The following is a 57,671-nucleotide window of genomic DNA, read 5'->3' as shown; positions in this document are numbered from 1 at the left end:
TAAAGCTTGCGATAGAAGCGGGTGCGGACCCCACTTTAACAAACCGATATGGAGGAAGCGCGCTTATTCCTGCCGCAGAACGCGGACATGTTGAAGTTGTACAGGAATTGCTTGCGCACTCCGGTATCGATGTCAATCATATTAATAACCTGCATTGGACTGCACTGATGGAGGCTGTTATTCTCGGAAACGGAGGAGTAAAGCATCAGGCGATTGTTAAGCTCCTGCTTGCATATGGAGCAGATCCGAATATAAGCGATAAAGATGGGATAACGCCCATTATGCATGCAAAGAAGATGGGATTCGATCAGATTGCAGCATTATTGGAGCAAGCAGAACGTGACCGATAACAGCATTGGTATAAACGTTATATCATGCTACTGAACAAACATAATGGGGAAGAGGATGATTAGAATGACATCAGCCTATTGGTTAACAAACGTTAGATTGGAAAGCGGATACGAGCGAGAGCAGGATCAAGTTATCGGCACGCGTACAAGATTGGTACATATCCGCATTGATGGAGGAAAGCTTGCAGAGATTGTGCCCGCACATGATCAGATCCAGGACGAGCTCCCTAAGCATGACGTGAAACAAAGACTGCTGTTGCCATCTTTCCGAGAGTCTCATCTGCACTTGGACAAAACCTATTATGGCGGGCCGTGGCAAGCTGTACGTCCAACCGCGTCTATTTTTGAGCGGATTGAGCAAGAGGAGAGATTGCTGCCGGAATTGTTCCCTGTTGCAGAGGAACGGGCTTCCAAGCTGCTTGATCTCATCATTGGTCATGGCTCAACGTATGTAAGAGGGCACGTGAATATTGATCCTGTCAGTGGACTTAAAGGTTTGGAAGCCGTGAAGCGCGCGTTGGAACAGTATCACCATAAAATTGACGCAGAGCTCGTTGCCTTTACCCAGCATGGGCTGCTTCGCTCTAAGTCCGAGCAATTGGTAAGAGAGGCTGTCCGTAACGGAGCTACTCATATTGGTTCCGTGGATCCAGCAGTAGTGGATGGGGATCGTGAAAGATCGCTGAATGCCTTAATGGAAATTGCGGTAGAGGAAAATGCGAATATCGATATCCACGTTCATGAGTCAGGTCCATCAGGCATTGAGACACTATCCTTGCTTGCAAAGTTAACGGAGGATGCTGGCTGGAATGGCAGAGTTACCGTTAGCCATGCCTTCGCTTTCGCTGCGTCTGACTTCCAGGAGGTTAAGGAACTAGCCAGCCAATATGCTGCTATGCAAATTGATATTGCTTCCACGGTTCCAATCGGCAGACTGCATATGCCGCTGCCAACCCTTCGGCAGATGGGGGTTCATGTCGGTCTTGGCAATGACAGCATCATTGATCACTGGTCTCCTTTTGGAATGGGCGACAATTTGGAAAAGGCACAGCGCTATGCGGAACTATATGGACGCAGTCAGGAATACCAGTTATCGCAAACACTTGGTGTGATTACAGGCGGAGTGACACCTTTAAATGCTGAAGGCGAGCAAGTGTGGCCGTATGTTGGAGCAGAAGCAAGCATGGTTCTTGTCGAAGCAAGCTGTGCAGCTGAAGCGGTAGCAAGACGCAGTCCTAGAGCGGCTGTATTCTATCAAGGAAATTTAGCGGCCGGTTCCTTATCATTTTGATCTAAGGTCATACTAACTTGTGGCTTTTTTGTATAAAAGGGAAATCAATCTATGAGGCCAGCTTTCTTCTAGGAAGGCTGGTCTTTTTTATCGTTTTTGATTAAATGGAGTGGAAGAAAACGGTCTCAAGTTATGGGTCTTGATAATAGATGACCTTACGAATACGAATAATATATTTATCGAACGAGGTATTATAACGAAAGTATTACTTTGACAGCCATAGTACTATGTCGTACTATACAATTGCGGGGTGATGATATGAGCGAGAACAAAATTACATCCGACCTGCTGCGCGGCCATACCGACACGATGATTTTACGACTCTTATCCGAAGCTGACCGCTACGGTTATGAAATTGTTAAGCTGATTGCTGAGCGCTCGGGCGGTGAATATGAATTGAAGGAAGCCACAATGTATTCCAGCGTCCGGCGGCTTGAGGCAGAAGGTGATATCGAGTGGTATTGGGGCGACGAATCTCAGGGTGGACGACGAAAATATTTTAAGATTACCGAAAAAGGCAAAGCTTCTTACGACAGGAACAAAAGCAATTGGGAGTACGCAAAGCGAGTGCTTGAAAACTTATTATAGGGAGGTTTGATGCTATGAATGAGAAATTGAACAACTATTTGAACGGTGTTTTCGCACCATACGATGGGGTAAAAAGCGTCACAGAATTAAAGACGGATCTGCTCACTGATTTGCAGGAGCGGTTCCGTGAGCTCAAAGCCGAAGGCAAGGATGATGAACAAGCATTTCAGTTGACCATTGAGAGCATTGGCGACATCGAGGAAACGATACTGGAGGTTGCTAACCTCTCTCGTTCTCTGGAGCGGCAGGTGCTGATAAACTTTGGCGCGAGCAACCTAACGCAGAGCGACTTTGCGGGCGTTATTGCGCATAAAGGAAACTTCACCTCAAGTGCGCTACGCGCTTCCGACTTTACGGGCGCAGACTTGACTGGCAGTTCGTTTAAGAGCAGCGACATACGTGAAGCCAAGTTTGACGGCGCGAATCTGACTGACTGCACCCTGTCCACTCTAGACCTTTCGGATGCGAGCTTCAATAAATCGATCCTTGTACGCACCAACTTCAACATTACGGGGCTAGAAGGAGCGAAATTTACAGACGTAAAACTGACCGACGTCACGCTAACCAAGATCGACCTTAGAAAAACAATCTTTGAAGGCTGTATCTTTGACGGCGTAGTATTCAAATATTCCGACCTAAGCGGGCTTCGTCTTGACGGGCAAACCTTTAACGGCGTTAAGTTTGACAAATCAGCATTAAACGAAGTTTCGTTTAGAGGTGCTACACTTAAGAATGTGTCGTTCCAGGCGTTTTTTTCGCTGACCAATAAGTATTACCGTACCATCAAAACCATCTGCTTTGACGACGCAGTCATGGATAAGCTGACTTATGCTGGGCTTAAAGGCATGGGAGCCGATTTGTCTAAGGTTATAGTTCGATAAGGAGGGGGATATATGCAAAATAACTCCATTAAAGTCATAGGTCTTCAAAAGTCTTACAAGCAGCATGAAGTCCTAAAGGGAGTTGATTTCGAGGTGGAAAAGGGTAGTATATTTGCCCTGCTCGGCTCCAACGGAGCAGGCAAGACAACGATTGTCAGAATCCTCACTACACTGCTAAGACCAGACCACGGAACCGTTACCGTAAATGGATTCGACGTTTCAACCAAGCCCGACCATGTGCGACAGGCAATCAGTCTTACCGGACAATTTGCCGCCGTGGACGAAATATTGACAGGACGAGAAAATCTGATCATGATTGCCAAACTGCGATACCTCGAAAACCCGCGTCAGGTTGCCGATAACATGCTTAAACGCTTCGGCCTGACGGAAGCCGCCGACCGGAAGGCGTCTACGTATTCGGGTGGTATGCGCCGCAGGCTCGACATCGCCTTGAGCCTTGTGGGGAATCCGCATATTATTTTCCTCGACGAGCCGACTACTGGGCTTGATCCCGAGTCGCGTATTGAGGTTTGGAAGATTGTCCAGGAACTTGCCGCTGGTGGTACGACGATATTTCTTACCACGCAGTATTTGGAGGAGGCTGAGCAGCTTGCCGACCGAATTGCCATTCTACACGAAGGCAGGATTATCGCTAACGGCACGCTTAAAGAGTTGAAAAAGCTGTTCCCGCAAGCGAAGATGGAGTATGTTGAAAAACAACCGTCGTTAGAGGAAATATTCCTCGCAATCGTCGGCAAGAAGGAGGCCATTTAGATGGAGGCGGTAAAGAAACACTTTTTTAGCGATATGAGTGTAATGCTCGGGCGCTCCATGCGCCATATTACCCGCAGTATGGACACCATAGTCACGGTTACCATCATGCCGATCGCGATGATGCTGCTGTTCGTCTATGTGTTGGGCGGTGCCATTCAAACTGGAACGGATAACTATGTGAATTATCTATTGCCTGGCATACTTCTTATTGCGATTGCTAGCGGTGTTTCTTATACGGCTTACCGCCTGTTTACCGATGTGCAGCGGGGCATATTGGAGCGGTTTCACACCATGCCGATTTCACGCTCTTCTGTGCTGTGGGGGCATGTGCTGACCTCGCTGGTATCCAACGCCATATCGGTCGTCGTCATCATTCTCGCAGCGCTTGTTATGGGCTTTCGTTCATCGGCGGGAATTCTGCCATGGCTTGCGGTAGCAGGTATACTCATGCTGTTTACGCTGGCATTGACTTGGGTAGCGGCGATCGCCGGACTCTCCGCCAAAACAGTGGATGGCGCAAGCGCCTTTTCCTACCCAATTATCTTCCTGCCGTTTATCAGCTCGGCGTTTGTGCCGACCGAGTCGATGCCGACTGTCGTTCGCGCCTTTGCAGAAAACCAGCCAGTAACCTCGATCGTGGAGGCGATCCGTGCGCTGCTGTCAGGCCAATCGGTGGGCAATGATATATGGGCTGCTCTTGCATGGTGTATTGGAATCATGTTAGTGGCATATATGTATGCGATGAGAGCGTATAAGAAGCGGGTGTGAGATAGCGAAATACAGTCTGACAAACAGCAATATATTTGACGTCAGCTGCTGTATTTTCAATGACCAGATAAAAGCTTAATAATGGTCTTAAAGATAACGCCAAGCTGGTAGATACGCTCATAGGCTTGGCGAATATTTTTACTTGTGAAGAGTCGTTACATCAATAGGAGGCGATGAGATGGAGTGTTTAGGTTGTAGCTTAGCAAATCAAAAATTAAGCGTGCATGTCGTATGGGAAGACAATCATGTATGCTGCTTCTTAGACCATAACCCCTATAATGAAGGACATGTTCTGATTTTGCCTAAAAATCATGCAAGATACGTGGATGATCTTTGCAATGAAACTACAGATTCGTTAATGAAAGCGTCCAAGCTGATTACAAAAGCAATAAAAAAGCTGTACAAGCCAGATGGAATAACGATATGTCAAAATGGAGGGGCATTCGATGACCTGACGCACTTTCATATGCACATCATCCCAAGGTATGAAGGCCAAAACTTTGCTGAATTCTATGAAGAAGATCCAGAAGCACAGCCTAAAGACAATGTTCAGCTAGCAAAAACCAAAATAGACATGATAAACACATTAAAGGTATTGGATTAAATTCCATACCTTTTTTATTTTCCAATGGTGTCGGTGCCTTGAGATCAGACTTCATTAATCAAGATAAAATAAAACGCTTGACCATATGTATACAAACGTATACAATCAACAACAGGAACGATGTATACATTTGTATACAAGAGGGGGAATTGCTAATGAGAAGCGACAAATTCAAAGATATGAAGAGAGAAGGACATCATCGCGGTGAACGGCATGGAGGAAGAGGACGCTCTGAGCACCATGGACCTAAGACGTTCCGCAGAGGCAGAGCGATTGCTTTTCTAGAGATGATGAATTTGAAGCGTACTACAATTAAACAACAGCTTGAGCAGCCTGAGTTTCAATCCATTCATTCCATCTTAGTCGGTGAATTAAAAGCCATTGATATGGTGATCAACGAGTTTGTCCAGTTATTCGAGATTAACGAAAGCGAACAAGTAGAGGCTCGCAGCGGTGCGTTTCCACAAAGCGAGACGGCCGACTCAGAACGTATAGAATTAGCAGAAATCAAGAAAGGAAATGAATCAGATGAAGCTCATTAATCACTACATGGATTCTACATTTCATCTCGAAGATAAGCTTCTAGAAGAGGTTCTTGCATCGATTCGTGCCCATGAGATGCCCTCCATATCCGTGTCTCGTTCCTCTGGAAAGCTGTTAACGATGCTGGTATCCATTTCAGGAGCTAAAAAAGTGCTGGAGATCGGAGCACTTGGCGGCTATAGCGGGATTTGTCTTGCAAGAGGATTCGGAAAGGAAGGTCAATTGACTTCTTTGGAGTTGGAGGACAGATATGCCCAACTTGCCTATCGCAATCTATCCATAGCAGGCTTCAGCGATCAAGTGACTTACATGACGGGAGCTGCCCTGCAAAGTCTTGAGAAGCTTGCCGAGGAGCAACAAAGATTTGAGTTCTTCTTTATTGATGCAGACAAAGAAAATTACGAGAACTACTTAAACGCTTGCCTTGTATTGGCAGAACCGGGTGCGCTTATCGTTGCAGATAATGTCCTTGCAGGAGGCAGTGTTGCGGATTCTGAGGCTCAACCTAAACGTCATACAGATACAATGAGGAAATTCAATGAAACGATGGCTCATCATCCTCAACTCGAATCCCTCCTTATTCCGATTGGGGATGGGATGACCATTGCAATCGTTAAGAAATGAACAACGGTGTAAGAATGAAGCCTAGATCTCGTTGTTTTATATGAACGGAATAAGCGAAAATAACCGTGATATAAACGGTTATTTTGTTTTAGACCTGATAAGTTCATAAAAAACAATCTCATTTCACACGAAACACTTGATACTGCCTCCGATATTCTCCTGGTGTAAACGAGGTTTGACGCTTGAATAAGCGAGAAAAATAATTATTATCCTGGAAACCACAATGTTCTCCAATTTTGATCAAAGGCCAATCGGTATGAGTGAGCAGCTGCTTCGCGCGATTAACCTGCATATGATGCCTGTATTGCAAAGGACTCATGCCGGTATATTGCTTCAAACATCGAGCCAAATAATCAAAATGATAATTCATCTCTTTCTCCATTTGCTTCGAATCGAAGGGAACCTCTAGATGCTCCTCCAGATATGAAGCTACCTCCTCCCCAAGTAAATATGATCTTGCTTGTGGGCTCTTCTGCCTCATCGTGTGTTGCAGCTCAAGCAGTAGCTGACCAAATCTCACCTGAAGCTCATAGGATCGAGCGGGGGTTAGCATACTGTACAGCTTCAGCATTTCTGATAGCAGCGGAACGACTGCACGCAGATCTACAGGAGCAAATTTGGGAATATCAATCATGCCTGGATGAGGATCAATATCTTGATCCGTATGTTCTAGCAATGGCTGCTGCCAGCTGCTTTTATCCACTAGCTTGGGTTGAGAAGACGATGGGTATTGAAAATGGATCCAATATACTTCCGTTTCCGACTCGGATGGTCGATAGCCGCGATGGAGCTTCCCTTGCTCAAGAACCAGAACCATTCCTTCCTTAAGGTCGTACCTTACACCATCTTCCTCCATGTGCAAGGTACCTTGCGTGCAAATAATCATATCGTAGACAGTGAATCGACGTTCATAATGCACAATTCCTGATTGCCATTGCGTGTGACCAATTGCGCTGAGCAAAGGAAAAGGCGGTACCATAAATTCTAGAACAAGCATAAGATCTCCTTCAACACATCATGTAGAGATTGTACTATATAAGGTCGCTATTGTCAGCTGTATAAGGCATTAATATGCATTAACATAGTAGATATTGTACGTTCTGTAACGACCTTGCCTGAACAATAGAAGGAGGGACTATCATGAATCAACAAGCATTGATCAATCGTCAACTCTGGTTTGTTAATCAAAGATTAGGGATGTTTATTCATTTTAACAGCGCAACATTTCAATTTGCTGATACGGACATTCAGGATTGGGAGTACGCACACGAGAATCATGACGAGCCAAGACAATATATGTTCGATCCAAAAGACTGGAATCCTGAGCAACTCGATTGTTCCCAGTGGGCTCGAGCTGCCAAGCATGCAGGAATGCAATTCGCTGCTCTGACTGCTAAACATCATGAAGGCTTTAGCTTGTGGCCGAGCCAATTCACGGATCATTGTATTAAGAATGCAACTTCAACACGGGATGTCGTTAAGGAATATCTTCAGGCGTTTCGAGCTGAAGGGCTAGAAGCTGGATTATACTTCTCTATGTTGGATCTACATCACAAAATAGGCCGAAAAAAATGCACTGTAGATGACAAGCTATTTGTTAAAAATCAGCTCAAGGAGCTGCTTACTCAATATGGCGATATCCCGTTTCTCATTATTGACGGTTGGAACGCGCACTGGGGAGGCCCAAACTATGAAGATCTTCCTTTTGAAGAAATAGATGCGCTGGTAAAGCAGCTTCAGCCACAATGCCTGCTTATGAATATTAGCTGTGAGTCGAATTTGGAGCACACGGATATTGTTTTTTACGAAAATGCAGCAGGCCAAGAAATAGAGGATTCGTTTGCTGGACCAGGAGCGAGCTGCAATATTTTAACGAATACATGGTTCTGGAGAGTGACGGATCCAGATATGGAGCCGAAGAGTGTTGATTGGGTATTGGATAAAATCCATGATGCGAACCGTCATCAGGTTACCTTTTTGTTAAATGGGGCACCCAATCAGAAGGGGCTGTTAGATGAAAATGTAATCAACCGATTTAAAGAAATCGGGAAACGCTATCATAAGCCTGATGCGCTGGAATCTATTCCTCCCAATTGGCTGGTTAGATCGAACGCATAAGAATGATGTACGCTTCGTTTCAATGAAAATATATTTGCAAACAATTGTGAGAAATCGTACAATTGGAATACATTTTCTGGATGGACAGACATGCAAGTTCTTTCTTCCAAAAGAAACAGTGAAATATGTCAATCCAGAGCTGTTAACTGAATGATAGGGAGTGTAACCATGATCAATCAAATTGGCCAAGTTATGCTGTATGTCAATGATCAAGACCAAGCATTACGATTCTGGACGGAAAAATTAGGCTTTGTTGTCGTATCAGAAGAAGACAATGGCCAAGGCTTCAAATGGATTGAAATTGCTCCGAATGAAGAAGCGCAAACATCATTCGTACTCCACAACAAGCAGCTTATTGCTCAGATGGAGCCTGAGCTTAACTTAGGTACGCCATCCATCATGTTTCTCACCCATGATCTTGACAAGCTGTATCAGGATTATCAGGATAAAGGCATTACCGTAGGTGAAATGGTCTCGATGCCTAACGGCCGAGTGTTCAACTTTGCCGACGATGAAAACAACTACTTTGCCGTGATGGAGAAATAATCGTTTATCATGTTCATAAAGCGTCCCCTAACTTTAGGGGACGCTTTTATATTTTCTAACTGGGAAAAGGTTATAAGTTTTTTTTCGTTTATTTGGCCGACTTGGCGTATTCTGCAGATTTAATACCTGCTTGACGACCAAAAATGATGATCTCTGCAACAGAGTTGCCACCGATACGATTCTCGCCATGCAGTCCGCCAGTGACCTCACCTGCTGCAAAGAGACCTTGGATCGGCTTGCCATTTTGGTCGAGCACTTCTGTATTGGTGTTAATCTTAACGCCGCCCATTGTATAATGGATCCCTGGACCGATCTTAATAGCATAGAATGGGGCTGCTGACAAATCATGCTCCATTCCTGTTTTGCGGCCGAATTCAGGATCCTTTTTATTTTTAACTGCTGCATTCCAACCATCGAGTGTCTTTTGCAATTGATCAGCTGGTACGTTGACTTGCTCCGCTAGGTCCTTGATGTTATCCGCTTGCTTGACAAAGCCCATTTTCACATAGTGCTCCACTGCCTTGGCACGTGCTCGAACACCCGAATCGAAGATGAGCGTCGCACTTTTCTCTGGCAGTTTGTTAATCGCTGCGGTTACCGCATCGCGAGCAGCCATCTCATTAACGAATCGCTTTCCTTCGTTTGAGACAAGAATAGCTCCTTCTCCACGTACCGCTTCTCCAACAAGGTAAGAGTTTTCCTGCTGTACCGTCGGATGAACCTGAATTTGATCCATATCTACCGTAGTACCGCCCATTTGCTCGATCATCTTAATACCGTCACCAGTGCTTCCTTCCTGGTTCGTTGTGACATAACCCTCCAGATCGGGACGTACTTTGGTGATCATCTCCATGTTTGCCCCGAATCCACCTGCAGTGATTACGACAGACTTTGCAGCAATTGATTTTTCTTCATTTTTCTCAGTGAACAGGACCTTAACGCCTGTTGCTTTTCCATCCTGATGGGTTATTCCTTGTACATTGGCATTGACGAAGATCGGAATGGCTTGCTCCTGAACTTTCTTAAGGAGTCCCGACACGAGATATTTACCAACAGCCGAACCATCTTCAGGTCGATGTGTACGTTTCTCGCTCATACCACCAGTAATGGTAATATTATTCAGCTTAATACCATTCGTATCGAGCCAATCAATGGCATCAGCAGAGTGATCAACGAAATAGCGCAGCAGCTCTTTGTCATTGGTGTCGTGACCACCCTTTAAAGTCTCCTCATAGAACAAATCGTTGCTATCTGAAATGCCTTGCTCCTTTTGGAATTTTGTCTCCGATGCGTTCATCCCAGATGAGGATTTGCTGGTATTGCCGCCTGCAACCTGCATTTTCTCGAGAATGACAGGATTCATTCCTGCTGCCTTGGCTTCAAGTGCAGCCGTCATGCCTGCACCACCAGCACCGACGATCACAATATCATAGCTGTCTTTCAACTGCTCAAGCGGTGTATAATTCGCAACAGATGCACTCGATGTAGCATCTTCCTTCTCTTTATTTTCTTCAGCCGTATTATTCGCTCCGGCTTCAGGTCCAGGTTGATTCTTATTTGCTGTTCCACATCCTGACAAGAGCAGTAGGATAGAAAGCAATAGGATCAGAGCTATTTTAGGTTTTCTTTTCATCATGTCTGCCTCCAAATCATTAGCGCTTTGTTCAAAAACAACTTGTATTCATCGTATATTTCATTATTTGTGGAAGGGTTCAAATTTTTCTATGGATATTTTTGCACCTGTTTAATTTGTCTTTAGGAAGCCATAGAAGACGCCGAATCTAATTGCACCGCATGTCAATTCCTGCTATACTTCTCGCATGAAATGCATAGGGGGGTGTTTTTGTTGGCAACATCCATTTGCTCATTAGCTAGGAATTCCTCATGCAAAGCCTAATCTTAGGGCGATACTTTGCGTGGGGTGCGACAGATTAATCTTGATCGCCCAAACTACCATTTATCGTTTCTAATAGTGGGCTTTGCACCTTATGATCATCCATGAATAATAAGGGGCTGAATAGCAATGACAACACCATTTATTAGAAACCATCAATATAACTTTATTAAAAAGCAATCGAATCAAGTTCTACATGCACTGCGAACCGTGTCCGATCAGCGTGTCTTGGATACCGTGAGGTATCGTGCTGCAATTTCAATTATGGAAGCATTTGATGATCTAACAGAGTATCAAGAGCGGCTGCTGGAACCGATTTCTACGCTTGCAACGGCATATGACTTCGAAAGATATGCAGCTTCGCTTGAGCCTTATCTCGAACCATATCCACCGATCACGCCGAAGCAGATTCAGAAGCTGTTTCCAAAGACTAAGAAATTGAAAGCACCTGATCTGAAAACGTTGGACTTTCGCTATATCACGTATCTGAGCTGGATCGATATTGCTTCTAATAGATTATTTTTGATTTATCCATTTGAAGGACAATTTGTTGGTCTTGAAGGACGAATCACACCAACCAATAAAAAAGGCTACTGTCTCTTTTGCAATCGGCAGCAGGAGCTTGCCTTTTTCTCTGTCATGACGAAGATTGGAAGCACTTCGCCAGATCATTATTCATCTGTTGGACAATATATTTGTCTGGAGAATCATGTTTGCAACCAGAATATGACCAATACAGAAGCGTTGGAGAAGTTTATTCTCTCTGCTCGCAAATAGCCAAGTAAAAAGACTGCCCTAGTTAGGCAGTCTTTTTTTATTGGCATGTGTAGGAAACTGACACTTCTCCTCTTAACAGCCGTATATGTTGGAGAAAGTGATATTCACTTCGATCATGAGCATGATTGAACGGATAGATGCATAGAAGGATAGCATAATCGATTTAAAGGAGAAGTTAAGATGAAAATAATTCGTGCGAGCGAGCTCGAGCATGACACGAAGATGGAAATCAGTGCAATATTCGTCGATGGATTTTATCAATGGCTAACCTTTTTTTCGAAAGATAAAGCGAAGCTAACGAAAGCCTTCAGCCATATGTTTAATCTTGAAGTGTTCTATGTCGCATTGATTGATAACGAAATTGCCGGAATTACGGCTTGTACAGATGGAAAAGTATCTTCTGTATATCTTGAAAGGAAGGAATTTATCAATTCCTTAGGGTTCTTGCGTGGAACTATTGCGTACCTCGTCTTAAAGCAACAATTCGAGAAAAAAGCGTACCCTTTTGAGATTGCAGCCGGAATGGGTATGGTTGAATTTGTTGCCGTCTCCATAAAGAATAGGGGACAAGGGGTAGCAGCAGCTATGATGAAATACATATTTGATCATACTTCTTATCGTGAATATGCCTTGGAAGTTGCCGATACCAATACAAATGCCGTGAAGCTGTATGAAAAAATGGGATATACGGAGTTTATGCGCGTCAAACAAAAAAACAGTAAGCAGAGCGGCGTTAATGCTCTGGTTTATATGAAGCACAACAAAAGGGAACTCTAGCGAGTTCCCTTTAGCGTTCTTGTTTACTCAACATCATAAATCGAACCGTTGAATGAAGGTGTGCATGATAAAGCGTTGACTTTCCCCTAAGGGGAATGCGTATAGTGAAATGGAGCCATGCTCATGACAACACGCATATTTGTTTAAATGCTAATAAGAGGAATGGAGGAAGCTGATGCTATCTATTGGTGAATTTTCAAAGATATGCGGCGTTTCTACCAAAACACTTCGCTATTATGACGAGATCGGATTGATTAGACCTGATGAGACAAATCCGCATAACGGTTACCGATACTATTCCATCGGCCAGTTGAAGAAACTGCTATATATTAACCGCTTAAAAAAGTATTCTTTTTCACTGGACGAGATTAAAAGCCTGCTAGAGTGGAATGAGGACCAATCAGAGGAAAAGCTGCATTGCGCGCTTATTCGAAAAAAGAAACACATCGAGCAACAGCTGGCAGCTCTTGAGGCAACACTTCATCAGATGAACAGCGATATTCGAAACATGGAGGAGGGCTTCTCCCTGATGTCATACCTTGATCAAATTGAGGTTGAACTCGTGGAAGCATCATCAAGAAATATCCTATATACTCGCCAGATGATGAGCAGCAGCGATTATGCAGCCGGATACGGCATGTATTTTCAGATGCTGTATGAGAAGATTGCGACCGAACAATTAACCATCCTTGGTACTCCAATGGCCATCTATCACAGCCCAGAGTACAATCCTGCCGGCAACGATACAGAATTTGCAATCCCGATCCAGGAAGCTGTCAGGGGAACGAGAGTCTTCGCAGGCGGATTATGTGCGAAGTCCGTCCTAAAAGGGAATTACGCAGAGCTCACCTCTGTATATGCCACACTTCGGGAATGGATCGAACAGGAAGGCTATGAACTGATGAATTACCCTTATGAGGTGTATGTCACCGATCCTCATCAAACCTCTACTCCAGCAGTTATGATTACAGAGGTGTATTTTCCCGTGAGAAAGATATCGACAGCTTCGAGCGTATAATGGGACTCAACTTGAACGAATTTCACTTTGTAAGTATTCATTACACTTTACAAGAGGAGGACATGAATATGGTGCAAGGCAAACATGTGATCACAGAATGGGAACGAATTGCCCCTTCGGATGCAGGAATGGATGCTAAACGGCTGGAAGCCTTAACTGCTAAGATAGAGACCGATTACAGCAATACGAATGGTATCGTTATTGTTAGAAAGGGCAGTATTGTGTATGAACAGTATTTCAATGGGTATTCCAAGGATGATCGGCACCATGTGGCATCCGTTACAAAGAGTTTCTTATCTGCTCTTATTGGCATTGCAATTGAAGAAGGTTATATTAAGGGCGTTGAGCAGAAGGTGATTCATTTGTTCCCTGAATATGAATGGGATGATTCTAATGGATTAAAACAAGAGATAACGATTCGCCACCTGCTTACGATGACGGCTCCCTATGCGTTCGAGGATTGGAACGAGCCTCTTGACATCATGTGCATGCAAAAGGATTGGGTGAGGTATGCACTTGATGTATTGGGGGATAACGGACCAATTGGAGCTTTCAAGTATTCCACTGCTGGCTCTCATCTCCTCTCTGCCATCCTTACGCGAACAACAGGCCAAAGTGCACGAGCATTTGCAAATGAACGATTATGTCAACGCATAGGGATGAATATAATCCCTGATCCAGAGATGACTTCCTATGAATTCGATGATTTATTCGGAGGCAGGGTGAGAGGCTGGGTTCACGATCCCTATAATTACTCCACAGGTGGCTTTGGACTGACGTTATCGCCTAGAGATATGGCACGTTTCGGTTTATTGTATATTCGGAATGGCAGATGGAACGAGCAGAAAGTCATTCCACAAGCATGGATCCAAGAATCGACTGCAATGAATGCTAATCAGTATGGTTACATGTGGTGGCTTCGAGAGGAACATAATGAGTTGATCTATTCCGCAATTGGAGACGGCGGCAATATCATATGCTGTATACCTAATAAAGACCTCGTGATTGCTAGCGCTTCAGCATTCATGTTCCACCCGAAAGATCGATGGAGCCTTATTAAGGATGAAATTCTTCCTGCAGTGATAAAGTCCTTATGAGAACAGCAGATATTTATTAACGTGTATAAAGGAGTACCGTGCAATGCAAAGGCTGCAAACCATTTTACGAACCTTTTATGAGATTCACTGTATAGAGCTTTCACCGCTTCAAGGCGGATGGGCAGCATTGGCTTACAAAGTGGTGGATCATAATAGTCGATATTTTCTTAAAGTTTACGAAAAGAGCAGGGCATCTACAGCAAAATGGACAGCTCATATTGACGATTATGTAGCGATATTATTATGGCTTAAGGAACAAACGGCATTAAGGCACAACATTCCAGTCCCCATCGTAACAAAGGATGGAGCCTATCAATGCGAGGATGAAGAGGGAATCTATCTTCTATATGAATTTATTGAAGGTGAAACGATTGGAGAGCGGAATCTGACACAAGCTCAAGCGATTCAACTGTCGGAAATCCTAGCACAGCTTCATAAGTACACTGCATCTGACCTTGTGAATGCCGATAAGCTTCAAGAGGACTTTGATGTTGCTTTCTTACAATCACTGCAAGATATTCTCCATCTGCATGCTTATTCACTTCCAGATGATATAAAGACCATCATTCGACCTATGAGTGAGCAATTGGATCGTATGATTGAACAAACAACTATGTTATCCAACGCACTAAAAAATGAAAAACGAAAGATGTCCCTTTGCCATATGGATATTCACCATTGGAATCTCATGCAAACCGATCAACATTTAATCCTAATTGACTGGGAAGGATTAAAACTCGCTCCCGTCGAGGCAGACTTCATGTCTCTAATAAATAAACCGTACTATATGGATTTTCTTCAGGTTTATCAATCTGTTCACAAGGACTTTTCCATTCATCCAGATGCACTTCAATTCTATCAGTATCGTCGAAAATTAGAAGATATCTGGGAATTTACCGAGCAGCTCCTGTATGATCATCAGTCAGAGAAGGAGAGAGAGGCTACGTTAAGGGCGTTAGGTAATGAATTAGATGAGTTACCGTCTATGCTTGAAAAATAACTCCAACTAGGAAGCACTCAGAATTTTTCATTCATCAAGCCGAATACCAAGCTGACACTTTTCAAGTGTCGGCTTTTTTATTCTTTTGTTGTCGTAATGAATTCATCATTGACTGCAATTAGTACCTGGTATTAATATTAGGTAATATTACTTGGTGTTAATATTGTTGAGGAGGTTGATAACGAATGCAATCAAAAGCTAGAATCACTGCGATTGGCACCTATGTACCGGAACAGGTCTTAACCAATGCCGATTTAGAACAAATGGTAGAAACAAATGACGCTTGGATTGTACAAAGAACCGGCATGAAGGAAAGAAGAATGGCTGGCGACCATGAATATGCCTCTACTTTAGCCTATAAAGCCATCGAAAACTTAGCGGAGCAGTATCATAAAGACATTAGAGACATAGACTTCATTTTGGTTGCAACGACCACCTCCGACTACACATTCCCAAGTGTAGCTTGTCAAATTCAACAGCATTTTCATATTCAGCAGACAGGAGCCATAGATCTCAATGCAACCTGTGCTGGATTTACATATGGATTGCATCTTGCCAATGGACTCATTACATCTGGGCTTCATCGTAAAATATTGGTTGTAGCTGCAGAAACGCTATCGAAAGTAACCGATTATACGGATCGAACGACCTGCATCCTCTTTGGAGACGGGGCAGCGGCTGTTCTTGTCGAGAGAGATGAAGAAAGACCGAGCTTTATTGCCTCACATATCGGAACGAATGGAGAAGGGGGGCAGCATGTCTACCTTCCGAAATTATCGCATACGATGTTCGGCAATCCGTTGAGCACAAGCGGAAAGATCGTTCAAAATGGCCGGGAGGTTTATAAATGGGTGACCCGTACCATTCCTATTGCTATGAATGAGCTATTGCAGCAAGCCAGCTTAAGCATGGATGAGCTCGATTGGTTTGTTCCCCATAGTGCTAATCTCCGAATGATTGAATCCGTATGTGAGAAATCAGAATTCCCTATAGAGAAGACATTAACAAGTGCGGAGTATCTGGGTAATACCTCAGCGGTTTCCATTCCATTGGCCTTGCAGATTGGATTGAATGAAGGGAAGCTAACTAATGGCGATACCCTCATGCTGTATGGCTTTGGAGGGGGACTTACACACGCCGGGCACATTATTCATTGGCATCTAGATGAATGTTAATGTTAATCGAATCATTGGTACAGCTTTGTTCTAACGCTCAATGCCATAAGGTGACGAAGTTTCGTGATATTATAATGATTATGCCTTTCAAGCAGGGTCAGATATAATGGGAAGAGGTTGTATAGAAAGGAAACATATCATGAAAAAAGTCATTGTCGTTGGAGCAGGTATCCTTGGTGCATCGACTGCTTATCATTTAACTAAAATGGGAGCGGATGTGCTCATTGTGGACCGTCAAGATAGAGGACAAGCTACGGATGCTGCTGCCGGCATTATTTGTCCTTGGCTGTCGCAGCGTAGAAATAAAGCTTGGTACCGGCTTGCGAAGGCAGGGGCGCAATTTTATCCATTGCTCATTAACGAGCTTGAAGAAGAAGGAGAAACGGAAACAGGCTATGCTCAAGTAGGATCGCTCTGTATTCATGATGATCTGGAAAAGATCAATAAAATGGAGGAGCGGGCTCATGCCCGTAAAGAGGAAGCACCTGAAATCGGTGAAATAACCGTGCTGGATGCAGCTCAAACTCGCGAACGGTTCCCGCTGTTGGCGGAAGGCTACCATTCCGTTCATATTAGCGGCGCCGCTAGGGTCGATGGACGTGCGCTGCGGGATGCGCTGCTTCGTTCCGCACTGCGTAACGGTGCGAAACTTATCTTTGGAGATGCATCATTGCATGATGAGTCGAACCGTGTGACGGGTGTCACCGTCGATTCAACATTTATTCCAGCAGAGATTGTTGCTGTATGTGCTGGCGCGTGGGCTAATACTCTGTTTAAACCATTAGGCGTACATTTTATGGCAAGCTACCAAAAAGCACAAATTATGCATGTACAGGTAGAGGAACAGTATGATACGGGCAATTGGCCTTTGATTATGCCTCCTACCGATCAATACATCCTAGCTTTTGATCAACAGAAAATCGTGATTGGGGCAACGCACGAAAATGATATAGAAGGTTACGACACGCGTGTAACAGCAGGAGGCATGCAGGAAATTTTAAATAAAGGGCTGACATTAGCTCCAGGGCTCGCTGACAGTACGCTGCAGGAAATTAGAGTTGGCTTTCGCCCCTTTACTCCAGGGTTTCTTCCGGTCATTGGCGTTGTTCCAGGCTGGGATGGATTAATAACCGCCAATGGTTTAGGTTCCTCCGGATTAACGGCAGGACCATTCCTTGGCAGCCAATTAGCTAAGCTGGCGCTAGGGATGGAACTTGATATTGAGCTTCTAGATTATGATATAAATAACGCGATAGAAGAACATTGATATGGATCGATATCGATTGCAACAATTGAAACGAAAAACTCTCCTTAATAGGAGAGTTTTTTATCATAAAATGCCAAAGTATGAACGAAGGGTCAAGATCCTGCAACAGGATAAGCTGCTCTTTTACAAGGCATATAGTAATCCAGCGTTAAGCATTTTTCACCTATGGATTTAGGAATGCCGAATCTAGCATCCGTATATACCTCACACCAATAGAATTGCTCCCAATCTGCCTCATAGCCATTCTGCTTTAAGGCTTCCGTAATAAGAAAGTAGGCATTGTTGTAAATCTCAACTTCTTCGCCTTGAATCCACGCTTTCGCAATCAGCGTTTCAGGAATATCATAACCGACGCAGCCTTCAGGAACAGGGGCATCAGCATTCATGAACATGCCAACCACATATTTAAAAGTTTCATCGGCATTATCATACTCCCTGAAGTATCCAACATAATCATCCAGAATATCCGTTGGAATGTGTTCCTTCATGGCCAGTAACTTGTCGTACATGCCTTCCTCGAAGCATTGCCCCCAAAATGTTTGGATATTAGGGCTGATTGCCGTTCTAATTTCTTTGCCCACGATCTTGTACGGTCCATAGTTTGCAAACTCGATCTTCGTCAGCTTTGACATGATTCTTCTTCCTTTCTCCATGCGATAGGTTTGTTCATTACCAAGCTCATCAGAATGTTGAAAGGAGATACGCGATAAACAGCCTTGCGCCTGAAGCCCTTCACGTGCTTGGGAAGGCGAGATTCCATGCTGCTCCTTGAAGGCTCTTGTAAAGGACGCGTGTGAATCATAGCCGTACTTCAGCGCAATATCGATGACCTTCTCGTTGCGAAGTTGCAATTCCTCCACAGCGAGTGTTAGCCTTCGTCTTCTCATGTAGTCAGACATCGTCATTCCCAGCATGAAGGAGAATATGCGCTGAAAAATCCCGATTGGACAGCCGGCGATTCTAGCAAGCTCGACACCTTGACATTCTCCCGTGAGGTTCGCCTCCAAGTAGCTGATTACCGCTTCCATTCGTTCGTAACACTCCATATCGTTGGTACTCCTTTCAATAAGTATTATGATTTGAAGAGTCGTAGAGAGCTTTGCAGCATTCGAACAAAATATGCAAAGAGCATCAATGAACGTTCTGGTGCACCGTCATGTCCATTCGATAGATTGCTACTCATATGGGGAATGTCAGCAATCCATGATCATTTCGTGGATACATCCAATATGATGTGCCCATTGTACACATGACATAGAAGAACAAGAAGTAGGGGAGAGAAATAGCACTTCTAACCTCATGAAAGTCAGTGTTGTGCTCGCTCGGCGATATCGGTTCTTACTTCATTAGGGATTGCATGTATCATTCCTGCGATAACGTCGCCATCTTCGCCTAATGCTTCATGAAGCCGATAAGAGTCATATTCCTTCATTCTACCGTATTCGACGACATCTGGTTCACCAGCGAGCTCAAAGTACACCTCACTGCTTTCTTTTGCAGGTCTAGTTCCATTCTCAACCTTCTCCCCTGTAGAACGTTCTGCCGATTCCCACACCAGGTGCTTGACATCATTCTTTATCTCGTAGTACCAAATATGATTTCCAAATGATTCATAGTATCGAAGCGCTTCTCCCTCAGGAAAGATTAGCCGATAATTGGACAACTCCGCGCTGTTTTGAAGTGTCAACTCCTCTGATGGCGGGAGAGAGACTGCCATTTTTCTAGCTGCAGCAAGATCGCTGCTATAGTACAGGGTCTGATAATCTCTGCTGCGATCAGCACTTCGGATGACAATGGTCTTGTCGATCCAATTCACATCGGCGTTAAAGGCTTCGCTGATCAAGCGGATTGGGACAACCAATCTGCCGTGAATAATTTCGATAGGAGCATCGAGAATAATTTGCTCAGTACCGAATGTAGACACCTTGCTTCCAACCTTAAGAATAAGCTTCTTGCTGGAATCAGGCTTTACCACAGTTGCTTTCTTCAAAAAAGGATCCCAGTCAAATTGAAGGTTTAAGTCGGCTAATGAATCTAGTGGCACTAGAGTCAGACCATTTTTAACCAAGACATCCGTATTGACGTATTTACTGTTAATAACTAACTGATAAGGCTTAGATGATGTCAACGCAAAGATAAGGAACAGGAGGACTATCACCATCCCTGTACCTATTAGCATAAGTTTTCGTTTTCTTTTCATGTTTCCTCCACAAGCGGCAATGCTGTATTCTTTCTATATGTTATTTTGCAAAATTTATAGGCATGGTTTCAGTATGGGCTATTAATCAAAATAAATGCGAGAAGCCGCTTCATTCGGCCTCCCGCTGACGGATAATACCTATGTAACTTTACAAGATAAGTGCGCTTAGTCCCAATCTTCATCCTCATCTTGTTCACCATAAGCCAAGGCAATATCAATAAACTGAACAACCAATTGGCAAATATCGCCCGCTTCATTGTAGCCCCAATATACAGGGTATGCGCCATCGCCAAAGCCGCTCTGAAAAATCGGCAAGTGATATTCCGTATTCGGAATCTTCCAATTCAGCCAATCGCCGGCGTCTCGTTGATGCTCAGGATTCTGACGATAGTTTTCAGCGAATAAGGCGGCAAAGTAGTTATCGTAAAGGTTGCTGTCCGGGTTCTCCTTATGCCATAATGCATGAAATTCACAAAAGGCTTGATGGACCTCCTTATCGCAAATGCTTCCTAATCCCGCATCTACATTGAAGCCAAAAAATTCATCGTCACCGAGACTAGAGAGATCTTCATGTCCAATTAATGCTTCTTCGAAGCGTACAGCAGGACTATCTGTAAACTGCAGACGAACAGCCGCATATCGGGCACAGTCTTCATCATTTCCCTTTACTACACAGACTTCGGTCGTATACGTTCCTTCAGGAGCAGTTTGGAAATATGGCTGCTCCTTAATATTGTTAAGGTAACACAGCGGGTCGCGGACAAGAATTTGCCCTGATGGAATAGAACAAGGACCGATATCCATAACGGCGAGCGGCTTGCCAGCAATCTCATTTTCGGTAAAATAAGCATTTAAATCGACAGGGCATGTCAATTTTTCTCGTTGTTCTTTCCGTAAAGTCATCCATTCGGTTGTTGGAGACATTGATGATTTCCTCCTTAAAGTGGGGATTAATACAAGGGATACAAGGGTTATGTAAATTGTCAGGAGCCTGTTATTGGAGCTTGTATCTCATGAGAAGTGTGATTCTAGCTAAAGATATAATGTCTATAGCCAAACCACCTAGACCACTCTTCTAGTCAGTGCCTAGGCTTGCAAGATAGTTCATGCAGCTTGACCGCTTTATGAGCATCTCCACGAAATGGTTCATTGCAAACGTTTGAATGCTTGAGAGATAGGAATTCATTACCACTTATAGTGCTGATCAACCTCTATTATATCCCATGATTAACCACGGCGAAAAGACATCCTTTCAAAGATGCAATGTCAGACGAATAACTTTAGTGTGAATGACAGCTTTATAGCGATCAATCAATCAGGATGACCAGCAGAAAACCTAGTTCAAGACAGGTTGACGCCGGCGTTCTTTCGTTTGCAGGGATATTCATTCCTATAATTAATATAGAACTCGCCATAAGTAAAAGGTCGCATACGACTCCCAGTCCTTCCATGGGATCGATAATGCTAACAGTTCTTCTTTTGTCGGCTTGCGATCCATCTTTCGCAAGGCTTTAACGGCATTCAACAGACCAACATCATCGATTGGGAATGCTGAAGGAAAGCGAAGGCAGCGCATCAGAACATAATTGGCTGTCCATGGGCCAATGCCACGAATGCTTACCAACGTCTTCTCTGCTTCTTTCATATTCATGTTCATGAGCTGTTCCTTCGATAATTCTCCGCTTGCCATTAGCTTTGAAAGATTAATAATATACTCGCTTTTCCTGTTCGTCATTTTGATATCTGTTAAATGGCTTGGCGATAATTGCGCGATCCGTTCGAAAGAAGGGAAGACCCAATAGGTATGGCCATCCCACTTGACTTGGTCGCCAAATCGTTCTACGAATTGCTTCTTTAAGGAGTAAGCAAAGGCTAAATTAATTTGCTGTCCAATAACACCCCAGCAGAGGGCTTCAAACAGATCAGGGATTCCCATTACACGCAATCCAAAGCTTTTTTCAATCGTTCCTTTTAGGAGTGGATCCGTCTTTGCCATCTGATAAAAAGGACGTACATCTCGATCAAGATCAAACCAATCACGAATATACGCGACAATCTTCTTACGATGATGGTATTCGGTAGGTCTTGCATCTAAAAATCGAATGTGCATCTGGTGATCCTTAACTGCGCTGATTTGGACCAAAAACCGCTGTTTTTCAATCGGAATAACCTTAGTGATCGTATCGTTATTGACAGTGTACATGCATTCATTTTTGTCCCTTGTTAAGTAATCCAGGTTCGCCATCATGTCAAAAAGCTCAGGCAGCGGAAACACCATACTGTCCTTAATCTCATGGCTCGTCACATCACACTCTCCTTATGATTGATCAATCATTAATCCATCCATTCTAAATATGATTACACTTTATCACAATCCGCTGCTGGATCTATTTTGATATCTTGCTTTTTCAGTTTTACTCCACTGATTATTAGCAGCGAATGACAGATTTTTTTATTAAACCTAACGTTTTTAGACTACAGTATCATGTTTTTCGTCTAGAGAGAGGAGAGCCCCATTCCTTACAATAAAGGTAAAAGAGAGGGGTGATTCCATGAATGCGAGATCCAAACCAAGACGCCAGCACTCAAGATGGCGCAAGCAGGATACAGAGCTGACCCTACTAGCTTTGCCAACTACAGTATGGTATATCTTGTTCTGCTTTCTTCCGATGTTCGGTATCATTATCGCCTTTAAAGACTTCAAAATAACCGGCGGATTTTTAAGCAATGTGTTCAACAGCGCCTGGTCCGGGTTCAAAAATTTTGAGTTCCTCTTTAAATCCAATGATGCTTGGACCATTATTCGGAACACACTTGGGTATAACCTGATATTTATTATTCTAGGCATCGTGTTGCCGGTAATCTTTGCCTTAATGATCGGCCATCTCCATAGCCGCAAGGCAGGAAAAGTCTATCAAACGATGATGTTCTTGCCTTACTTCCTATCATGGGTAGTCGTTTCTGCAGTCGCATGGGCATTTCTAAGCTATGACAAAGGGATTATCAATCAATTCCTGCTGCAGTTCGGAAAAGACCCCGTGAATTGGTACATGGAACCGAAATATTGGCCTTACTTCCTAGTGTTCATGAATGTATGGAAAAGCCTAGGCTACGGAATGGTCGTATACTTGGCTACGATTACGGGCATCGACAGCACGTATTATGAAGCGGCCGTAATTGATGGCGCTTCCAAATGGCAGCAAGCGCGGTATATTACGCTTCCACTGATGAAGCTTGTCATCGTGATGATGTTTATCCTCGCTGTCGGCCGGATCTTCTACACAGATTTCGGATTGTTCTTTCAGGTTCCAAGAGATTCCAACTCGCTGTTCAATGTGACGACCACAATTGACGTGCTCGTTTACAAGCAACTTAAGACTGCGACAGTAGGCATGGCTTCCGCCGCTGCTTTCGTGCAATCCGTATTGGGATGCGCAACGATTCTATTTGCCAATTGGATCGTTCGCAGAGTTGATCCGGATAGCGCGATGATGTAAAGGAGGTAAGCCAAATGGCAAAACATGCTGTATATGAAAATGGTCTAGATAAATACAACCGGGTTAAAAAAAGCACCAATGTCATGTTCAATCTGATCTTTATCATCATCTCGCTGGCATGCGTCGTTCCCGTGTTGGTTGTGCTCTCCATCTCCCTATCCAGTGAGGAGTCGATCCGTCAAACAGGCTATCACATGATACCAACAGCACTTTCTGGTGAAGCCTACCGGTACATCGCTCAGCAAGGAACAATGATTCTTAAAGCGCTAGGCGTCTCTGTATTTGTAACGGTACTAGGAACGGTTCTTGGGATATTGTTAACGACCTCGATGGGTTATGTGCTCTCTCAGAAGAACTACAAGCTGAATGGATTGATGACCTGGATTGTATTCATCCCGATGGTGTTTAATGGCGGATTGGTTTCCAGCTACTACATTAATTCAAATTTGCTTGGGTTAAAGGATACGATTTGGGCGCTTATTCTGCCTCTAGCGGTTTCGTCCTTTAACGTCATTATTTGCAAGACCTTCTTTAAGAGTACCATTCCAGATGGTCTTATCGAATCGGCAGAGATTGACGGAGCCAGCCAGCTGCGCATTTTCTTTTCCATCATACTGCCGATATCGCTGCCCGTCATCGCAACGATTGGCCTGTTCCTCTGCTTTGGATATTGGAACGATTGGTTCCAATCCATGCTGTACATTGAGAACCAGGATCTTTATTCTCTTCAAGCGCTGCTTAATAACTTGATGAGCAATGCGGATGCGCTTGCTAGAAATGCATCCAGCATGGGTGTAAGCTACGCAATGCTAGTAGCCACGATGCCGAAGGAGGCAGCCCGTATGGCTGTGGCGATCCTTATCGTGCTTCCAGTGGCCTTTGCATACCCATTCTTTCAAAAGTACTTTATTTCCGGCCTTACGGTAGGTGCCGTTAAAGGATGATTCTTCATCTTTGATCGGTGCTGATTATGACATAACACTTTAAGGACAAATCAAGGGGAACTCATTAAAGAGGAGGTTTTTTTTGATGAAAAGGTATATGAAGGTATTATCCGTAATGTGCGCTGCACTACTTCTGTTGACGAGTCTTTCTGCATGCGGGAATTCGAGTACTTCATCAGAGGGCAGCCAGACTGACACGAACAGTACGGCTGATAGTGGCGATATTCCAACATTAGTATGGTGGACAATTGGAGGCCAGGTCCCTGCTAACTTTGACAAGGCAATTGCTGCAATGAACGAATACACCGCTGAGAAGATCGGTGTGAAGATTGACATTAAGGTAGCCAACTGGGGAGAATGGGATACCAAAATCAACACAATTGTCAATACAGGCGAGCCATTTGATATTATGTTTACGAACAATACGAAGTACAGCCAACAGGTTTCCATGGGTGCATTCGCAGATATCACCGATCTGATTCAAAGCGATGCTCCTGACCTGCACAAGCTCATTCCTGAGCAGGTATGGGACGGCACAAAGATTGACGGCAAGATCTATTCCGTTCCAACCTATAAAGACTCAGCTGTAACGCAGTACTGGGTATTCGATGATAAGTATGTGCAGAAATACAATATCGACCTTAACAGCATCAAGACGCTGCAGGATCTCGATAAGCCGTTCCGTGATATGAAGGCAGGCGAGGGTAGAGGCTTCTATCCGCTGCCATTAAACCAAGGGGATGCCTTTAGCGGCTTCTTTAACAACTATGATGATCTAACGCTAGGTCTTCAGCCGATCGGTGTAAAGGCAGACGATGCATCCCGCAAGGTTGTCTCGGTACTTGAACAGCCTGATGTTATGAACAACCTGAAGACCCTGCATCAGTGGTATAAGGATGGCATTATTAATCCAGATGCTCCTACCAAAGGGGAAGCGGATAAGGCACGTCCGTTCTTTAGCGCGCAAGCCTTCCCTGGGGCAGAGGCAAACTGGCAGATAACAGAGGGTGTTGAGAAGTACGACATGGTGCAAAACTATGGTCCGCTTTACACGACAAGCTCCATCCAAGGATCCTTGAACGCGATATCTGCCAATTCCAAGTACAAAAAAGAAGCCTTGAAATATCTGCAGCTCGTTAACACAGATCCAAAGCTTCGCAATATGCTAGCCTTTGGCGAGCTAGGTTCGGACTATGTTAATGTAGACGGAGAAAAGGTTATTGAGCGCAAAACGGATACGTGGCCGCTGGCAGCTTATACACAGGGTACATTCTTCAATCTAGCCGTTACAAAAGGGGCGCCTGAAGATCAGTGGGAGCAAGTTCGCAAACTAAACGAGCAAGCAACCTCTTCCTCTTGCTTAGGCTTTGCGCTTGATATTGGCGATCTATCGACAGAAGTAGCGAATACGAAGGCTGTCTGGGATAAATACCGTTATGAATTAACAACTGGCGCATCTGACCCTGAAGTCATGGTACCTAAAATTGTTTCTGAGTTAAAGGCTGCTGGCATGGATAAGATCATGCAGGCTGCAGAAGAACAAATCAAAGCCTATTTCAAGTAGGAGAATCTTTTCCTTTACATCCTTAAAACCCGAACGTAGGCAACCTATCGTTCGGGTTTTCTTTACTCGATTCCACAAACTGTATGGAGCGCTTCCATTGATTTTTGATTGTAAGCGTTATATCGTCAAATTAGAAAGCACGTTGGGCTAGCAGCCAGCAAGAGGAGACCTCGCATGCGTTCATTTTTGAAAATTAAAATCTATCGCAGCAAATTCATTGCATATACGATATTTGTCGTTTCCATCGGACTATCACTAGGAGTGCTTACCTGCGGCGTTCTTCTGAATCAGTGGGTAGAGAATGCTAGAAATGAATCGCTGAGCGCATTTACTCAAGTAGAGAACACTCTTCAGTACAATGAAGACCGAATTGAAGCCTATATGCAGCGAGTCTACTCAAACACAGGACTTATGTCAGATGTGCGAAGCTTCTTAAGCAATAGCGCAGAAAGCTATCTTACCAGCAGACTACAGCACAGCAGCTACAGCCAGCCTCTGATCTCCTTTCCGGATGATCTCAAGATCTTTTTGAACAACAGAGGGCAGGGCATTATTACTCAGATCAGCCTGCATACCGATCAATATGGCAATATCGTACAATTTGATCCGAATGGGAATAAAAGCTTCCAGTTCAACATACCGAACAATGATCATGCCTTTCAAGAAACGATTCATAAAGGTTTTGTCGTACATAAAAAAGTATTGGACCCTAATCAAATTTCACGTCAGATTGGTGAAGTTCGTTTCTTAATTAGTAGCGAGCGGGTATTTAAAGCTATGCAGAACTATCGTTTATATCGAGCTGCTGCTGTTAGTGATAAGGGGGATATTCTGCCAATTACTCATGAAGATTCAATTAGAGAGGAATGGTATCAGCAGGCACTAGAGGATGGCCGCAACCGAGGAACGCTTTCCACAACAGGGTTGAATCGAGCGTATTATGTCACGTATACATCATCAGAGTTCAAATACCGCTTTATTAGCATTGTCGATCTTTCCATGCTGATTCGTGAGAATGCAGGCACTCTGCTGTCGATCTTTATTATCGCATTTGCATCGATGATCAGCGTGCTGCTGCTCATCATTTATAATCTAAGAGATGATGCCAAGTTTCTTCATCGTATCATTGGATCAATTGGACGCGTAAAGATGGCTGACTTCACATCAGATCCGCCTGCTCGCTATCGACGGAATGAATATGGCATGATTGCGAAAGAACTGGATGACATGATCCATCAACTGGACAAGCATATTCGCACTGAATACTTATTGAAGATCAAGCAGCAGGAAACGGAAATGAAAGCGCTTCAAAATCAAATCAATCCGCATTTTCTATACAATACATTAGAGGCGATTCGTGCAACAGCTATGGTTAACCATGATGATTATACTGCTGATGCCATCGCTACGCTTGGCGGTTTATTTCGCGACATAATGAAGTATGAAGAAGACTTTGACATCGCAAGCGAATTGGAGCTCTTGCAAAAATATCTAAAAATTATGGAGTTTAAGTACCCGGATCGTTTCTATTATCAAATGAATGTGGATCAGGCATTAATGTCTTTGCCAACGATCAAGTTCTGGATGCAGCCCTTGGCGGAAAACTTCTTTGTTCACGGTTTTCAACCCGATGATGAGTTCAATTTGTTTGTGGTGAATGGCTGGGAGACTGAAACAGCGTTTGTAATGGAGTTCTCCAATAACGGGAAGTGGATTGCGGAAGATCGCTTGGTAGAGATACGCAGAACCTTATTCAAAAGCGATCATGCTCCTGTTAAAAGCATTGGTTTACGGAACGTGTATACGAGACTGCTCTTTTTTTATGGAGAAGACTTCTCCATCATGATCGATAACAACGAGGAGGCGGGTGTTCATATTACAGTAACCATTCCTAAGGAGGTGCTTGCAAATGTATAAGCTGTTGATTGTAGATGATGAGCCGCAAATCTTGGAGGGGATGAAACATACATTAAACTGGAAGGAATATGGGTTTAGTAGAATAGAAACGAGTGAAACGTACGAAAGCGCCATTACGAAGGCCGTGGAGTTGTTGCCTGACTTGGCGATTTTTGATGTGTGTATTGGCAAGGATCGCGGCTATGATGCGATACATAAGCTGAATGAGCTGCACCTTCCGACGAAATACATTTTCGTAAGCGGTTACGGTGAATTCGAATATGCCCGGGAAGCGATTCGGTGCGGTGCAAAGGAATATCTCCTTAAGCCAGTAGATCGTGTCAAGCTGCAAACGATTGTGGAGAAGATCATCGTCGAAGATCTGCACGGAAGCCTTGAAGGCATGAGGCATGAGAACCTGGATACAGACCCTGTGCTTGGCGTGCGCTATGATTGCCTTTCCAAATTAACAAACCGTATCATGATGATGGTCAAGATGGAATATGCACAAAATATCTCGCTAAAATTAGTAGCGGAACGCTTCCGCATGAATGGGACGTATCTTGGACAGTTATTTTTAAAGGAAACCAAGATGAAATTCTCGGAATATGTTATGGCCTACCGGATGCTTCGTGCGCAAGAACGCATTCAATCTACCGATGAGAAAATTGCTAGTATTGCACATTCAGTAGGATACTCCAATCTGAACTATTTTTACACGCATTTTCATAGCTATTTCGGCAAATCGCCATCTGATCTGCGCAGAGAGGAGGCGACATATTGGAATGGAAGGGCGACCTAACATGCGCGTACAGAAGGATGCAAGTCGAATTGTCATTTCGGTTCTATTAACCATGTTAATGACCATGTCCATAAGCAGCTGTACATCCTCGACTGATAGCCGAGAAGGGAGAATACCAAACAGCAGCATGGTCAATCTGACCTACTACACGATTGGAGAGCCAGACAAAGATCTGAAGATGGTTAATGAAAAGCTCAACGAACTTCTAGCAGAGAAGATCGGCATCACCGTCACTTACTTAAAGGTTGGCTGGCAGGAGTATGAAGAAAGGCTCAATACGATGGTCTCAACAGGAACGCCATTCGACATCGCCTATGCTCCTGATTATGTAGCTTATTATCAGCGGGGAGCCTGGCTTCGTCTCGATGATTATTTATCCAACGTAGGCAAGGAGATGTATGACACTATCGATCCTATCTTCTGGCAGGGGATGCGCATGGAAGACGGGGGCATTTATGGTGTTCCGACTAATAAGGAGCTCGCTGTCATCGAGCAGTGGATGTATCCAGAAGAGCTTATAGATAAGTACCAGCTTGATATTTCAAAGTATACGACTGTAGAATCTCTTGAGCCGCTATTTCGTATGATCAAGCAGAAGGAGCCTTCCTATCTGCCTATGGAACTGGATAAAGATTCAAATAACTTCTTCTCTTTGTATGGTTATGAATATGTTAGCGATAAAAAGCTTCCGTTAATGGTTCGATCGTTCGATGAAAAGCCTCAAGTCGTAAATATATTCGATACCAAGGAGGCAAGACAAGTTCTCCATACGCTTCGAGACTACTATATCAAAGGTTATATCAATGAGGATGCAGCATTACGGGATAATCAAGGCTTAAATAGAGGCGATAAAGTATTCTGGAAAGGGGCTGGAGGAGGTCCTTTATCGGAAAACAGCTGGAGCAAGGATCGAGGCTACCGCGTCGTCGCATATCCTGTTACACCCAAAGTCGTAACCTCAGAGTCTGTACGGGGGGGTGTGATGGCCGTTAACGCAGTTACGAAACATCCTGTCGAGTGTATAAAGTTTCTGAATCTGCTGAATACGGATCCTGAAGTGCGCAATCTGATGAATTACGGCATAGAGGGTATCCATTATTCACTCGATCATAATGGTCAGGTGGTGCCCATAACTCCTGAAGAAGATAACAACGATGCCAGTGCGAACTTGAATAACACACCCGGTTACTCAGCTGTACAGTTTACACAAGGCAATTGGTTTATTTTGAATACGATGGGCGGGAAGGTGCCTGAACCGCTTGATAAATGGGAACAGTTTCGCGAATTTAATGCTACTGTAACGGAATCAAATGTATTAGGCTTTACACCAGACTTAACGCAAATGCCCATTCAAATCCAAAATATTGTAATGGTATGGGAAAAGTATTATCCCGGCCTGATGACAGGCAGCTTGGATGTAGACAAAGAGCTGCCTAAGTTCAATCAGGAGCTTAGACAAGCCGGCATATACAAGGTCATAACAGAAGTACAGAAGCAATTGGATGCTTGGCTTGCTGCACGCACAAGGTAAATTTGATTAACGGGATTAACTACTCGATAGGATAATGGATACGGGGCTTTGTTATGTTCAATGACGGAGAAAATCCGATCCATGACTGCATGCTATTATTCATCACTGATGATTCATGCATGCGTGATCCAATTGACTGGTTGTAGTTTCCATGATATAAATGGATTGAGTATGTTAATCCGTTTAATTCGAACAAGGAGCGTCCCACCCATGAGTCCTTCATTATCTCGCGAAAATTTCTTTTTAACCATGATCAATCAGTTTGAACACCATGATGTGAAGTCTGGAAGTCTGGAGCAGAAGCTTCAACAACTGATTTTGGATATTGCTTATGCTGTTCAGCAGAAGCTCGGGCTAAGCACGGATATCATTCAACGAGTCAATCAAGTATTTCATGAGTACCAAGCCGTTCAATTAAGAATAGGAATTGCACACAAAGGGAGCTTAACACAGCCCGATGAGTTATTTGATGCCAGTACAAGAGAAGATCAGCAGCAAATTATGCTGTATACCGAATTTATCGATGAACCAGATCAGTTGAGACGTTTATATATGGAAGCATTAATCAGCTTGCTAGAAGCGATGGAGAAGAATCGACTGGAGTTGCAGCAGTGTATACAATGCAAGGATTGGTTTATTCCATATCAGCGTGCCCAGATCACAAGGTTCTGCAGCTCGAAATGCCGAAATCGCTATCATTACGTGCTCAGGAAAGAGAATGATGAACGAATAACTGCGAGGAGCTAAACCAATGGTCATATTAAAATCAGAATCAGAAATCGAAATAATGCGAGAAGCGGGACGAATTGTCGCTGAGTGCCATGCTATGCTAGGTGAACTCATCAAACCAGGTGTAACTACGATAGAACTTGACCGCCTAGTGGAAGAGAAAATACGCGCCCGAGGTGCTGTGCCCAGTTTCAAGGGGCATCATGGATTTACAGCCTCGATCTGTACCGCGAAGAATGATGTCATTTGCCATGGCTTTCCTGATTCTATTCCACTGCATGACGGCGATGTGATCACAATCGATATCGGCGCTAATTATAATGGGTTCCATGGAGACTCTGGTTGGACTTACGCTGTAGGCAACGTTTCTAGTGACATTAAAGACCTCATGACAGCCTGTCATCAAAGCCTGTTCCTGGGCATTGCACAAGCCATCGAAGGGAAACGCCTCGGAGATATTGGCTTTGCAATCGATAACTATGCAAAGCCCCTTGGTTACGGCAATGTTCGTGAATTTACGGGTCACGGCATCGGAAGAGAACTATGGGAAGAGCCTCCTGTTCCTCATTATGGTCATCAGGGTAAAGGATTGCGTCTAAAAAAAGGGATGGTGCTTGCTATTGAACCTATGCTAACATTAGGTGACTCTTATTCCTATATTGAAAGTGACGGATGGACGGCAAGAACCATTGATCATTCTATTTGTGTTCAGTTTGAGCACACTGTCGCAATTACAGAACATGGACCGCGTATTCTGACCGAATTGTAATGAGTGGAGATTTCATGTAAGCAGGATCCGCTCTAAATGACTTTTAACATAGGGCATCCCTCTGGGGGAGCTCTTTTTTGTGTTCAAAAGCGGATTCATGTATAGACGCTCATCGCAATTAGGCTTCTCATGTATAGGCGATGTCCCCAAATCGCATATTACATAAGAGATGAGCATGGGTGTATATGATCATTACACATGATCTCAGATCGATATATCATGCAGGATGATGAGGTGGGTGAAGCGTGAACAGGAAAAAGCGTAGAGCAAGCATCCCCTTGATCCTCGGAATGCTTGCCATGTTATTGCTGTTATCAGGGTGCTGGAGTCGGAAAGAGATTGAGGAACTAGGAATTACCATTGGCACTGGCGTAGATATCGTCGAGAAGTCAGAGGATGAACAGACGTTTGAACAAAAAGGCGGCAACTTCAGCAAGCAGGATATGTTAACCCTCACCTACCAAGTGATTAGACCTGGTCAGAGCAGCGGGGTATCTGGAGGAGCGGAAAGGAAGTACAGTAATCTCTCTGTGACAGGAGATTCTTTGTATGAGTTAACACGAGAATTGGCATTAATCAGTGGAAGAACCATTTATGGTCAGCACTACAAGGTTATCGTGATCAGTGACAAAGTTGCTCGACAGATCAGCATGCATCATCTTTTCAACTTTTTCATTCGTGAACAAGGGTTTCGTCCAAGCTGCCTCGTGTTAATTAGCAAAGGGGAAGCCCGCAAAACATTTGACAGTAAAGATAAAAGCGAATTTCCTTCCATGAAGCTGCTTTCTTTAACTGAAAACCGATATAGAAGCAGTAGAATATTGCCTCCCGTATCTTTAGCAACCATGCTTCCAGAGATTAATACAGCATCGAGCTTTCTACTGCAGAATGTCATTACGGTTGACAACGAAGTCAAATTAGCAGGGGCATCCGTCATCTATGGCAAAACTGGAAAGCTTATCGGCTTTATTAATGAAGAAGAGCTGGAGACTGTGAATTGGCTGACAGCACAGATTAAAGGCGGTATCGTAAAATCTTATGATCAAGAAACCGGCGAGCCTCTTGTCTATGAAATTACGAAGATAAAGAATAGAATTCGTCCTCATCTTGAAGGTAATCGAGTGTCCTTTGATATTGAGATCGAATCAGATGGACGTCTTGGGGAGTATTGGGGAAAAGGAAATGATTTTGACAACCCATTCATCCGTCACGTTGAAAAAGAAACCGTCAAAGAAGTAGAGAGACGCATTGAAAGGTTATTGCATAAAGCACAGAAGGAATATCGAGCAGATATCTTGGGATTGAATGAATATGTAAAAATTCACTATCCGCGCAAGTGGGAAAAAATGAAATTGGATTGGGATGACCGCTTCGCCGAAGCGGCAATCCGTTATTCCGTAAATGTAACGGTGAAAGAATTTGGAACAACAAGCATTTAAGTACACCGTTAATCCGATCGAGTACCTGTGAGGATCTTGAAATAATGGTATGGATGGAGTGTTTTGCATAATATGATGAATGCATTATGGATGATTCCAGCTGTTTTATTCGTTCTTTTTCTTGTGTTCTATCTTAGAGACCGCAGAAGAACGATTAATGGCTTCTTATTTAACATTTTTATCTGTTCTGCTGGTGTGATGCTCATTACAGCAGCTTTTTTGTCAGGTAATCCTATACTGATGATCCTTGCGATTATTCCGATTATTCTGTTTGTTCTATTATTGTCCTTTGGAGGTATCGCATTGGTCATCGCTTTATTGATCAACGCTAAGATCCTGATTCAGAAAGAAGGAAGAAAATTTTCAAATTATCTTACGCTGATCCTAGGGCTCTGCATACTAGGTTTCCTCATCCTGTCCTTAATACAGCCTGTTCAATTTTTGCCTCAGGAAGTCCAGCTTCTTTACTCCGGGTTGATGTTTATTTTATTGTATTTCTTCATCAATCTATTAAATTTCTTATCTGCTTACTTCTTGTATCAGTTCAATAGACCGAGATTAAATCAGGATTTCATTATTGTCCTCGGAAGCGGGTTAAAGGGTGACAAAGTTCCTCCCCTGCTTGCAAACCGAATTGATAAAGCGATCGCGTTCTACCGTAAGCAGGAAGCGGTAACAACACCTCCAACCCTTATTCTGTCTGGCGGAAAAGGATCAGATGAGCAGGTGTCAGAGGCTCATGCCATGCAAGCATATGCTGTTGAAAAAGGGGTCCCCATGGAGCATACAATTCAAGAAAATCGTTCAACGAATACCTATGAGAACATGCTGTTCTCCAAGCAGATAATGGACAAGTTAAGGGGAAGTAAGTATAACAGCATTTTCTCAACCAATAGCTTTCATCTGTTTCGAGCCGGGCTATTTGCACGTATGGCTGGACTCTCCAGTCAAGGCATCGGCGCGAAGACCGCATTCTACTATTGGCCAAATGCGATGATAAGAGAATATATCGCCGTCGTAGTCATGAATAAGAAGCGTCATGCGATCGTGGTCGGCATCGTACTGGGATTATCCCTATTGGGGATGTCAATCTTGTACATCGCTAAATAGAAAAAGTTCTTATATCCAAAACACATCAAACGCATGGTTATGCAAGGACCTCGGATCTCTCTTAGAGCTGAGGTCCTTTTTATTCTCCTTCTACTGGGCTGCATATGCCTATAAACGGAACACACATGTCGGTGGAGGGACAAAATCCTGGATTTTGGGCACATAGCTCATGGGTATATCGAGGCTGTTTCAGACTGAGATATTTGAAATAACATACTATCTCATGATTGCGAACAGGGAGGCTATTGAGCTGGAAAGAAAGAGGAAACTTCGCCTTAACATGTTGATAAACAATGCCATTCTTTGTAAACGGGGGAGGATATGCTCTGTCCGGCAATGTCGGGATAATATCATGGATATTTACAATCCTAACGCTATTCTTCACGATCTGGTTGAAGTGGGAAGCAAACACCGGATCAGCGACTCGAGGACTGCCATACGTATACACGAATGGCTTTTTGAATGACGTGTTCACAGCAATATCGAAGGCTGCCAATACAGCAAGTGCTCCTCCTAAGCTATGACCAGCGATAAATAGTTTTTTTAACGGAGACAGCATGCTTATTTCCCGAATCATTTCATATCTAGCAGATTGATAGATGCAAGTAAAGCCGCGATGCGTCTTGCCAGTGTTTTTCACAAAAGGATAGGGGATTTGAACCAAATCTTGATCCGATTCATTGTCCTTGAATGTACGAGTACCTCTAAACGCGACAACAATTTGATCCTGTGATTCCGCAATAAAGCCAAACACCTCAGCTTCTGGCTCCTCAACACCAGCAGAGGCACGGATGATCAATCGAAGCCTAAAACCTTCTGGCAGGACAAACCTGCGTTGTTCAAAAAGCTCATACGATTGATGAATCATTGCAGCTAGCAGTATCGACTCTTCTATGTTTATCTTCCCTGCATTTGAATGTCTCATCTTGTCAGTTCCCTTCACAATGTTAATGCAATGCTTCCTAACAGGTTCCGCTGAATGGAACACATGCTGCTTCTGGAGGGCAAAAACCTGGATTATCAGCACACAACTCAAGCGCATATGCAGAATTCTGTATGCTTAAGCTTTTAAAGTAGCAGGCAATATCGTCATTTCGAGGAGTATTGTTCAATTGAAACGAAAGGGGATACTTCGCCCGTACGTGCTGATACGTTATTCCTTTCTTCGTAAAGGGAGGCAGATACTTTCGAGCGGGGAAAGTTGGGAAAGAATCGTGGATATTAACAACTCGGACACTATTTGCTACGACTTTATTGTAGCGAGAGGCAAACGCTGGGTCTCCAATACGTGGACTGCCGTAAGTATATACAATTGGTTTCTTATATTTCGTATTTGCTGCGATATCTAAAGCGGCTAAAGTAGCTAAAGCTCCGCCATAATTGTGCCCGGTGATATATAGTTTTTTATTGGAGGACAGCTTATTTAATTCGCGGATTATAGCGTCTCTAGCTGATCGGTAGATGCATGTAAATCCTCTGGACGTCCTTCCCCCATGAGAAACAAAAGGGTACCGTATTTGAAAGATATCATAAGCGGCTAAAAGGTCTGCGGGGTAGGCAGCATAGCCTCGAAATGCAAGGATAATCTGATCTTGGGATTCCGCAACAAAACCATAGACAAGCTCCTCAGGATTCTCCACGTTTGCGAAAGCACGAATCGTAAAGGAAAGGTTGAATCCCCTTGGCAATATCAAATTGCCTTCAAAGTAAAAGGGGTAGGTCTGATAACAAATAGCAGCAAGGAAGATTGCCGTTTTGCTGTTAAATGCAAGCCTTTTGTGATTGTTTGCCATGTTAACAATTCCTTTCTGTGCAAATGATCCTTTTACTTTCAAAATGAGAACCGAAAAGAATAGTTCTACATATGTAATCTTCAAATAGGGAGTGACATCCCAATAAGAGTATATGCCTAGACGAAAGCATTGGTGTTCCGCTCAAATGATGATCTGCAGATGCTTGCCAATCCAACAAATTAAAATAATAGATTGACAAAGGATAGGGATGTTGATAATCTGATTTCATTGATAATGATAATTATTATCAATTGATGACTATGTGCAATTCTCTTATTTAGCAAATGTCATTTGATAGGTCATTGCATAATAGCCTATTAATCTATATGGAGAAGGGGTAGGAAAGATGGTTCAAAGATTGAATAAACAGTTGGGAATGATGGCATGTATTCTTGTTGTCGTCATGTTGGTAATCGCAGGCTGTGGGAATGCAAGTACATCTTCAAAGGCGGAATCCACCGAATAAGTTCAACCGAACGCTTATCCTTCCTTGGCGAAGCCACAGGTCATGAGGCAGAAGCGCAAGAGGCGATCGCTGCATTTGAGAAGAAGCTTGAACAAGCGAAAGAGAAATTGAACAGCGGCATCTTCAAAGAGAAAACGTTCAGTATTCTTCAGGATTGGGGTCGTGAATCGTATGGTGTGATGTACGAAACAGGCTCGCGCGGAGGCACACTGCTCTATGAATACATTGGATTGAACATGCCTGATAAACTGAAGCAGTTGGTCCAGCAATCGAATAAAGGTCGAGATTCTTTATCATACGAAGTCGCTTCTGAATATTTCGGCGATTATGTACTCTGGTTCCTAAAGGATGACTACCAGTCTGAATATGCTAAAACCGTAATCTGGAACACCATCCCGGCTGTGAAAAATGGCCATATTATTGAAATCCCCGGTGAATACGTAGGCCTATTCTTCTATTCCGATGTCGCAAGCATGACTGCACAATTAGACTACATTGTGGACCAATTGATAGCTTTAGAACAGAAGAAGTAGGTCAGCCTGAATGAAGGGTACGATGATGTTAACGCAGACGAAGAAAACCTATAAAGGAAGTTTGAAGTTCACACTGTTCATGTTGGCTGGCGTTCTCTTATTGATACTGGCTACAGCTGCATCCATTTCGTTCGGCGCAGCAGACATGAGTCTGTCTTTAGCGTGGGGGGCCGTGTTTCACTTCGACCCTGATGTGACAGAACATCATATTATTCAGACGTTCCGTCTTCCTCGAACCATTGCAGATATATTGGTTGGCTGCAGCTTGGCGGATTATGCAGGGGACTACGCGCAATCCGCTAGCTGACTCTGGACTGCTTGGTATAACTTCAGGGTCCACCTTTGCCATCGCAATATGCATGGCTTTCCTTCCTGGACGATCTTATCTAGAGACCATGGTCTATTCCTGCATCGGTGCAGCGATGGCAACAGCCATCACTTACTACATGGCTTCGATTGGGAAGCGTGGAATGACACCTCAGCGTCTCGTGCTCGCAGGTATGTCGATCTCCATGCTATTTGGTTCATTTAGCACCTATTTGGCCATTAAGTATGAGATTGGACAGGATCTGGCTTTTTGGACTGCAGGGGGGACTGCTAATATTGAATGGAAGCAGTTAGTCTATGTTTCGCCGCTGTTCTTGATTGCTATGATATGGGCAATTGCGCTTTCTCCTTCCATCACCATGCTTAATTTTGGAGAAGAGCTCGCAGCAGGGCTTGGCGTACATGTCAATAGAATCAAAGGAGCATCTACCGTAATCGTGTTAATCCTTACTGGCTTATCTGTCATCATTGTTGGGCCGATTGGGTTTGTTGGACTCATTATTCCACACATGGTACGATTCATGATTGGAGTAGACTATCGATTCATTATCCCGGCTTCTGCCGTGTATGGCGCCGTGTTCATGGTCAGCGCGGATCTGCTCGGAAGATTAATCGCTCGTCCACATGAAATGCCGCTCGGTATCATCTTTTCATTAATCGGAGTCCCGTACTTCCTTTATCTTGTACGCAAGCAAAGGAGGGAGTTTAATTGAGTCAGCCGGTTATCAATCGAAGGGATATGGTAAAGCCTGTTGGCATGATCGTGTTGCTGTGCGCATTGTTATTCCTAGTTGCCATCATCAGCATGAATGTAGGGAAGATGAATCTATCTGCCTTCGAGGTCCTTCAAGTACTGACTGGTAAAGGAACCGATCAGCAGCGCCTGATTGTATACGAGCTCCGCCTGCCGCGCATCGTTCTCTCCATTTTGGTTGGAGTAGGCATGTCCATCTCCGGCTGTGTCATGCAAAGCTTGCTCAAAAATGATCTTGCCAGCCCCGGCACATTAGGCATCAGTTCGGGATCAGGGCTCTTCGTGCTCTTGTACATTACGATATTTGCTGCAAATGGACTTATATCGCCCGTTTTGCTGCCTCTATTGGCTTTTGTAGGCGGCATAACAGCAGCATTACTCATCTTCATGTTTGCCTATCGAAAGGGAAGAGAGCTTTCACCTTCGGGATTGATCCTTACAGGCGTTGCAATGGGCAGTGGATACGGCGCACTATCATTAATGATTACGCTTGGCCTCGACAAAAAACAGTATGATTTTGCCCTTCGCTGGCAAATCGGAAATTTGTGGGGAGACGATTGGAAGTATATTGTGATCTTGATTCCATGGATCATCATTCTTGGCGCTTATGTTCTCTATAAATCAAATACGCTGAATGCTCTGAATCTCGGCAATCAAACGGCAACGGGTCTTGGGGTTGCAATCAAGCGGGAGTTTATCGAACTTACGCTTGCAGCAGTAGCCCTTTCCTCTGGAAGTGTTGCCCTAGGCGGCAATTTCTTCTTCGTGGGGCTGATCGCTCCTCATATGGCACGCAGAATGGTTGGGAATAATCATAAGCTCGTCATTCCTGCTTCTGCTGTGGTCGGTGCATTAATCATTCTGATTGCAGATACCTTTACTCGAACAGTTAGCATGGGGGCCGATATTCCTACGGGAATTATCATTACGATTTTTGTAACGCCGTATTTTCTTTATTTACTGTCAAAAGCAAATTAAAACCAATACTAGCAGGGATTACTGGCATTCTGAAAATGCCATGTAATCCCTTTTATGTCATCGACATAAATATTGGACTGTTTCTAGGACTAGTGGATGAAATATAATAGAATGACTTAGGCATCATAATATGATGACATTTGCATGGAATGGATATGGGGGTTATCATGGTATCATTTATAATGACATTGAAGCGATTGCTAACCGGAATCTGGCGAAATATTAAGGAACCGATCTTTCTATCACTCTTAACGACATTAATTTTGATTGTATTCTCGGGTACAATGTTCTACACAAAGGTGGAGAATTGGACAGTCATTAATGCCATTTATTTTTCAATTGTCTCATTGATTCCGACATCATTAGACACAGGGCTTTCTCCGCAGACGAACTTTGGAAAAATATTTACGATCATCTATCTCATTGTGGGAGTAGGGGTTATGATGATGCTCCTTGTGATGATCGGCAAAGCAATTATCAAGGTAACGACCGACAGAAGATAATTGAAGCAGGGTTTTACTAAAATGACGGGGACCCTAACTGTAAAATGATGAAGCCGGTGTCCATCGGACAATCCGGCTTTTTGTGCTGCTTTTGATTATGAAGTCGCGGACGTCGACTCAATCAGCATATCCATTAACTGTTGACCGAGCGCCGCTGTATTTGGTGTGACTCTGTTGCTTCATGCAATAATCGTCAAATCATGCTCTAAATGACGAACAAATGTTGACATAAAACCATTTATTCCTCCATGATGAAACACAGTAGGAGCATTGATGATAAACCATCCATATGGAATGGTGCAGGGATGATACATATTTTGGGTTAAAGTCTGGTCGAACCGTTGATGGTTCCGCAACGCCCGGTCCATTCGATAAAGATCGTCAATCGTCGATAGGAATCTCCCTGCCGCATGAGCGTTGGACATATCCATATCGGAAGCTCGTCTCAAACGAGGATGGAGCTGCTTTAGTTCACGAGTATAAAGAGGCTATTGGTCTATTGCTGCTCGACAAGATTGAGTTGTTCAATGATGAACAACTCATCCGTTTTCATTGAGCATTGATCGATTTACATGAAGTGTTGAAGAGTTGGACTTGAACTTTACACGACGAACGATTTTTCTCATCTTTTATTACACAGAATGGAGCAAAGCATATGTTTCGAGAATTAGCATCAAGTGAATTGAAGACCATCCTGCATAACATAGATAGGGAACAACACTTTCTTTACTATTCTTATCTTACATTTCGGAAGCAGCATACGGTGCATTATGGACAGTTTTCAGAAGAAGGAGAGCTGATCGGTGTACTGGCTTATTTGAGGGGACTGCCTTTTTATGCGTTCTCTGTATATCCTATTCAGCCATCATTTGATCTTAAGTCATTGTTGGCTTACGCGAAGGAACAGCTGCAGCTTCCAGACGATGCCATTGGGAGCTTTATTGTTAACGAAGCAGAAATGAAGAGCCTTGCTTCTCAGCTTGCTTTTGTACAAACACCGAAACAACTGCTGCTTATGAAGCATGTTGATGCTGACGCATTACCTTCCATGGATAAGCAGGTCTTAGACTTAGGACCTCCTTATTATAAGAAGATTGAGTCGAAAATGGTTGAGCTTAACACGATGGCATTTACGAGGGAAGAGTTACATTACCCGTTCTATGGTGTAGTCGAGCAATCCGACCTAATCGCAGTTGGAGGATATCACGTCTATAGCCAAGATTACGTAGAGCTCGGTAATATTGGTACGGATGCTGCATGGAGAAGAAGAGGATTGGGCAAGAAGATTAGTGTTGAGCTTACTCGTCGCGGCAGATCACGTGCAGCTGATGTATATCTGAATGTCCTTGAAGAGAATGAAGGAGCCATTAGGCTGTATCAATCCATTGGATATGAAGTCATTTGCAGGCAGTATATCGCAGAATTTTTGATTCAAAAAGTATAAATCAATAATAAGCAAGCCTTTCTTCCTTGAATAGGATGAAGGGCTTTTTTATGTCTCTACGTCATGCGCGAGGCAGCTTTAACTTTTTAATAACATTTAATCATGCATATCGAGATATAATTCCTGATGAAGAATGCGTTCGTTAATAGAAAGCTAATAGAAGGAAAGCGAGAGTAATAAGATGAAAAACCGAAGAAAAATCGTTAGATTAGCGGGACTCCTTGTTATTTTTATGATTGGCTCAGCAGCAATATTTAATTATCAAGCTGGAAATCAAGGGAAGCACCAACCTAGCAGCGGTCCCGTGTCAAAAACGTTCTTGAAATTCAATACGGTCATCAACATTAAATTATATGGCGATAAAGAAGCGGATAAGCATATTCTAGCAATTGATCAACTATTGGATCGAATTGATACTCAGATTAATATGTACAATCTAATAAGCGAAATAAATCAAATCAATGCGTTGGCTGGAAAGCAGACAGTTCAAGTTTCAAGCGAAACCTTTCATCTAGTTGCACAATCGCTTGCATACGCGCATGATACGAATGGTGCTTTTAATCCCAATGTAGGAGCTTTAGTCAAGTTGTGGAGGATTGGGGATGGCGGGGAACATCCTCCAGCAGAGCATCTTATTGAACAAGCCAAGACCCTTGTCCGTTATTCCGATATTGAATTAGATGAAAATGAGATGACGATTAAATTAGAAAAGGAAGGAATGTCGATGGATCTAGGCGCAATTGGCAAAGGATATGCGGCAGATCAGATCGCGGATTATCTGCGAAGTGAGAAGGTAGAAAGTGCACTAATTGATCTTGGTGGCAGTTCAATCCTTACGATTGGGAGCAAACCTGACGGTACAGCTTGGCAGGTTGGCTTACAAGAGCCTGATAAAGGTCCGGGTGAGCATATAGCCATTATTCCGCTTCAAAATAATACGATCGGTACATCAGGCGTCTATGAACGTTACTTTGTCGATAATGGAATCCGCTATCACCATATTCTCGATTCCAATACGGGAGCCCCGACAACCAATGGAATACTAAGCGTAACAATCATCGGAGGTACGGCTACAGCAGGTGACGCTTTATCTACAGCTGCAATTGTCAAAGGACTAGAAGAAGGTATGTCCTACATCGAAAATACTCCCGACATGGAAGCCATATTCATCATGGAAGATAACAAGGTGCATGTGACTTCTGGCTTGCTTGGAAAAATAAAATTAACCAATCCAAACTATACGCTTGCAAGCATGAATAGCTAAGAGAGCCGTCACATTGACGGCTCTTCATTGTTTCTACAGTAGGAGTGAACCAACTCCACCTACGTAATATTGCTCTTTAGATCATTCATTTATAAGAAATTCGTACCTGTCGCTTTCTGGGTTTTCAAGTGTATCATGGAAAGTGAGGTAGTAATCATGCTCCACTTGCTGAAGCTCGACAGCGGAGAAAAGAGCGAGTACAGCATTGGTATAGCTGACATTCAGGAAGTAGAACGGTGGATGCTGTGGAAGGAACAAGAACCGCTTCGGTGGTAAACGTCGCACCGGACTTCGGAATAAACACACGTTAAAGAAGCCAATAACCAGCTTCATATTCATGTTGAATCGGTGATGACATGTGTTTCTCCCATTGTTCGCCGATTCTTTTTTATTGAAAGGAGGTGATATAGATGAGTACCATTCACATGCTGGTTGGTATTCCAGGCAGTGGCAAAAGCCACTATGCCAAAGTACTCTGTAAACAAGAAAGGGCGGTTCTAGTCGCTACGGATGCCATAAGAGAAAGGCTGTTCGGAAACGAGAGCAAACAGAAAAATACCTATCGGGTATTTGAGGCAGCCTTTACTGACATTGAACGAGCGTTGTCCTTCGGCAGAAACGTCGTATTCGATGCTACGAATATCTCACGAGACCGACGAATTCAATTTACGAAGCGATTTAAGGATGTTCCAATACAATGCCATGTCTGTGTTGCACCCTATGAGATTACCAAATCACGGGTTATGGCGAGAAAACGGATAATTGAAGAACAGGTGCTTAAAAAGTATGCAAAAAACTTTGAGTTCCCCGTGCAAGCCGAAGGCTTTGACCAGTTGCATATCGTTCATACGCCAGCAGACGTCAAGCTCGATCGAGTAGTGCTTGAGCGGCTTCTTTCGATGAAATCAGGTCATGATGAGCTATTTGCCTATTTGCGTGAATCTCCTTTCTTTAATGTGATGCTGGGCTATGATCAAGAGAACCCGTTCCACTCCAGAACCTTATCCGAGCACACCTACGCAGTTCTGGAATATGTTCATACGTTTTACGAAGGAGAACATCTGCTGGAGGTGCAGCTCGCAGCACTGTTTCACGATGCTGGCAAGCCATTCTGCAAGGTTTGGAAGCCGCACCGAGGGTATTACTCCTATTTCGGACATGAGCATGTTTCCGCCGGAATTGCCTGCCACGTGCTGAAGGAAATGGGATATGCTGATGATTTTATTATATATGTGGTGAACATGGTAAGCTTCCATATGGAAATCTTGCATGGCGGAGACGCAGGAGCCTCAAAGATCTATCATTTGCTTGGTGAGCAGATGCTGGCAGATATGTATTTCTTTGCAGAAGCTGACACGTTTGCCAAATAGAGGTGATGTAATGAAAGTTAAATATCCAAAAACGATGCACCTTCCTTGGTCCAGAAGCTACACCGATGATGATCGAATCTTGCGCAATACTGATCATTTTATTGGACAGGAGGTCGTCATTACAGAGAAGATGGATGGGGAAAACACAACGATGTATACAGACTTCATTCATGCGAGGTCGCTTGATAGCAAGGATCATTCTTCTCGACATTATGTGAAGACCCTGCATGGGGGAATCAAATATCGAATTCCTGAAGGATACCGACTATGCGGTGAAAATGTATATGCAAGGCACTCGATATCCTATTTATCTTTGCCTGGCTACTTCATGCTGTTCTCAGTATGGAACGAGCACAATCTCTGCTTGTCCTGGGATGATACTGCTGCATGGGCAAAACAATTAAGCATTCCTCTTGTTCCAGTCCTGTATCGTGGGATGTGGAGCGAGCAAGCCGCTAAGCTATGCTACACGAAGCTGTCTAGATGCGGCGGAGAGCAAGAAGGCTATGTGGTTCGGCTTGCCTCTGCGTTTCCTTATTCGGAATTTAAGAATGCTGTCGCCAAGTTTGTGCGAAAGAATCACGTGCAAACAGACGAACATTGGTTAAATAAGCCTGTCGAATCCAACCGTTTAGCCTAGAAGGTCGTGTGAACGAACACGTGTAACTTTAAAAGCAATCCAATCTATAGGTGAGGAGGGTTTATCATGTAATTATCTCTTGCTTTACACATCGTACATACGTGACATTTGATCTAATTGAATCACATACATTCATAGGGAATATTAACTATTTACTGTAGGCCTAAAGTGTCTTTTTCCAGTCACTAGGAGGTTGAAAGGTTGATTGTTGGCTTCTTTTCCCCGTATACTACCATAATCAGGCTATGGAATCCCTTCCTTCTACTTTATCTATTCATGGAACCTAGGGGCTCTAATCTCCTGATTTTTTATTTTCAACGAACATAGTTGTTTTAACAGATAATATGGAGGAAGTTATTTTGATTACATCGAACCAGGAGATCACGAGGGAGACCATGATCTATTCGACTTCTCTCCGGACAGAATAGAGGGGATAGCCTCTGGATTTGGGAAGTCGGGAAAGAGCATCTTGACCAGGTGAATCAGATCCTGGGAGAAGCGGGTGTATTGGCGTCGTGGAAGCCCCCAGCCCCACAGAAACCACGCAAAAAATTACCTTAATAGGCGCCACTAATTAAAAAGTCATTGGAGGAGAAAAGAATGAGCGAAGAGGTTGTTTCAGCTGGATGGGATGCAATAGAAGAACAAATGGTCAAGATCTACGGTACACAGGAGTCGAAGCATTACGGAACAATGATTCCTTATGTGCTGGGCGGTAATGATCCACTGGATGGCATCAGCGCTTACAAAGCTGAGAATCCGCTCCCACACTGGCATTTTGTAACCTTTGGATTTTCAGAGCTGTATGAGAAGGAATTTGAAAATATGGATTACAGCGGGTATGGATTTGAGCTTACCTTTCGGCTTGCACGTGAGGAGCACGAGGAGGAGCCGCCAGCTTGGGCGCTGAATTTGCTGCAGAATATGGGAAGATACGTCTTTAGCAGCGGCAATGTCTTCGCGATAGGCGATTACTTGGATGCCAACGGTCCAATCTGTCTCGGATCGGATACAAAGTTAACCGCGCTTGCCTTTATTGAAGATCCAGAGCTTCCCGCTATTCACACACCGAATGGACAAGTTGCCTTTATACAAATGGTTGGCATTACCGAAGATGAGCTGGAAGCGATGAAAACCTGGAGTACGACGGGAGTACTGGAAACGTGCCAAGAGTTACTTCCTGGATACCTTACGAACTTATCAAGGGAATCCATGCTGCAGATTCCTGCTGTCTCAGAAGCTGTACAGACAGGCATCGAGCGAGACGGCTCCAACACCGGATTTTTATTCGTAGATCAATTATTCTGGGAGCCAGGCAAGAATCGTCTGCTTAACAAGGCACCAGCAACGATCACTTTGGGAGCCAAGCAGGCTGGAACGATCGGCAAACTGCTTCGCGGCCGCATACTGAAAGGAAAGGATTTAACACTTGTCAGTCAAGACTTGCGGATCATCCTTACCCCAGGAGAAGAAACACGATACGAGATGGAAGAGAATGAGGTTCGGCTGATGCTCGATGCTGCGGCTGTCACTGAACTCTCACAACTACTGGCGCCAAAAGAAGGTGTGATCAAGCTGTCTACCTTCAAAGATCTTATCGTTCAAGTCTTGAAAACCCATATCAAGGATCAGGACGGAAATGTAGTATCCACAATAGGATGAGGATTGAATTAGGAGTGACACGATGAAAACGCGTGACAGAGGGCGAACGCCCTTAAAGGTGCTTGACATCGCAAAGGAACCTATCGAACAACTTCCTTATACGACTAGCATTTATACGTGAAGCATGCAAAAGAGAGGGAGACATGCTGCAAGATTGGATGAAGGGAGAGAACACATGGTGAAGAGACATGGAACAGCCTTCATAAATCTCGTTTTTTTTATCCCTGCCATATTTTTAAGTTTTATGGTGTGGAGGGATTACAATGATTTTTTGTCCAATGATGATGAGCATCCACCATCTATTAGTGAAATATTCTATTTGGATGACGGGAAGAAAATGATTGGGCTATCGGATGTGATACAGGGAGCCTATTCACAGGCTTATCTATTTGATTCGGCAACGGGGACACCCCTGAAGGAGATAGAGATTCGCTCTAACGTCCACGGCATGTTGGATGCAGCATTATATCAACAAGGCGGAGTGATCATCCCGACGTATGATGACAGTCTAGGTCTACAGCTTAATTATTTCCAACCTTCAGGCGAGGTGGAGGAACTGGCACAAGGAACTCTGCCCATTCCTTCCCATTTGACTTCTGGCATTTATTCATGGCGCGGGAAGCTGATCATTACAGGAGAGAGAGACGATTCGTCTTTATACTTATCTCAAGTAGAGGACGGTAAGCTCAGAACAAGCTCTTTGAATAGCATGGATCAATTTCCCGCTAGACCTGTCAGAATAAGTGAACTTCCCGGCAGCTTTGATAATGATAAGGCCGTTCCGATGTTTGAGATTGACTTAAAGGATAACAGAACCGCTTATATTAGTGGGTTGTTGGATCATCACAATCAGCCGGATCTAGCGGTGAAAAAAGAGGAGGAGACTCCTTTTGAGGCTCAGGACAAAGCTGGCGTCCAATTCGCTAAGCACTTTGGGATTAAAGATACAAAGCTGGTAAGGGCGGATATTCGTTACCCCGGCCAAGCGCGCTTTTATAACGCTGCGAAGAAAGAGTGGGGGGGCGCCGTACCAACACCGAAGCCTATCTATCAAGCCCGTGTGGTTCTATTGAATGATCAGGAAGTGCTAATCGCAGGCTCATCTACGGAAGATGAACTGAACGGAAGTGTGCTTGGTTATGTGCTTAACGAGCAAACGGGAAGCTTTATAGATGTGACGGAGCTTATTCGAATATTAACCTATGATGAGATAAAAAATCCACAAACCCAATTTTTTAAAGAGATGGACAGTGATCTCCTTTATTACTCCTTAGAGTCAGAATCAGCCGGAACCATCAATGTAAAATCCAACGTTGTACAAACAAAGACAACAGAACAGGTTGGTCAGTGGCTGATTACGGTAGGAGGCGATGAGATTTCGCTTGCGAGCTTCTGGAATTATGTGAAGCAGGGTGGCGGTCTCATTATCAATTGGATCATATGGCTGCTCCTTCCTTTGCTTATGTTTGGCGGAGTGGGCATTCTCTCGTTTGTGTTGAGGAGAACACAATCCAAACAGGTTGCTGAAGGCAGTATTTTGCCAGGCACCATCGTCCATATGAAGGAAACAGGCACCTATATCAACAACCAGCCGCAGGTCCGGTTTACCGTCCAATTCGAGGATGAAGGTCAGACCAAAGAGGTGGAGATCAAGAAAATCATCTCTTTCTTGAACGAGATAAGGGTTGGAGATTCGGTTGTTATCAGCTATGACCGTAAGAAGAAAAGCGCGGTATTTGTCACGAAAGAGAACATGCCTGAGCAAACAGGGATGAAGATCATTAAGGCTGCCGTGTTAAGCAAGATCGAAGAGCGAGGACAAGTAAATCGCAGCCGAGTCTTGCAGCTTCACTTTCGTGCAGGAGACAGGAACTACCCCGTTCCTGTATTGGAACCCCCTGGATTTGAATATCGCATAGGGGAGAGTGCCACTCTCGCACTTACTCAAGGTGCTGCCCGAATCTACAGCTACGGTAACGAAGTAATTGCGGATGACTCCGAACAAATGACGATGCAAGCAGAAGTGATCCGAATCGAGGAATTCCCAATCATCATTGCGAACCGTCAGCTGATGATGCTGGAAACGCTTCTATCTGATCAACCGGAGCGTCTTCTCAAGTCCAACAGTCTTTTTGCACCGAAAGGAATTCCATTGAAAGCGGGTATCATTATTCCAGTAATCATGCGAAAAGAGGATTACGAGAAAGAGCTCCGATTGCATAAAGGTAAGCAGGGAGCAGCCGTCGCAACATCTGTCAGATACGAGGGCACGCTCGGAGAACGTCCGCTGGCGCACATTACCGTGGAACGAGGCGGTAGGGTCTATCATATACACCAATCTATTGAGCCGTTGTACGGGGTTGAGGTAGGAGACGAATTGTGGATTGCCTATGATGAGGCTTCCCAGGAAGCGATCATCATCAATTATGCCTCAGTATAATGGTTCAGCTATAACTACAGCAACGCAATCATAACGATAAGCTTGTACACTTTAATGGCCATCGCTAGGCTGTAACACGACAGCCCGAACCTTGGCAGCTTGCTGGATGTCTAGTCTACTTGACGAGCTTCCGAGCTTCGGGCCTTTAAATGTCGTTTCAGACAGTTCAATTAGCAAAAGACATGATTAACAATTGGAAAGCTGTCACGACAACGAATGGAACGACCCCTCTTTTCAGGTTTATTTTCCTTGTGTACTGCTCATCTGTTGACTATTTTCAATCAATAGCTTGCCGGCTTCCTCTTTGGACATGTTCGACGTATCGTATTTTTGGCCTGATTTGTTCTCCAGTTGCCGAATGGCTGCTAGCTGAGTACGCGTTGCCGGTTGATCGCGGATAAGCCGTTCGATATTGCCAGAAGCAATTTTCTTAGCAATCTCGGGGTCATCCACAGCCTCCAGCAGCATGTACATCGCTTGTATCGCATCCTCTTCGCTTGAAATACCGTATCCCGAATCTGTACTTAGCAGGAAACGGTCCGGAAATTCCTTAATGATCGGAACATAATCTTCGAGCTTATATACACTGGATGGATTGAATGCCGTAAAGCCTGCAAAAAAATCCGCATAAACATTAGGGTGTTCTTTCAGCAGGGATCGAATCTTGTCTGGAGAATTGAAGGCATTGGCATGTGCAAAAATAAATATCGTGTCTGGGTACTTGTCTGCCGCTTCCTCCAGCATCAACATCGGATAGCCTTCCGGCGGATCGATGTGCATTAGTATAGGTGCTTTGTACTGTGCGCATAACGCATAGATGTCAGGCAGGATGCCATCCATTGGGTGCTCAGTCTTCCAGATGGAATGTGCTAGCGCCTCCGAGTATGTAGAAGCGACGGCGAGCTCTCCTAGACCGAAAAAGCCCTTCTCCAAATATTCCTTTACTGTCTGTAACCCGGATGGATCCAATAGATTAATGCCTGAAGCGAAGGGAATGAAGCGATCAGAATGCTGCTGATAGGCTTTCCATGCCATTTCATCTGTATGCACGGCACTCGGGTCTGATACATTACCAAATAAAACGACCCGATCTACACCATATTGATTCCATAAGCTATCCAACTTCATACCATAGGCAAAATTCGCCGCGCTATGATTATGAGCGTCTACTAGTTTCAGGTCCATGTATGGTTGAGCCCAATCTTCTAATGTCTTCGTAGGCTGCTTTGTTGTCGCCGTTTCCAACGTTTCTATTTCATCTTGAACCGTTGCTGGAACGGAGGTAGGATCTTTCATTTGAGATGGCCAATATACAAATGAGACGGCTGAAGTAAGAGCTAGTAATGCCACAAGGATTGCCGCTCGAATCTTGGTTTGCTTTGTCATATTGAACCTCCTTTATCAAGAATATATTTCTTATATGGGGGAGAAGGTCATTCACTTTTGATTTGAAGCTGATGCATCAATGCATGACAATGTAGGAGTTAGGAATATATTCCTTTTTTTCGTCATGTCTGTCGCAATTCCTTCCAATCCATCTCTGGAATATCTTAAGAATAGGAGCTACCTTTACTATACCTTTTTCTTCATTCATTAATTGTAAAATAACGATAGTACATATTATATACGAAAAGGAGAGCGTACATATGGATAAGCAGTCTTATGCAAGGTATCTGCTGCAGCTTATGGAGGAGGAAGTGGAAGCCACAGAAGGTGACGTCGAAGATTCTGCTCTGTATGGATATTTTCAAATGTATATGCCTTACGGACAAGGAGTGGAAGCTACCTTTGAGCCGTTAGAAGATGGACACGCTTATTTGCAGCGGATAAAGCAGATCTATGAGCTTCTGGATCCAGAGGATTTTAGCGGGGATACGATACCAGGTTATTTCAATAGTAAAGTGAAAGACGTTCCTCACGAGGCATTAAGAGGGCTTGGCGAACAATTCATTAAAGGACTGAAGGAACTTCTGGACGAGTTAGCTGAAGGGGAAGGCGCAGACGAGGCTGCCGCATACTTGTCTAGCATAGAAGAGGTTAAGCTTCTGTCGCATGGTGAGATTGACGGCATCCGACAATCCTACGACCCAGAGATCTATGAAGCGATCTTTGATGTAGTAAGTGAGCACAAGGATGATGATGCACCGATTGAGATTCTGGACGAGGCCTATTATTCGATCGCATGCGATTATTGGATCTCCTATTATTTGCAATGGCATCGTTATGGACTCAAGGGGGACCCATTCGCACCATATTTCGAATTGTATCGACTCGGATATAAAGCTATCTTCTCTGAGAAAATATTATATATCGGATCATGACTAATCGTTCGGAAAGAGGCGAGATTCTATTGTTAACCGTGAATGAGCTATATTCAATCATCCGCACCGATGGTTTCTTTGAGAATATCTTCAAGAAAGAAGTCGACTGGGACAAAGAACTAGATGCTAGGGACTCTGATGCTTTTGATGCAGCATGGAATTCTAGCTGTAAAGCATTAAATGATATAGACTCCTCTGAAAGCAAAGTTATTACGGAGATAAGAGAGTACGTATTCAAGGAAACGTTTCGAATCACCCAACATGCAGAGCTGGCTGGCTATACCTCTGACGACTTTGGCCTCATTGCCAAAGCGTTTGAATGCAGGCTTGATGATGCGTTTATTAACAGCCTGTGGGAGTCCTATGATCAAAGGAATTTTCCAAATGAGATCGAGGAGTGAAAGAATAGAAGGTATTCGGAGGTGGAGTAGACGTGACAGAGCGCATTCCATGCAAATCGCAAGGCTGCACCGCGACGATCCTGCCAACCACGGCAGCCAAAACGGGCGGCATTTGCATGCCCTGCCATCAGAAGGAAGAACGTGAGAAACACGAGGCGTATATCGAGCAGCACCGTAAGACAGTGAATTTGTATGAAGGCTTAACGGATCCAGTAGACATTCTGAAGATCATGCACGCACCAAGGAAGTATGATCCGCTGATCCAATATGTGAATTACCCGCTAAGCCAAGCGCAAGTCTATACATTATTGACCACGGAAGCGGCGAGCCGAATGCTGAGCTATGCGTTGGATGTGCTCATTGCTGGCGATGATAGCGAAGCGGAGAACATTTTGTTGTCGCTCGTGTGTTACCGTAATGATAATATTACGGAGATTCTGCCTAAGCTCATCGAGCACGGCATGTATGATTCATCCATCCTGTTCAAGGATGCGCCGCCAGATATTCGGGATCAATTGCTCCAGCAGGTGGAATGGGACGACGATCATCGCAATCACCTATTGTTCATATTGGGCTGGATTGGCGACTCTATCATTATCGAACGATTCCAGGAATGGCGTATGCATGCTCCTGAATGGTCGGAGGAGCTATTCGTCGCACCTGAGAGTTATGCTTTAGAAGCAGGCTGGGAGCTAACTGCAAATGGGGAAAAGCGACCATTGACCCATGATTTATGCTACGCGATTCGAACGGTAGATGAACAGTATGATAAGCCTGCTGATGCATCGGCTACTCATTTTCTACAGACAAGTGACTCTCCTTGTCCTTGGTGCGAGCGAAGACTGACGATCCTCATGGACGTGGATACTTCGCATCCTTCCCTGAAGTATCTTGATCTGCACATGGAACGTCTGCAAGTGGCGACCTGTGAGCACTGTGGAGGGTTCAGCACCATTTTCATGGAACTCAATCATCAATGTACGCCCGTCTGGAGCCGCTTCAACCTAAAGCCAGAGTATTTACCGCATCATGACGAGGAGTATAGCAGCGATGTGGACATGCCTGCATTGACACTCTCGAACAAACCGCACTCTCCTTTTTATGCTTCCGTTTGGACTTTATCTCAGCTGGACTCACAGATTGGCGGTCATCCGAGTTGGGTGCAGGACGCCGACTACCCGCAATGCCCTTGCTGCAACCAACGCATGCGGTTTATTGGCCAGATGGACGGGGCTGATTTTGAACCATACGGTGAAGGTATTTTCTACATGTTTATTTGCACAGATGATAATTTAACGGCTACGTTATATCAGCAAAGCTGATTGATCCATGTTCAGAAGCAGCGTGGTCAAAGGGGGAGAATGGGTGAATGGGAAGGATATTAGCAAGTCAAAAGACCTCGATATGGTTCGGATCGCTGCTGCCGTACTGAACATCAATGAACCAGACGAACGAGGAAGAACGCCGCTGATGCTGTTTCTCACGAATCGAATGCCCGTTCAGGCGATAAGCTATTGATTGAACAGGGAGCCGATCTTGAAGCTGAGGACAAGCTCGGTGATACTGCACTGAAAAAAGCGGTGAAGTTCAAGCAAATCGATGCCAAGATGAAGCATATTCATGCGGGAGCCAAGCTGGACAGCATAGCTATCTGTACAGAGGCTAGGCTTAAGTGAATGAACAGTACGATATAGGACACCATGTTAGCAGCAATCATGCATTTATACGTGGGGAGGAGAGGCCATTGAATAAGGCAGTCGAAGCTTTTCTAGATGATGTATGGACAGAACTATCCGCCGTTTATGAAAAAGAAAGCAAGAGGATCAAGGAGTTGAAGAACAGAAGCAGGTTGCAAGCTGGAATCATGACATATCTGCGGGTCGCATGGAGAAAAGGCAAATTTACATGGGCAGATGGATGCATCCATATCGATGTCTATGAACCATTCTCATGGAGCGACAGCTCTTACAAAGTCGAAGCAGGTGCTTATGTGGCAGAGCTAAGCGAAGAGCTTCTGAGTAAGGAGTTCTTTCCAGCCTTGTGCGAACGCATAGATCACCTGTTTCATTCGGATGAACGGGGTCCGCTTTTTTTCGATTATCGGTTCGAAATCGTCTTTGAGTTTGAGTGGGAGCAGTCAACACTAACACTTAAGCAGCAGTTGTTAAATGAATCCAAGCTGCTCCAGCTTCAGAAGACGCTGGAGGATTTTATTCAAGCTAAGGTTATTGCTGGATTGCCAGTGCTGCCAAGTGAGGATGATATGTTCTTTTTCGCGCATCATCTCGTCAACCCTGATCTCATGAAACAGGAATTAGAAGAGATAGACTCGATCATTCGTCGTCTTTCCGACAAATTGCGCAATAACCAAGCTCGCAAAGATTATTGGCTTAGACAAAGTGGATCCGCCTTCAATCATTGGGCGCAGGATCACTTTTTACCGAAATATTATAATCAAACCGATGATTATGGGAACGAATGGGTGTTGAAGGAAGAGGTTGTTTATCCTTCAGCGGATGATAGAGAACTGAATTTCTTTCTATATGCAGCGCTCCAGATTGGATTAACGGATCCGGACACTCGTCAGAAATATCTGGAACTTGCAGTTCAATTAGATTCCAAGCAGGCCAAAGATTATATGAATATAGGCAGCGGGAAATTCGAAAGCACCTATAAGGGAGAGCGAGTACAAGCCCGAAACAATGACGTGATGAGGACGATTGACATCCGAATCCTCTCTGAAGAAGAGGCAGCTTATGGAGAAGCGCTGGATTATATCATCAAACTATTGCAGCAGGGTTTTCCGAAGGACTATCAATTAAAGCTGAAAAGCACTCAAAAGCATGTGCTGCCCATCAAAAAGCTGGCGAAGTCCAAGCTTCATCAGTTTTTTGCCAATGCACTCCGTTATCCCGCCTTATTCCCCAAGATTGCGGAATATGCGGATACGGCGATGGAGGCATTTGCGTGGTACCGTGATGTGGATCCAGGAGAGAAATCGGTCATGCCTGGAACGTATGCCGTACTGGGCCTTGGCTTGTATAGTGAAGAGTATTTCCCATTGGTTTCTCGTTATATGGAACTCGTGGATACCGAGCATCAAATGGTGCAGGACGACTATGCGCATGCTTTTATTGAGTCCCATGGATTAATGGCAGAGCATATGCCCGTCATCGTATCCATCTTGCTGGGAGGCAATGAGGAAGGTAGACAGGTCAAAAATCTGATTATTGACCGTCCTGAGCTTGCAGAAGCGCTTATCCAAGCACTGAAAGACAAAGAACATTATCAGTGCGAGCTGGTGCTGAGCCGTGTATTCGGAAGCGTGAAGAAGCTAACAGTGGCGGCAAAGAAAGCGGAGCCGCCATTAAAGGAACGACTTGAGGAGCTTCTCGCGCTCCAAACGTCAACACAGAGATAGGTGCAAGTGCATAAAGAGAAATCATAGGGTTTAGAGCAGGGGTCATTTTTAATGTTCAATCTCAATGAAGGGCATGGTTCTCTATCGTTTTTTCACATCCGTATGAAATTGATAAATCTATTAAGCAAGCCTCATACTTTCCATATGTTACAATTATATTGGTATTCAGAAATTTATCCTTTCAGATAATATATCATCTACATATAACAAGGAGGGCGAAGTGATGTTAAACGAGAGCAATAAGAAGAAGCTTGAACAATGGGTTCAAGAATATCAGTTCGGGCATGCGATGGATTATTTGAAGGAGTCGGTGCGTGAAGGCATTCGCTGGTCTAAAAAAGAATTGGAGCTATACAACAATACGTGCATTTCCCGTATAGGAGGCGACCCGGATCTGCCAGAGCACGAAGAATGGCCGCTCGACTCTAACGGGACCGCTATGACATTCTTGGCTCAGCTTCGTCTAGCAGAATTGGACGGTATCGATACATCTTCGCTGCTTCCACAAAGCGGCATGCTTTATTTTTTCGTTGGAGTGGATGAACCTGCTTATGATATTGAGCACAAAGTGCTGTACCTGCCTGAGGATAAGCTGAGAGAAGCCAAACGCCGCTACTCACCTGAGGAGACTGCGCAAGAAGAAGTCTTTACAGGTTATCGGGTAATTGCCCGATCCTCACTCGAGCCACCCAATTACGGTTATGTGGATTACGAGCAGGTGGAGGATGAGGAGCATGATTATGAGCAGTACGAGGAATTATGCTTTGAGCTAACCGAACAGAGCTCAGCGGATCTTGCGGTCATGTTTGGTTATCCTGCTACCCAGCACGGGGATTGCGAATACGAAGCAGCATTCCAATTGTTGACTGGCAAGAAATACAATTATTCCGTGAAAGATGCGTTGGAGCAGATCACGAGGCATATGAACGGGGATGCTGAGAAGGCGGAACAAGAGGTTCAGGATACGCTCGTGCTGCTTGCGCTAGATTCAGACTCAGATATCGGATTTTGCTGGTGGGACGCGGGTGAACTGCAATTTTACATCCGAAAAGAAGATCTATTGACAGGGAACTTTACACATACATATTGTTCCCTTTATTCGAGCTAAACGAGAAGGTGGATTCGTATCAACCCGAATTATTGAACCTTTGAAGATATTTATGCCGATATATTCCTTATCGCTGAGTAGATTACGGTCTCCGTAGTTGGCCATTCGATATGATTTTAACAAATAGCCGTACAGATCGGCATGTTATTCTTATCCGTATAGCAAATCTTCAACAGAGACGGTTCCCTGGCATAGTTCTATGAACGATGCTGCAATTTGGATAGCATCCTGATACCCAAGATTGCCTGAATGGGACACGAGAATAGGGTATTCGCCGTCTTCCTGGCCTCTGCGCATATCCCATGCATAGTGGTGCCCACAGCCATCCATGGCAAAAGGGACGGAACCAGGCATATATTCAGGAAATTCATAGTCAAGCATCATTAGTCTTACATCATCCGTGCCGAAAAACTGAAAATGACGATCGCCATTCCCAAATTCACCGCCATTGGAATAACGGAGAAAATCAAGATAAGCCGCAGGCAAGCGTTTATCCGGAATGAACCATAAGGACGGGTCGAATGGCTTGTAGATCTTGTGCATCGGGTTCGATTGTGGAAATGGATTGCGCTGTCTTCTCTTGATCACCACGATTTCCTCATCGGATAGAGAAGCGTTCCAGTGGTCCCGGAAGGACTCTAATTCTTGTTCCGTTGCGCCTGGAGCTTTGCGATAACACATGTCGAATACAGATTCCCAATTCAATTTATCATTCCCCCTTTATCATCTATCGAATGATAAATAATATGATATAAGCTTAATGTAAGTTGTGCTTATCATGCAAATAAATGACTCATCACACACATACATTTGGAGGTTATAAATGGCTGATGTGACTTTCTACCGACACGAAGCACTGCCTTTCCTGGAGGGGAAGCATTGTAACAAAAGCGATCTCGCTTATCAGAAGCATTTTCACGAAGAGTATTCCATCGGCTTAATCGAAGAAGGCGAGACGCAAGCGTGGTGTGATGGATCGTTATGGCGTGTAGAAACAGGGAAAATGATTAGCTTTCCACCGCTCATTCTCCATGCCTGTCAGCCTGTAGAGGATATAAACTGGAAATATAAAATGCTCTTCATTAAGCCAGAATGGTTCAAGAATCTTGAACTATCTGATCTCAGTAAGCTGCATATCCCATTCTTGCTCGAGAATGGGAAAAATGAAATCTGCAGCAGAATCCTTAATCGAACGATGCAAGGGATGACTCAGGGCGGTTCTGCACTCGAAATTGAAACCTCGTTAATTGAGCTTGTGCAGCAGCTTGTAAGCAAGCATACCTCAGATCTGATGCATGAACCCTATGGCAGATTGGAAAAGAAATATGTCAATTTGACCAAGGAATATATCCATGATCATTATACAGACCGAATTACGCTTGAAATGTTAGAGCAGGAGGCCGGAATTAGTCGGTATCATCTCATCCGCATGTTTAAGAAAAGCATGCATGTTCCACCTCATGTGTATCAAAATATACTTCGCATTAACCATGCTAAGTCAGCATTGAAAAATCAACGGCCCATTGCAGAAATCGCGGTAGATACCGGCTATTATGATCAGAGTCATTTTTCAAAAGCTTTTTCAAAAGTTGTCGGGGCAACGCCTCAGCGCTACGCTATGTCGCTTTGAAGAAGCGCAATTTATTACAATCCCATCTTGCCGCTCTCATGCT

Annotated in this window: 56 protein-coding genes and 1 pseudogene (1 of these 57 only partly in view); 47 read left to right on the top strand and 10 right to left on the bottom strand. The window is 44.0% G+C overall.

Annotated elements, in window-relative coordinates:
- From I2H74_RS15665 to I2H74_RS15625, 9 genes are all read left to right on the top strand, one after another.
- Positions 1-350, top strand: the 3' portion of a protein-coding gene (locus I2H74_RS15665; RefSeq protein WP_195575271.1) for an ankyrin repeat domain-containing protein. The gene continues 247 nt to the left of window position 1, outside the view; the window shows 350 of its 597 coding nt (coding positions 248-597); the start codon falls outside the window, past its left edge; the stop codon is at positions 348-350.
- Between the two features lie 64 nt (positions 351-414).
- A complete protein-coding gene (locus I2H74_RS15660; RefSeq protein WP_195575159.1) occupies positions 415-1,641 on the top strand; it encodes an amidohydrolase in 1,227 nt (408 codons plus the stop codon).
- A 258-nt stretch (positions 1,642-1,899) separates the two neighbouring features.
- Positions 1,900-2,229, top strand: a complete 330-nt coding sequence (locus I2H74_RS15655; protein ID WP_195575158.1) for a PadR family transcriptional regulator — start codon at positions 1,900-1,902, stop codon at positions 2,227-2,229.
- A gap of 14 nt (positions 2,230-2,243) precedes the next feature.
- Positions 2,244-3,110 carry a pentapeptide repeat-containing protein gene (locus I2H74_RS15650; RefSeq protein ID WP_195575157.1) on the top strand — a complete coding sequence of 289 codons (867 nt, stop codon included), beginning with the start codon at positions 2,244-2,246 and terminating at the stop codon, positions 3,108-3,110.
- A gap of 12 nt (positions 3,111-3,122) precedes the next feature.
- A complete protein-coding gene (locus tag I2H74_RS15645) occupies positions 3,123-3,884 on the top strand; it encodes an ABC transporter ATP-binding protein (RefSeq protein ID WP_195575156.1) in 762 nt (253 codons plus the stop codon).
- Complete coding sequence (locus I2H74_RS15640; RefSeq protein WP_195575155.1) at positions 3,885-4,652, top strand: ABC transporter permease; 768 nt, start codon at positions 3,885-3,887, stop codon at positions 4,650-4,652.
- Positions 4,653-4,830: 178 nt separating this feature from the next.
- Complete coding sequence (locus I2H74_RS15635; protein WP_195575154.1) at positions 4,831-5,256, top strand: HIT family protein; 426 nt, start codon at positions 4,831-4,833, stop codon at positions 5,254-5,256.
- 155 nt (positions 5,257-5,411) lie between these two features.
- On the top strand, positions 5,412-5,798 hold the full coding sequence (locus I2H74_RS15630) for a hypothetical protein (protein WP_195575153.1): 387 nt from the start codon (positions 5,412-5,414) through the stop codon (positions 5,796-5,798).
- Positions 5,785-6,423, top strand: coding sequence for an O-methyltransferase (locus I2H74_RS15625; protein ID WP_195575152.1), 639 nt, complete (start codon positions 5,785-5,787; stop codon positions 6,421-6,423). Before I2H74_RS15630 ends, I2H74_RS15625 begins: the two co-directional genes overlap by 14 nt.
- Before the next feature lie 118 nt (positions 6,424-6,541).
- Here I2H74_RS15625 and I2H74_RS15620 read toward each other — a convergent pair whose 3' ends face one another.
- The gene (locus I2H74_RS15620) at positions 6,542-7,420 is read right to left on the bottom strand and encodes a helix-turn-helix domain-containing protein (RefSeq protein ID WP_195575151.1); all 879 of its coding nucleotides are present in this window, start codon (positions 7,418-7,420) and stop codon (positions 6,542-6,544) included.
- 143 nt (positions 7,421-7,563) lie between these two features.
- Between I2H74_RS15620 and I2H74_RS15615 the strand changes: the two genes are divergently transcribed.
- Together I2H74_RS15615 and I2H74_RS15610 are read left to right on the top strand one after the other, a co-directional pair.
- Positions 7,564-8,541: an alpha-L-fucosidase gene (locus I2H74_RS15615; RefSeq protein ID WP_195575150.1), complete on the top strand. Its 978-nt coding sequence runs from the start codon at positions 7,564-7,566 to the stop codon at positions 8,539-8,541.
- Positions 8,542-8,709: 168 nt separating this feature from the next.
- Complete coding sequence (locus I2H74_RS15610; RefSeq protein ID WP_195575149.1) at positions 8,710-9,087, top strand: VOC family protein; 378 nt, start codon at positions 8,710-8,712, stop codon at positions 9,085-9,087.
- Between the two features lie 88 nt (positions 9,088-9,175).
- On the opposite strand, the gene I2H74_RS15605 is transcribed toward I2H74_RS15610, so the two are convergent.
- The gene (locus tag I2H74_RS15605; protein ID WP_195575270.1) at positions 9,176-10,720 is read right to left on the bottom strand and encodes a flavocytochrome c; all 1,545 of its coding nucleotides are present in this window, start codon (positions 10,718-10,720) and stop codon (positions 9,176-9,178) included.
- A 390-nt stretch (positions 10,721-11,110) separates the two neighbouring features.
- Here I2H74_RS15605 and I2H74_RS15600 point away from each other — a divergent pair, with 390 nt between their 5' ends.
- From I2H74_RS15600 to I2H74_RS15570, 7 genes are all read left to right on the top strand, one after another.
- Positions 11,111-11,758: a FusB/FusC family EF-G-binding protein gene (locus I2H74_RS15600; RefSeq protein ID WP_195575148.1), complete on the top strand. Its 648-nt coding sequence runs from the start codon at positions 11,111-11,113 to the stop codon at positions 11,756-11,758.
- Positions 11,759-11,938: 180 nt separating this feature from the next.
- Positions 11,939-12,535: a GNAT family N-acetyltransferase gene (locus tag I2H74_RS15595; protein ID WP_195575147.1), complete on the top strand. Its 597-nt coding sequence runs from the start codon at positions 11,939-11,941 to the stop codon at positions 12,533-12,535.
- A gap of 175 nt (positions 12,536-12,710) precedes the next feature.
- Positions 12,711-13,553 carry a MerR family transcriptional regulator gene (locus I2H74_RS15590; protein ID WP_195575146.1) on the top strand — a complete coding sequence of 281 codons (843 nt, stop codon included), beginning with the start codon at positions 12,711-12,713 and terminating at the stop codon, positions 13,551-13,553.
- A gap of 68 nt (positions 13,554-13,621) precedes the next feature.
- Entirely contained in the window at positions 13,622-14,650 is a 1,029-nt protein-coding gene (locus tag I2H74_RS15585) for a serine hydrolase domain-containing protein (RefSeq protein ID WP_195575145.1), read from the top strand.
- Positions 14,651-14,693: 43 nt separating this feature from the next.
- On the top strand, positions 14,694-15,650 hold the full coding sequence (locus I2H74_RS15580; RefSeq protein WP_195575144.1) for an aminoglycoside phosphotransferase family protein: 957 nt from the start codon (positions 14,694-14,696) through the stop codon (positions 15,648-15,650).
- 185 nt (positions 15,651-15,835) lie between these two features.
- Entirely contained in the window at positions 15,836-16,825 is a 990-nt protein-coding gene (locus tag I2H74_RS15575; protein ID WP_195575143.1) for a ketoacyl-ACP synthase III, read from the top strand.
- A 139-nt stretch (positions 16,826-16,964) separates the two neighbouring features.
- Complete coding sequence (locus I2H74_RS15570; protein ID WP_195575142.1) at positions 16,965-18,092, top strand: NAD(P)/FAD-dependent oxidoreductase; 1,128 nt, start codon at positions 16,965-16,967, stop codon at positions 18,090-18,092.
- A 92-nt stretch (positions 18,093-18,184) separates the two neighbouring features.
- On the opposite strand, the gene I2H74_RS15565 is transcribed toward I2H74_RS15570, so the two are convergent.
- From I2H74_RS15565 to I2H74_RS15550, 4 genes are all read right to left on the bottom strand, one after another.
- Positions 18,185-19,138: an AraC family transcriptional regulator gene (locus tag I2H74_RS15565; protein ID WP_195575141.1), complete on the bottom strand. Its 954-nt coding sequence runs from the start codon at positions 19,136-19,138 to the stop codon at positions 18,185-18,187.
- Between the two features lie 260 nt (positions 19,139-19,398).
- Positions 19,399-20,292: a copper amine oxidase N-terminal domain-containing protein gene (locus I2H74_RS15560; protein WP_229106724.1), complete on the bottom strand. Its 894-nt coding sequence runs from the start codon at positions 20,290-20,292 to the stop codon at positions 19,399-19,401.
- Positions 20,293-20,457: 165 nt separating this feature from the next.
- A complete protein-coding gene (locus I2H74_RS15555) occupies positions 20,458-21,216 on the bottom strand; it encodes a DUF4241 domain-containing protein (protein ID WP_195575139.1) in 759 nt (252 codons plus the stop codon).
- Positions 21,217-21,688: 472 nt separating this feature from the next.
- The gene (locus tag I2H74_RS15550; protein ID WP_195575138.1) at positions 21,689-22,597 is read right to left on the bottom strand and encodes a DNA-3-methyladenine glycosylase 2; all 909 of its coding nucleotides are present in this window, start codon (positions 22,595-22,597) and stop codon (positions 21,689-21,691) included.
- A 247-nt stretch (positions 22,598-22,844) separates the two neighbouring features.
- Here I2H74_RS15550 and I2H74_RS15545 point away from each other — a divergent pair, with 247 nt between their 5' ends.
- The 10 genes from I2H74_RS15545 (at position 22,845) to I2H74_RS15500 (ending at position 34,573) form a co-directional block, all read left to right on the top strand.
- Positions 22,845-23,789 carry an ABC transporter permease gene (locus I2H74_RS15545; RefSeq protein ID WP_195575137.1) on the top strand — a complete coding sequence of 315 codons (945 nt, stop codon included), beginning with the start codon at positions 22,845-22,847 and terminating at the stop codon, positions 23,787-23,789.
- Between the two features lie 14 nt (positions 23,790-23,803).
- Positions 23,804-24,733 carry a carbohydrate ABC transporter permease gene (locus tag I2H74_RS15540; protein ID WP_195575136.1) on the top strand — a complete coding sequence of 310 codons (930 nt, stop codon included), beginning with the start codon at positions 23,804-23,806 and terminating at the stop codon, positions 24,731-24,733.
- An 85-nt stretch (positions 24,734-24,818) separates the two neighbouring features.
- Positions 24,819-26,297: an ABC transporter substrate-binding protein gene (locus tag I2H74_RS15535; protein ID WP_195575135.1), complete on the top strand. Its 1,479-nt coding sequence runs from the start codon at positions 24,819-24,821 to the stop codon at positions 26,295-26,297.
- Positions 26,298-26,471: 174 nt separating this feature from the next.
- Positions 26,472-28,214 carry a sensor histidine kinase gene (locus I2H74_RS15530; protein WP_195575134.1) on the top strand — a complete coding sequence of 581 codons (1,743 nt, stop codon included), beginning with the start codon at positions 26,472-26,474 and terminating at the stop codon, positions 28,212-28,214.
- Positions 28,207-28,995, top strand: a complete 789-nt coding sequence (locus I2H74_RS15525) for a response regulator transcription factor (protein WP_195575133.1) — start codon at positions 28,207-28,209, stop codon at positions 28,993-28,995. Before I2H74_RS15530 ends, I2H74_RS15525 begins: the two co-directional genes overlap by 8 nt.
- Positions 28,979-30,526, top strand: coding sequence for an ABC transporter substrate-binding protein (locus tag I2H74_RS15520; protein WP_229106723.1), 1,548 nt, complete (start codon positions 28,979-28,981; stop codon positions 30,524-30,526). The genes I2H74_RS15525 and I2H74_RS15520 overlap by 17 nt, the downstream gene beginning before the upstream one ends.
- Before the next feature lie 210 nt (positions 30,527-30,736).
- Positions 30,737-31,273 carry a hypothetical protein gene (locus tag I2H74_RS15515; RefSeq protein ID WP_195575132.1) on the top strand — a complete coding sequence of 179 codons (537 nt, stop codon included), beginning with the start codon at positions 30,737-30,739 and terminating at the stop codon, positions 31,271-31,273.
- A gap of 4 nt (positions 31,274-31,277) precedes the next feature.
- Entirely contained in the window at positions 31,278-32,024 is a 747-nt protein-coding gene (map, locus tag I2H74_RS15510) for a type I methionyl aminopeptidase (RefSeq protein ID WP_195575131.1), read from the top strand.
- Positions 32,025-32,269: 245 nt separating this feature from the next.
- Positions 32,270-33,463, top strand: coding sequence for a Ger(x)C family spore germination protein (locus I2H74_RS15505; RefSeq protein WP_324254082.1), 1,194 nt, complete (start codon positions 32,270-32,272; stop codon positions 33,461-33,463).
- Between the two features lie 75 nt (positions 33,464-33,538).
- A complete protein-coding gene (locus I2H74_RS15500; protein ID WP_420707452.1) occupies positions 33,539-34,573 on the top strand; it encodes an ElyC/SanA/YdcF family protein in 1,035 nt (344 codons plus the stop codon).
- 79 nt (positions 34,574-34,652) lie between these two features.
- On the opposite strand, the gene I2H74_RS15495 is transcribed toward I2H74_RS15500, so the two are convergent.
- Both I2H74_RS15495 and I2H74_RS15490 read right to left on the bottom strand, forming a co-directional pair.
- Positions 34,653-35,498, bottom strand: a complete 846-nt coding sequence (locus tag I2H74_RS15495; RefSeq protein ID WP_195575129.1) for a lipase family protein — start codon at positions 35,496-35,498, stop codon at positions 34,653-34,655.
- 37 nt (positions 35,499-35,535) lie between these two features.
- Positions 35,536-36,366 (bottom strand): lipase family protein, encoded by an 831-nt coding sequence (locus I2H74_RS15490; protein WP_195575267.1) that lies wholly within the window; start codon positions 36,364-36,366, stop codon positions 35,536-35,538.
- A gap of 384 nt (positions 36,367-36,750) precedes the next feature.
- Here I2H74_RS15490 and I2H74_RS15485 point away from each other — a divergent pair, with 384 nt between their 5' ends.
- From I2H74_RS15485 to I2H74_RS15435, 11 genes and pseudogenes are all read left to right on the top strand, one after another.
- A complete protein-coding gene (locus I2H74_RS15485) occupies positions 36,751-37,365 on the top strand; it encodes an ABC transporter substrate-binding protein (protein WP_195575128.1) in 615 nt (204 codons plus the stop codon).
- 25 nt (positions 37,366-37,390) lie between these two features.
- Positions 37,391-38,405 (top strand): annotated as a pseudogene (locus I2H74_RS15480) (FecCD family ABC transporter permease).
- Positions 38,406-38,431: 26 nt separating this feature from the next.
- The gene (locus I2H74_RS15475; RefSeq protein ID WP_195575266.1) at positions 38,432-39,424 is read left to right on the top strand and encodes a FecCD family ABC transporter permease; all 993 of its coding nucleotides are present in this window, start codon (positions 38,432-38,434) and stop codon (positions 39,422-39,424) included.
- Between the two features lie 167 nt (positions 39,425-39,591).
- Positions 39,592-39,927 carry an ion channel gene (locus I2H74_RS15470; protein ID WP_195575127.1) on the top strand — a complete coding sequence of 112 codons (336 nt, stop codon included), beginning with the start codon at positions 39,592-39,594 and terminating at the stop codon, positions 39,925-39,927.
- Between the two features lie 289 nt (positions 39,928-40,216).
- The gene (locus tag I2H74_RS15465) at positions 40,217-40,483 is read left to right on the top strand and encodes a hypothetical protein (RefSeq protein ID WP_195575126.1); all 267 of its coding nucleotides are present in this window, start codon (positions 40,217-40,219) and stop codon (positions 40,481-40,483) included.
- Positions 40,484-40,582: 99 nt separating this feature from the next.
- Complete coding sequence (locus I2H74_RS15460; RefSeq protein WP_195575125.1) at positions 40,583-41,371, top strand: GNAT family N-acetyltransferase; 789 nt, start codon at positions 40,583-40,585, stop codon at positions 41,369-41,371.
- Positions 41,372-41,552: 181 nt separating this feature from the next.
- Positions 41,553-42,635 carry an FAD:protein FMN transferase gene (locus tag I2H74_RS15455; RefSeq protein WP_229106722.1) on the top strand — a complete coding sequence of 361 codons (1,083 nt, stop codon included), beginning with the start codon at positions 41,553-41,555 and terminating at the stop codon, positions 42,633-42,635.
- A gap of 410 nt (positions 42,636-43,045) precedes the next feature.
- Positions 43,046-44,005 (top strand): AAA family ATPase, encoded by a 960-nt coding sequence (locus tag I2H74_RS15450; RefSeq protein ID WP_195575124.1) that lies wholly within the window; start codon positions 43,046-43,048, stop codon positions 44,003-44,005.
- Positions 44,006-44,015: 10 nt separating this feature from the next.
- A complete protein-coding gene (locus tag I2H74_RS15445) occupies positions 44,016-44,645 on the top strand; it encodes an RNA ligase family protein (protein ID WP_195575123.1) in 630 nt (209 codons plus the stop codon).
- Between the two features lie 600 nt (positions 44,646-45,245).
- Complete coding sequence (locus tag I2H74_RS15440) at positions 45,246-46,307, top strand: suppressor of fused domain protein (protein ID WP_195575122.1); 1,062 nt, start codon at positions 45,246-45,248, stop codon at positions 46,305-46,307.
- 175 nt (positions 46,308-46,482) lie between these two features.
- A complete protein-coding gene (locus I2H74_RS15435; protein WP_229106721.1) occupies positions 46,483-48,747 on the top strand; it encodes a hypothetical protein in 2,265 nt (754 codons plus the stop codon).
- Between the two features lie 240 nt (positions 48,748-48,987).
- On the opposite strand, the gene I2H74_RS15430 is transcribed toward I2H74_RS15435, so the two are convergent.
- Positions 48,988-50,133, bottom strand: coding sequence for an amidohydrolase family protein (locus I2H74_RS15430; protein ID WP_195575120.1), 1,146 nt, complete (start codon positions 50,131-50,133; stop codon positions 48,988-48,990).
- Between the two features lie 260 nt (positions 50,134-50,393).
- Between I2H74_RS15430 and I2H74_RS15425 the strand changes: the two genes are divergently transcribed.
- The 7 genes from I2H74_RS15425 (at position 50,394) to I2H74_RS15395 (ending at position 55,998) form a co-directional block, all read left to right on the top strand.
- On the top strand, positions 50,394-51,068 hold the full coding sequence (locus I2H74_RS15425) for a hypothetical protein (RefSeq protein WP_195575119.1): 675 nt from the start codon (positions 50,394-50,396) through the stop codon (positions 51,066-51,068).
- Between the two features lie 38 nt (positions 51,069-51,106).
- A complete protein-coding gene (locus I2H74_RS15420) occupies positions 51,107-51,469 on the top strand; it encodes a hypothetical protein (protein WP_324254085.1) in 363 nt (120 codons plus the stop codon).
- A 32-nt stretch (positions 51,470-51,501) separates the two neighbouring features.
- On the top strand, positions 51,502-52,791 hold the full coding sequence (locus tag I2H74_RS15415) for a DUF1963 domain-containing protein (RefSeq protein ID WP_195575118.1): 1,290 nt from the start codon (positions 51,502-51,504) through the stop codon (positions 52,789-52,791).
- A gap of 43 nt (positions 52,792-52,834) precedes the next feature.
- Positions 52,835-52,987 (top strand): hypothetical protein, encoded by a 153-nt coding sequence (locus tag I2H74_RS15410; protein ID WP_195575117.1) that lies wholly within the window; start codon positions 52,835-52,837, stop codon positions 52,985-52,987.
- The gene (locus tag I2H74_RS15405) at positions 52,984-53,145 is read left to right on the top strand and encodes a hypothetical protein (protein WP_195575116.1); all 162 of its coding nucleotides are present in this window, start codon (positions 52,984-52,986) and stop codon (positions 53,143-53,145) included. The genes I2H74_RS15410 and I2H74_RS15405 overlap by 4 nt, the downstream gene beginning before the upstream one ends.
- A 68-nt stretch (positions 53,146-53,213) precedes the next feature.
- Positions 53,214-54,890 carry a DUF6138 family protein gene (locus tag I2H74_RS15400; protein WP_195575115.1) on the top strand — a complete coding sequence of 559 codons (1,677 nt, stop codon included), beginning with the start codon at positions 53,214-53,216 and terminating at the stop codon, positions 54,888-54,890.
- 223 nt (positions 54,891-55,113) lie between these two features.
- Positions 55,114-55,998, top strand: a complete 885-nt coding sequence (locus tag I2H74_RS15395; RefSeq protein WP_195575114.1) for a YwqG family protein — start codon at positions 55,114-55,116, stop codon at positions 55,996-55,998.
- A 150-nt stretch (positions 55,999-56,148) separates the two neighbouring features.
- Here the strand turns inward: I2H74_RS15395 and I2H74_RS15390 are convergent, their stop codons facing one another.
- Complete coding sequence (locus I2H74_RS15390) at positions 56,149-56,703, bottom strand: SMI1/KNR4 family protein (RefSeq protein WP_420707450.1); 555 nt, start codon at positions 56,701-56,703, stop codon at positions 56,149-56,151.
- Between the two features lie 118 nt (positions 56,704-56,821).
- Between I2H74_RS15390 and I2H74_RS15385 the strand changes: the two genes are divergently transcribed.
- A complete protein-coding gene (locus I2H74_RS15385; protein ID WP_195575113.1) occupies positions 56,822-57,628 on the top strand; it encodes an AraC family transcriptional regulator in 807 nt (268 codons plus the stop codon).
- The last annotated feature ends 43 nt before the right edge of the window (positions 57,629-57,671 follow it).

The organism is Paenibacillus sp. 1001270B_150601_E10 (genome assembly GCF_015558675.1).
Classification (GTDB): Bacteria; Bacillota; Bacilli; order Paenibacillales; family Paenibacillaceae; genus Paenibacillus_B.
The sequence above is the reverse complement of the archived record's forward strand: the minus strand, read 5'-3'. Positions and strand labels throughout refer to the sequence as shown.

What these genes read in the sequence shown, in the direction of transcription:
- I2H74_RS15660 (WP_195575159.1), top strand. Translation starts at nt 415, where the DNA reads ATGACATCAGCCTATTGGTTAACAAACGTTAGATTGGAAAGCGGATAC.
- I2H74_RS15655 (WP_195575158.1), top strand. Translation starts at nt 1,900, where the DNA reads ATGAGCGAGAACAAAATTACATCCGACCTGCTGCGCGGCCATACCGAC.
- I2H74_RS15650 (WP_195575157.1), top strand. Translation starts at nt 2,244, where the DNA reads ATGAATGAGAAATTGAACAACTATTTGAACGGTGTTTTCGCACCATAC.
- I2H74_RS15645 (WP_195575156.1), top strand. Translation starts at nt 3,123, where the DNA reads ATGCAAAATAACTCCATTAAAGTCATAGGTCTTCAAAAGTCTTACAAG.
- I2H74_RS15640 (WP_195575155.1), top strand. Translation starts at nt 3,885, where the DNA reads ATGGAGGCGGTAAAGAAACACTTTTTTAGCGATATGAGTGTAATGCTC.
- I2H74_RS15635 (WP_195575154.1), top strand. Translation starts at nt 4,831, where the DNA reads ATGGAGTGTTTAGGTTGTAGCTTAGCAAATCAAAAATTAAGCGTGCAT.
- I2H74_RS15630 (WP_195575153.1), top strand. Translation starts at nt 5,412, where the DNA reads ATGAGAAGCGACAAATTCAAAGATATGAAGAGAGAAGGACATCATCGC.
- I2H74_RS15625 (WP_195575152.1), top strand. Translation starts at nt 5,785, where the DNA reads ATGAAGCTCATTAATCACTACATGGATTCTACATTTCATCTCGAAGAT.
- I2H74_RS15620 (WP_195575151.1), bottom strand. Translation starts at nt 7,420, where the DNA reads ATGCTTGTTCTAGAATTTATGGTACCGCCTTTTCCTTTGCTCAGCGCA.
- I2H74_RS15615 (WP_195575150.1), top strand. Translation starts at nt 7,564, where the DNA reads ATGAATCAACAAGCATTGATCAATCGTCAACTCTGGTTTGTTAATCAA.
- I2H74_RS15610 (WP_195575149.1), top strand. Translation starts at nt 8,710, where the DNA reads ATGATCAATCAAATTGGCCAAGTTATGCTGTATGTCAATGATCAAGAC.
- I2H74_RS15605 (WP_195575270.1), bottom strand. Translation starts at nt 10,720, where the DNA reads ATGAAAAGAAAACCTAAAATAGCTCTGATCCTATTGCTTTCTATCCTA.
- I2H74_RS15600 (WP_195575148.1), top strand. Translation starts at nt 11,111, where the DNA reads ATGACAACACCATTTATTAGAAACCATCAATATAACTTTATTAAAAAG.
- I2H74_RS15595 (WP_195575147.1), top strand. Translation starts at nt 11,939, where the DNA reads ATGAAAATAATTCGTGCGAGCGAGCTCGAGCATGACACGAAGATGGAA.
- I2H74_RS15590 (WP_195575146.1), top strand. Translation starts at nt 12,711, where the DNA reads ATGCTATCTATTGGTGAATTTTCAAAGATATGCGGCGTTTCTACCAAA.
- I2H74_RS15585 (WP_195575145.1), top strand. Translation starts at nt 13,622, where the DNA reads ATGGTGCAAGGCAAACATGTGATCACAGAATGGGAACGAATTGCCCCT.
- I2H74_RS15580 (WP_195575144.1), top strand. Translation starts at nt 14,694, where the DNA reads ATGCAAAGGCTGCAAACCATTTTACGAACCTTTTATGAGATTCACTGT.
- I2H74_RS15575 (WP_195575143.1), top strand. Translation starts at nt 15,836, where the DNA reads ATGCAATCAAAAGCTAGAATCACTGCGATTGGCACCTATGTACCGGAA.
- I2H74_RS15570 (WP_195575142.1), top strand. Translation starts at nt 16,965, where the DNA reads ATGAAAAAAGTCATTGTCGTTGGAGCAGGTATCCTTGGTGCATCGACT.
- I2H74_RS15565 (WP_195575141.1), bottom strand. Translation starts at nt 19,138, where the DNA reads ATGGAGTGTTACGAACGAATGGAAGCGGTAATCAGCTACTTGGAGGCG.
- I2H74_RS15560 (WP_229106724.1), bottom strand. Translation starts at nt 20,292, where the DNA reads ATGAAAAGAAAACGAAAACTTATGCTAATAGGTACAGGGATGGTGATA.
- I2H74_RS15555 (WP_195575139.1), bottom strand. Translation starts at nt 21,216, where the DNA reads ATGTCTCCAACAACCGAATGGATGACTTTACGGAAAGAACAACGAGAA.
- I2H74_RS15545 (WP_195575137.1), top strand. Translation starts at nt 22,845, where the DNA reads ATGAATGCGAGATCCAAACCAAGACGCCAGCACTCAAGATGGCGCAAG.
- I2H74_RS15540 (WP_195575136.1), top strand. Translation starts at nt 23,804, where the DNA reads ATGGCAAAACATGCTGTATATGAAAATGGTCTAGATAAATACAACCGG.
- I2H74_RS15535 (WP_195575135.1), top strand. Translation starts at nt 24,819, where the DNA reads ATGAAAAGGTATATGAAGGTATTATCCGTAATGTGCGCTGCACTACTT.
- I2H74_RS15530 (WP_195575134.1), top strand. Translation starts at nt 26,472, where the DNA reads ATGCGTTCATTTTTGAAAATTAAAATCTATCGCAGCAAATTCATTGCA.
- I2H74_RS15525 (WP_195575133.1), top strand. Translation starts at nt 28,207, where the DNA reads ATGTATAAGCTGTTGATTGTAGATGATGAGCCGCAAATCTTGGAGGGG.
- I2H74_RS15520 (WP_229106723.1), top strand. Translation starts at nt 28,979, where the DNA reads ATGGAAGGGCGACCTAACATGCGCGTACAGAAGGATGCAAGTCGAATT.
- I2H74_RS15515 (WP_195575132.1), top strand. Translation starts at nt 30,737, where the DNA reads ATGAGTCCTTCATTATCTCGCGAAAATTTCTTTTTAACCATGATCAAT.
- map (WP_195575131.1), top strand. Translation starts at nt 31,278, where the DNA reads ATGGTCATATTAAAATCAGAATCAGAAATCGAAATAATGCGAGAAGCG.
- I2H74_RS15500 (WP_420707452.1), top strand. Translation starts at nt 33,539, where the DNA reads ATGAATGCATTATGGATGATTCCAGCTGTTTTATTCGTTCTTTTTCTT.
- I2H74_RS15495 (WP_195575129.1), bottom strand. Translation starts at nt 35,498, where the DNA reads ATGAGACATTCAAATGCAGGGAAGATAAACATAGAAGAGTCGATACTG.
- I2H74_RS15490 (WP_195575267.1), bottom strand. Translation starts at nt 36,366, where the DNA reads ATGGCAAACAATCACAAAAGGCTTGCATTTAACAGCAAAACGGCAATC.
- I2H74_RS15485 (WP_195575128.1), top strand. Translation starts at nt 36,751, where the DNA reads ATGTATTCTTGTTGTCGTCATGTTGGTAATCGCAGGCTGTGGGAATGC.
- I2H74_RS15475 (WP_195575266.1), top strand. Translation starts at nt 38,432, where the DNA reads ATGGTAAAGCCTGTTGGCATGATCGTGTTGCTGTGCGCATTGTTATTC.
- I2H74_RS15470 (WP_195575127.1), top strand. Translation starts at nt 39,592, where the DNA reads ATGGTATCATTTATAATGACATTGAAGCGATTGCTAACCGGAATCTGG.
- I2H74_RS15465 (WP_195575126.1), top strand. Translation starts at nt 40,217, where the DNA reads ATGGAATGGTGCAGGGATGATACATATTTTGGGTTAAAGTCTGGTCGA.
- I2H74_RS15460 (WP_195575125.1), top strand. Translation starts at nt 40,583, where the DNA reads ATGTTTCGAGAATTAGCATCAAGTGAATTGAAGACCATCCTGCATAAC.
- I2H74_RS15455 (WP_229106722.1), top strand. Translation starts at nt 41,553, where the DNA reads ATGAAAAACCGAAGAAAAATCGTTAGATTAGCGGGACTCCTTGTTATT.
- I2H74_RS15450 (WP_195575124.1), top strand. Translation starts at nt 43,046, where the DNA reads ATGAGTACCATTCACATGCTGGTTGGTATTCCAGGCAGTGGCAAAAGC.
- I2H74_RS15445 (WP_195575123.1), top strand. Translation starts at nt 44,016, where the DNA reads ATGAAAGTTAAATATCCAAAAACGATGCACCTTCCTTGGTCCAGAAGC.
- I2H74_RS15440 (WP_195575122.1), top strand. Translation starts at nt 45,246, where the DNA reads ATGAGCGAAGAGGTTGTTTCAGCTGGATGGGATGCAATAGAAGAACAA.
- I2H74_RS15435 (WP_229106721.1), top strand. Translation starts at nt 46,483, where the DNA reads ATGGTGAAGAGACATGGAACAGCCTTCATAAATCTCGTTTTTTTTATC.
- I2H74_RS15430 (WP_195575120.1), bottom strand. Translation starts at nt 50,133, where the DNA reads ATGACAAAGCAAACCAAGATTCGAGCGGCAATCCTTGTGGCATTACTA.
- I2H74_RS15425 (WP_195575119.1), top strand. Translation starts at nt 50,394, where the DNA reads ATGGATAAGCAGTCTTATGCAAGGTATCTGCTGCAGCTTATGGAGGAG.
- I2H74_RS15395 (WP_195575114.1), top strand. Translation starts at nt 55,114, where the DNA reads ATGTTAAACGAGAGCAATAAGAAGAAGCTTGAACAATGGGTTCAAGAA.
- I2H74_RS15385 (WP_195575113.1), top strand. Translation starts at nt 56,822, where the DNA reads ATGGCTGATGTGACTTTCTACCGACACGAAGCACTGCCTTTCCTGGAG.